The sequence below is a fragment of the Mesorhizobium sp. CNPSo 4684 genome (assembly GCF_057784315.1).
Window position 1 is genome coordinate 110,414 of the sequence record NZ_JBWLUX010000013.1, and the last position, 56,028, is coordinate 166,441.

Annotated in this window: 54 protein-coding genes; 17 read left to right on the forward strand and 37 right to left on the reverse strand. The window is 62.4% G+C overall.

From position 1 onward, the window contains the following. Window positions 1-12 precede the first annotated feature (12 nt). On the reverse strand, window positions 13-429 hold the full coding sequence (locus tag AC04SG_RS14500; protein ID WP_488551599.1) for a MarR family winged helix-turn-helix transcriptional regulator: 417 nt from the start codon (window positions 427-429) through the stop codon (window positions 13-15). 103 nt (window positions 430-532) lie between these two features. Here AC04SG_RS14500 and AC04SG_RS14505 point away from each other — a divergent pair, with 103 nt between their 5' ends. Beyond that, window positions 533-1,009: a cupin domain-containing protein gene (locus tag AC04SG_RS14505; protein WP_352585134.1), complete on the forward strand. Its 477-nt coding sequence runs from the start codon at window positions 533-535 to the stop codon at window positions 1,007-1,009. 80 nt (window positions 1,010-1,089) lie between these two features. Here AC04SG_RS14505 and AC04SG_RS14510 read toward each other — a convergent pair whose 3' ends face one another. The 7 genes from AC04SG_RS14510 to AC04SG_RS14540 all read right to left on the reverse strand — a co-directional run bounded on the left by AC04SG_RS14510 (window position 1,090) and on the right by AC04SG_RS14540 (window position 6,690). Beyond that, window positions 1,090-1,359 carry a hypothetical protein gene (locus AC04SG_RS14510; RefSeq protein ID WP_488551600.1) on the reverse strand — a complete coding sequence of 90 codons (270 nt, stop codon included), beginning with the start codon at window positions 1,357-1,359 and terminating at the stop codon, window positions 1,090-1,092. A gap of 200 nt (window positions 1,360-1,559) precedes the next feature. Continuing rightward, window positions 1,560-2,327: a YbaY family lipoprotein gene (locus tag AC04SG_RS14515; protein ID WP_488551601.1), complete on the reverse strand. Its 768-nt coding sequence runs from the start codon at window positions 2,325-2,327 to the stop codon at window positions 1,560-1,562. A gap of 86 nt (window positions 2,328-2,413) precedes the next feature. Beyond that, on the reverse strand, window positions 2,414-2,875 hold the full coding sequence (locus AC04SG_RS14520; RefSeq protein ID WP_192259027.1) for a molybdenum cofactor biosynthesis protein MoaE: 462 nt from the start codon (window positions 2,873-2,875) through the stop codon (window positions 2,414-2,416). 19 nt (window positions 2,876-2,894) lie between these two features. Further along, window positions 2,895-3,152: a molybdopterin converting factor subunit 1 gene (moaD, locus tag AC04SG_RS14525; protein ID WP_488551602.1), complete on the reverse strand. Its 258-nt coding sequence runs from the start codon at window positions 3,150-3,152 to the stop codon at window positions 2,895-2,897. 1 nt (window position 3,153) lies between these two features. Then, window positions 3,154-3,750: a CDP-diacylglycerol--glycerol-3-phosphate 3-phosphatidyltransferase gene (gene pgsA / locus AC04SG_RS14530; protein ID WP_023673449.1), complete on the reverse strand. Its 597-nt coding sequence runs from the start codon at window positions 3,748-3,750 to the stop codon at window positions 3,154-3,156. Between the two features lie 100 nt (window positions 3,751-3,850). Further along, a complete protein-coding gene (uvrC, locus tag AC04SG_RS14535; protein WP_488551603.1) occupies window positions 3,851-5,929 on the reverse strand; it encodes an excinuclease ABC subunit UvrC in 2,079 nt (692 codons plus the stop codon). After that, a complete protein-coding gene (locus AC04SG_RS14540; protein ID WP_488551604.1) occupies window positions 5,926-6,690 on the reverse strand; it encodes an SDR family oxidoreductase in 765 nt (254 codons plus the stop codon). Before AC04SG_RS14540 ends, uvrC begins: the two co-directional genes overlap by 4 nt. Window positions 6,691-7,103: 413 nt before the next feature. Here AC04SG_RS14540 and AC04SG_RS14545 point away from each other — a divergent pair, with 413 nt between their 5' ends. Then, entirely contained in the window at window positions 7,104-7,754 is a 651-nt protein-coding gene (locus AC04SG_RS14545) for an outer membrane protein (RefSeq protein WP_488551605.1), read from the forward strand. A 63-nt stretch (window positions 7,755-7,817) separates the two neighbouring features. Here AC04SG_RS14545 and AC04SG_RS14550 read toward each other — a convergent pair whose 3' ends face one another. Then, window positions 7,818-8,414: a glutathione S-transferase family protein gene (locus AC04SG_RS14550; protein ID WP_488551606.1), complete on the reverse strand. Its 597-nt coding sequence runs from the start codon at window positions 8,412-8,414 to the stop codon at window positions 7,818-7,820. A 259-nt stretch (window positions 8,415-8,673) separates the two neighbouring features. Here AC04SG_RS14550 and AC04SG_RS14555 point away from each other — a divergent pair, with 259 nt between their 5' ends. Further along, window positions 8,674-9,546 (forward strand): hypothetical protein, encoded by an 873-nt coding sequence (locus tag AC04SG_RS14555; protein ID WP_488551607.1) that lies wholly within the window; start codon window positions 8,674-8,676, stop codon window positions 9,544-9,546. Between the two features lie 252 nt (window positions 9,547-9,798). Here the strand turns inward: AC04SG_RS14555 and AC04SG_RS14560 are convergent, their stop codons facing one another. Both AC04SG_RS14560 and AC04SG_RS14565 read right to left on the reverse strand, forming a co-directional pair. Next, window positions 9,799-9,978, reverse strand: a complete 180-nt coding sequence (locus tag AC04SG_RS14560; RefSeq protein ID WP_488551608.1) for a DinB family protein — start codon at window positions 9,976-9,978, stop codon at window positions 9,799-9,801. Then, window positions 9,978-10,331, reverse strand: coding sequence for a DinB family protein (locus AC04SG_RS14565; protein WP_488551609.1), 354 nt, complete (start codon window positions 10,329-10,331; stop codon window positions 9,978-9,980). Before AC04SG_RS14565 ends, AC04SG_RS14560 begins: the two co-directional genes overlap by 1 nt. A 62-nt stretch (window positions 10,332-10,393) precedes the next feature. Between AC04SG_RS14565 and AC04SG_RS14570 the strand changes: the two genes are divergently transcribed. Then, the gene (locus AC04SG_RS14570; RefSeq protein ID WP_488551610.1) at window positions 10,394-11,020 is read left to right on the forward strand and encodes a TetR/AcrR family transcriptional regulator; all 627 of its coding nucleotides are present in this window, start codon (window positions 10,394-10,396) and stop codon (window positions 11,018-11,020) included. A 31-nt stretch (window positions 11,021-11,051) separates the two neighbouring features. On the opposite strand, the gene AC04SG_RS14575 is transcribed toward AC04SG_RS14570, so the two are convergent. The 7 genes from AC04SG_RS14575 to AC04SG_RS14605 form a co-directional block, all read right to left on the reverse strand. Next, a complete protein-coding gene (locus AC04SG_RS14575) occupies window positions 11,052-11,885 on the reverse strand; it encodes an EamA family transporter (protein WP_488551611.1) in 834 nt (277 codons plus the stop codon). Next, the gene (locus AC04SG_RS14580) at window positions 11,882-12,460 is read right to left on the reverse strand and encodes a TetR/AcrR family transcriptional regulator (RefSeq protein WP_488551612.1); all 579 of its coding nucleotides are present in this window, start codon (window positions 12,458-12,460) and stop codon (window positions 11,882-11,884) included. Before AC04SG_RS14580 ends, AC04SG_RS14575 begins: the two co-directional genes overlap by 4 nt. A gap of 126 nt (window positions 12,461-12,586) precedes the next feature. After that, window positions 12,587-13,039 (reverse strand): hypothetical protein, encoded by a 453-nt coding sequence (locus tag AC04SG_RS14585; RefSeq protein WP_454577135.1) that lies wholly within the window; start codon window positions 13,037-13,039, stop codon window positions 12,587-12,589. Between the two features lie 125 nt (window positions 13,040-13,164). Continuing rightward, complete coding sequence (locus AC04SG_RS14590; protein ID WP_488551613.1) at window positions 13,165-13,446, reverse strand: VOC family protein; 282 nt, start codon at window positions 13,444-13,446, stop codon at window positions 13,165-13,167. Next, the gene (locus AC04SG_RS14595; protein WP_488551648.1) at window positions 13,401-13,526 is read right to left on the reverse strand and encodes a hypothetical protein; all 126 of its coding nucleotides are present in this window, start codon (window positions 13,524-13,526) and stop codon (window positions 13,401-13,403) included. Before AC04SG_RS14595 ends, AC04SG_RS14590 begins: the two co-directional genes overlap by 46 nt. Beyond that, window positions 13,496-14,344 (reverse strand): 23S rRNA (adenine(2030)-N(6))-methyltransferase RlmJ, encoded by an 849-nt coding sequence (locus tag AC04SG_RS14600; protein ID WP_488551614.1) that lies wholly within the window; start codon window positions 14,342-14,344, stop codon window positions 13,496-13,498. The genes AC04SG_RS14595 and AC04SG_RS14600 overlap by 31 nt, the downstream gene beginning before the upstream one ends. 7 nt (window positions 14,345-14,351) lie before the next feature. Continuing rightward, the gene (locus AC04SG_RS14605) at window positions 14,352-14,963 is read right to left on the reverse strand and encodes a hypothetical protein (protein ID WP_488551615.1); all 612 of its coding nucleotides are present in this window, start codon (window positions 14,961-14,963) and stop codon (window positions 14,352-14,354) included. A gap of 1,213 nt (window positions 14,964-16,176) precedes the next feature. Here AC04SG_RS14605 and AC04SG_RS14610 point away from each other — a divergent pair. Both AC04SG_RS14610 and galE read left to right on the forward strand, forming a co-directional pair. After that, window positions 16,177-17,214 (forward strand): UDP-glucuronic acid decarboxylase family protein, encoded by a 1,038-nt coding sequence (locus AC04SG_RS14610; RefSeq protein WP_488551616.1) that lies wholly within the window; start codon window positions 16,177-16,179, stop codon window positions 17,212-17,214. Then, window positions 17,214-18,293: a UDP-glucose 4-epimerase GalE gene (gene galE / locus AC04SG_RS14615; protein WP_488551617.1), complete on the forward strand. Its 1,080-nt coding sequence runs from the start codon at window positions 17,214-17,216 to the stop codon at window positions 18,291-18,293. The genes AC04SG_RS14610 and galE overlap by 1 nt, the downstream gene beginning before the upstream one ends. Before the next feature lie 178 nt (window positions 18,294-18,471). On the opposite strand, the gene AC04SG_RS14620 is transcribed toward galE, so the two are convergent. The 3 genes from AC04SG_RS14620 to AC04SG_RS14630 all read right to left on the reverse strand — a co-directional run bounded on the left by AC04SG_RS14620 (window position 18,472) and on the right by AC04SG_RS14630 (window position 22,548). Continuing rightward, window positions 18,472-19,038, reverse strand: coding sequence for a DUF995 domain-containing protein (locus tag AC04SG_RS14620; RefSeq protein WP_488551618.1), 567 nt, complete (start codon window positions 19,036-19,038; stop codon window positions 18,472-18,474). Window positions 19,039-19,267: 229 nt separating this feature from the next. After that, complete coding sequence (locus AC04SG_RS14625) at window positions 19,268-21,757, reverse strand: sulfatase-like hydrolase/transferase (RefSeq protein WP_488551619.1); 2,490 nt, start codon at window positions 21,755-21,757, stop codon at window positions 19,268-19,270. 272 nt (window positions 21,758-22,029) lie between these two features. Further along, the gene (locus AC04SG_RS14630) at window positions 22,030-22,548 is read right to left on the reverse strand and encodes a hypothetical protein (protein ID WP_488551620.1); all 519 of its coding nucleotides are present in this window, start codon (window positions 22,546-22,548) and stop codon (window positions 22,030-22,032) included. Between the two features lie 337 nt (window positions 22,549-22,885). Between AC04SG_RS14630 and AC04SG_RS14635 the strand changes: the two genes are divergently transcribed. Both AC04SG_RS14635 and AC04SG_RS14640 read left to right on the forward strand, forming a co-directional pair. Beyond that, complete coding sequence (locus AC04SG_RS14635; protein WP_488551621.1) at window positions 22,886-25,462, forward strand: DUF6212 domain-containing protein; 2,577 nt, start codon at window positions 22,886-22,888, stop codon at window positions 25,460-25,462. Window positions 25,463-25,615: 153 nt separating this feature from the next. Next, complete coding sequence (locus tag AC04SG_RS14640) at window positions 25,616-25,903, forward strand: hypothetical protein (protein ID WP_488551622.1); 288 nt, start codon at window positions 25,616-25,618, stop codon at window positions 25,901-25,903. Window positions 25,904-25,953: 50 nt separating this feature from the next. Here the strand turns inward: AC04SG_RS14640 and AC04SG_RS14645 are convergent, their stop codons facing one another. Then, window positions 25,954-26,952, reverse strand: a complete 999-nt coding sequence (locus AC04SG_RS14645) for a glycosyltransferase family 2 protein (protein ID WP_488551623.1) — start codon at window positions 26,950-26,952, stop codon at window positions 25,954-25,956. Between the two features lie 393 nt (window positions 26,953-27,345). Here AC04SG_RS14645 and AC04SG_RS14650 point away from each other — a divergent pair, with 393 nt between their 5' ends. Next, window positions 27,346-30,384: a DUF6212 domain-containing protein gene (locus tag AC04SG_RS14650; protein WP_488551624.1), complete on the forward strand. Its 3,039-nt coding sequence runs from the start codon at window positions 27,346-27,348 to the stop codon at window positions 30,382-30,384. A 144-nt stretch (window positions 30,385-30,528) separates the two neighbouring features. After that, on the forward strand, window positions 30,529-31,686 hold the full coding sequence (locus AC04SG_RS14655) for an ATP-grasp domain-containing protein (RefSeq protein ID WP_488551625.1): 1,158 nt from the start codon (window positions 30,529-30,531) through the stop codon (window positions 31,684-31,686). Window positions 31,687-31,904: 218 nt separating this feature from the next. Here the strand turns inward: AC04SG_RS14655 and AC04SG_RS14660 are convergent, their stop codons facing one another. From AC04SG_RS14660 to AC04SG_RS14685, 6 genes are read right to left on the reverse strand one after another with little or no spacing between them, the layout of a single operon-like run. Beyond that, window positions 31,905-32,909, reverse strand: a complete 1,005-nt coding sequence (locus tag AC04SG_RS14660; protein ID WP_488551626.1) for a Rieske 2Fe-2S domain-containing protein — start codon at window positions 32,907-32,909, stop codon at window positions 31,905-31,907. After that, window positions 32,906-34,039 carry a GNAT family N-acetyltransferase gene (locus tag AC04SG_RS14665; RefSeq protein WP_488551627.1) on the reverse strand — a complete coding sequence of 378 codons (1,134 nt, stop codon included), beginning with the start codon at window positions 34,037-34,039 and terminating at the stop codon, window positions 32,906-32,908. Before AC04SG_RS14665 ends, AC04SG_RS14660 begins: the two co-directional genes overlap by 4 nt. Further along, on the reverse strand, window positions 34,036-35,292 hold the full coding sequence (locus tag AC04SG_RS14670; protein ID WP_488551628.1) for a F390 synthetase-related protein: 1,257 nt from the start codon (window positions 35,290-35,292) through the stop codon (window positions 34,036-34,038). Before AC04SG_RS14670 ends, AC04SG_RS14665 begins: the two co-directional genes overlap by 4 nt. Continuing rightward, a complete protein-coding gene (locus AC04SG_RS14675; protein WP_488551629.1) occupies window positions 35,289-36,113 on the reverse strand; it encodes an MBL fold metallo-hydrolase in 825 nt (274 codons plus the stop codon). Before AC04SG_RS14675 ends, AC04SG_RS14670 begins: the two co-directional genes overlap by 4 nt. Next, window positions 36,110-37,108 (reverse strand): NAD-dependent epimerase/dehydratase family protein, encoded by a 999-nt coding sequence (locus AC04SG_RS14680; RefSeq protein ID WP_488551630.1) that lies wholly within the window; start codon window positions 37,106-37,108, stop codon window positions 36,110-36,112. The genes AC04SG_RS14675 and AC04SG_RS14680 overlap by 4 nt, the downstream gene beginning before the upstream one ends. Before the next feature lie 2 nt (window positions 37,109-37,110). Beyond that, a complete protein-coding gene (locus AC04SG_RS14685; RefSeq protein WP_488551631.1) occupies window positions 37,111-38,100 on the reverse strand; it encodes a 3-oxoacyl-ACP synthase III family protein in 990 nt (329 codons plus the stop codon). A 155-nt stretch (window positions 38,101-38,255) separates the two neighbouring features. Here AC04SG_RS14685 and AC04SG_RS14690 point away from each other — a divergent pair, with 155 nt between their 5' ends. Then, a complete protein-coding gene (locus AC04SG_RS14690; protein ID WP_488551632.1) occupies window positions 38,256-38,852 on the forward strand; it encodes a T6SS immunity protein Tdi1 domain-containing protein in 597 nt (198 codons plus the stop codon). Between the two features lie 6 nt (window positions 38,853-38,858). Here the strand turns inward: AC04SG_RS14690 and AC04SG_RS14695 are convergent, their stop codons facing one another. Then, window positions 38,859-39,308: a DNA polymerase III subunit chi gene (locus tag AC04SG_RS14695; protein WP_112397329.1), complete on the reverse strand. Its 450-nt coding sequence runs from the start codon at window positions 39,306-39,308 to the stop codon at window positions 38,859-38,861. An 8-nt stretch (window positions 39,309-39,316) separates the two neighbouring features. Beyond that, entirely contained in the window at window positions 39,317-40,807 is a 1,491-nt protein-coding gene (locus tag AC04SG_RS14700; RefSeq protein WP_352557985.1) for a leucyl aminopeptidase, read from the reverse strand. Between the two features lie 373 nt (window positions 40,808-41,180). Here AC04SG_RS14700 and lptF point away from each other — a divergent pair, with 373 nt between their 5' ends. From lptF to rsmA, 6 genes are all read left to right on the forward strand, one after another. Beyond that, window positions 41,181-42,380, forward strand: a complete 1,200-nt coding sequence (gene lptF, locus AC04SG_RS14705; RefSeq protein ID WP_352585073.1) for an LPS export ABC transporter permease LptF — start codon at window positions 41,181-41,183, stop codon at window positions 42,378-42,380. Between the two features lie 2 nt (window positions 42,381-42,382). Then, window positions 42,383-43,465, forward strand: a complete 1,083-nt coding sequence (lptG, locus tag AC04SG_RS14710; protein WP_112560802.1) for an LPS export ABC transporter permease LptG — start codon at window positions 42,383-42,385, stop codon at window positions 43,463-43,465. After that, window positions 43,465-45,909, forward strand: a complete 2,445-nt coding sequence (locus tag AC04SG_RS14715; RefSeq protein WP_488551633.1) for an LPS-assembly protein LptD — start codon at window positions 43,465-43,467, stop codon at window positions 45,907-45,909. Before lptG ends, AC04SG_RS14715 begins: the two co-directional genes overlap by 1 nt. A gap of 76 nt (window positions 45,910-45,985) precedes the next feature. Beyond that, the gene (locus AC04SG_RS14720) at window positions 45,986-46,915 is read left to right on the forward strand and encodes a peptidylprolyl isomerase (protein ID WP_488551634.1); all 930 of its coding nucleotides are present in this window, start codon (window positions 45,986-45,988) and stop codon (window positions 46,913-46,915) included. 13 nt (window positions 46,916-46,928) lie between these two features. Continuing rightward, entirely contained in the window at window positions 46,929-47,957 is a 1,029-nt protein-coding gene (gene pdxA, locus AC04SG_RS14725) for a 4-hydroxythreonine-4-phosphate dehydrogenase PdxA (protein WP_488551635.1), read from the forward strand. Then, window positions 47,954-48,793: a 16S rRNA (adenine(1518)-N(6)/adenine(1519)-N(6))-dimethyltransferase RsmA gene (gene rsmA / locus AC04SG_RS14730; protein WP_488551636.1), complete on the forward strand. Its 840-nt coding sequence runs from the start codon at window positions 47,954-47,956 to the stop codon at window positions 48,791-48,793. The genes pdxA and rsmA overlap by 4 nt, the downstream gene beginning before the upstream one ends. 207 nt (window positions 48,794-49,000) lie before the next feature. On the opposite strand, the gene gmk is transcribed toward rsmA, so the two are convergent. From gmk to fabD, 7 genes are all read right to left on the reverse strand, one after another. Beyond that, complete coding sequence (gene gmk, locus AC04SG_RS14735) at window positions 49,001-49,675, reverse strand: guanylate kinase (protein WP_162712060.1); 675 nt, start codon at window positions 49,673-49,675, stop codon at window positions 49,001-49,003. Window positions 49,676-49,681: 6 nt separating this feature from the next. Continuing rightward, window positions 49,682-50,572, reverse strand: a complete 891-nt coding sequence (locus AC04SG_RS14740; RefSeq protein WP_488551637.1) for a YicC/YloC family endoribonuclease — start codon at window positions 50,570-50,572, stop codon at window positions 49,682-49,684. Window positions 50,573-50,817: 245 nt separating this feature from the next. Beyond that, on the reverse strand, window positions 50,818-52,056 hold the full coding sequence (mltG, locus tag AC04SG_RS14745; protein WP_488551638.1) for an endolytic transglycosylase MltG: 1,239 nt from the start codon (window positions 52,054-52,056) through the stop codon (window positions 50,818-50,820). A 203-nt stretch (window positions 52,057-52,259) separates the two neighbouring features. After that, a complete protein-coding gene (fabF, locus tag AC04SG_RS14750) occupies window positions 52,260-53,522 on the reverse strand; it encodes a beta-ketoacyl-ACP synthase II (protein WP_488551639.1) in 1,263 nt (420 codons plus the stop codon). A gap of 34 nt (window positions 53,523-53,556) precedes the next feature. Continuing rightward, complete coding sequence (locus tag AC04SG_RS14755; protein WP_006203723.1) at window positions 53,557-53,793, reverse strand: acyl carrier protein; 237 nt, start codon at window positions 53,791-53,793, stop codon at window positions 53,557-53,559. A gap of 221 nt (window positions 53,794-54,014) precedes the next feature. After that, a complete protein-coding gene (gene fabG / locus AC04SG_RS14760) occupies window positions 54,015-54,752 on the reverse strand; it encodes a 3-oxoacyl-[acyl-carrier-protein] reductase (RefSeq protein ID WP_027045360.1) in 738 nt (245 codons plus the stop codon). Window positions 54,753-54,812: 60 nt separating this feature from the next. Next, window positions 54,813-55,760 (reverse strand): ACP S-malonyltransferase, encoded by a 948-nt coding sequence (fabD, locus tag AC04SG_RS14765; RefSeq protein WP_488551640.1) that lies wholly within the window; start codon window positions 55,758-55,760, stop codon window positions 54,813-54,815. Window positions 55,761-56,028: the final 268 nt, after the last annotated feature.

The following is a 56,028-nucleotide window of genomic DNA, read 5'->3' on the forward strand; positions in this document are numbered from 1 at the left end:
GCCGGTCTGAGCTCAACGAATGAGCGGCGTGTCCCAAAGGTCGCCGAGCAGCGTTTTCAGTTCCGTGAAACGCTTCTGCCCAAGCTCCTCGGCCCATTCGCGCTCGACGTCCAGCAAGATGTCGGCCATTTTCTGGTAGGCGGCGCGCCCGCGGTCGGTGAAATGGACGATGGTCCCGCCACTCTCGTCGGGTGCCGCCGAGCGGGTGATGTAACCCATCGCTTCCAGTGTCTTCAGCAGCTGGTTCATGGCCTGCTTGCTCATGCCGGCGCGCTCGGCAAGCGCGCTCGGCCGAAGGCCATCAGGGCCGGGATATTGGATCACTGCCATATGCGGCGGGCTGAGATCGTCGAATCCCGATGCCCTGAGATCCCTAATCAGCTTGCGGTGAATGGCCACGGCCGGCACGCGCAGCAGCGCACCGATCAACGGTGGCTTCCTTGGTGGATCTTCCGTGGATGACGGCATTGACACTCGGGTAAATTGAGTTTACTCATTTCGGTAAATTCGATTTACCACATAGGAGGATGGAATGCTAGACAAAGCCGGCCAGGTTCGCGTCAATCCTGCGGAGGAGACAATCAGCCATGGCGGCCTTGCCGTCCGCTTCCTGCTGACCGGCGACCAGTCGAACGGCAGCATCGCCGCCTTCGAACTGACGGTCGCCGGCTCGCAGCGCCTGCCCGCCCCGGCACACAGCCACGACCACTATGAAGAGACGATGTACGGGATCGAAGGCATGCTGACGCTGACCGTCGACGGACACCGGCACGATATCGGGCCCGGCCAGGCACTGTGCATTCCGCGCGGCGCGGTTCACCGCTTCGACAACGACACCGCCGAGAACGCCAAGGTGCTTTGCGTGGTGACGCCGGCGGCGATCGGTCCGGACTATTTCCGCGAGGCCTTCGCCATCTTTGGCGCCGGCGGCCCGCCCGACCGCGCCAGGCTCATGGACCTGATGCGCCGGTTCGGCCTGACGCCGGCACCGCCGCCACCGCAGGCGTGATGCTCTCCAAAGTGGTCAACTCGCGGCGCGGCGTATTGGACGAACAAGAGTTCCCGGCGCCCCTCGCGGCGGGTTTGCTGTCACTTCGCTTGACGCTCTTTCACGTTGGCGTGATCGTTCGCCGCTTCGGTGTCGGTGGCCGGCGTCTGGGTGTCGGCGCCGACAAACGGACTGCCCTGCCCAGGCGCGAGGTCGCCGCTGTGGCCGGCCTTGTTGGTCTGGTATGGTTGGCTGTCAAGACTGAGGCCATGCTGTGTGGCATTGAACAGATGGTCGTCCGCCCTGGCAAAGCCGGCGAAGGTAATCAGCGATACGCCTGTGGCGGCAAGGATAAGCGCGTGCTTTTTCATGTCTGGACTCCTTTTTGAGTGGCCAGATCGAGCCGCATTCGGTCTGGCGGCTTCAGTGAAGGGACATGTCCCTTTTGCCTACCCGCCATATGGGAAGTTAACGCTTCGCGCGGCCGGACTATTCCAGGCTGTCGCGTAATCCGGGTCGGAAAAGTCGCGAAGACGATTCCCGCGCCGCCGCCACGCCCGGTCCGTCGACGTCAGCTTGCCGCGTTGAACCGCAGAATCTCGCGGCCGTCCTTGTCGGCGATGGTGAGCTTGCCAGCATCGATATGGTACGACGCCGCCTTGACCAGCGCCTCGAACAGCGCCTTTTCCTCGGCCATCACCTCCGGCGCGCAGGCCTTGTAGGTCGAGCCGATGTCGCTGACGGCGATCGTCGAGCCCTCGACCTTGGCGGTGGCGAAATAGGCGTTGCAAGGGCCGCTGCCGCCGGCCTTGCCGGCTTCGCTGACCCTGAACGTCGCCTTCGGTTGCGCGATCACACCGATGCCGTCGATATATTCGACCAGCCAGCTCTGATCGAACAGCGAGGCGGAGGTCGGCGTGTCGCTGGGCGCCACCATTTTCAGCACGATGGTCTGCCGCGCATCGCTCAGAGGATCGACCTGATAGCGTGTGTCCGTGATGAACAGCAGCTTGTCGTCGGCGGTGATGCGCGCCTGCAGCGCGTAGGGCGTGTTGGGCCGGATCACCGTTGGATCGAAGCTGATCTCGAACTTGATCGGCACCTGGCCGGCCGGCGCCACCTTGCGTTCGCCGACAATGGCGGCCGGCGCATCGGCCAAAGACACATCGGCCAGCTGTACCGAAAGTACGGCGTTGGGCGGCAGCGCGATGCGCTCGCGATACATCACCTCGCCCTTCAGGGTTTTCTCGGCGGCGACAGACATTTCCGGAACGGCCAGCATGCCGACGACCAGCGGCACAAAACCGAAGACGAAGAATTCAGCGATCCTGCCCAGCATGCCCTTGCTCCCTTTTGCCGGATGCGATTTGGCTAGGCGAATGCGGTCAATGGAAGGCGGCTGCATGGCATTATTCCGGCTGCGGATCAGTCCGGCGGCGACTGTGTCCAGCGCGCCGCAGCCTGGTCGTCGGCGTCCTTGGCCTCGACCCAGCCGCCGTCGGTGCCGTCCAGGCGATGTTCCTTCTTCCAGAACGGCGCGCGCGATTTCAGGAAATCCATCAGGAAATTCGCCGCTTCAAACGCCGCCTGCCGGTGCGCGGAGGCCGCCACCACCAGCACGATGTTTTCGCCGGGTGCGATCTTGCCGTGGCGATGGATGACGGTGAGCCCTTGCAATGGCCAGCGTGCTATGGCTTCGGCGGCGATGCGGCCGATCTCGGCTTCGGCCATGCCGGGATAATGTTCGAGCTCGAGTGCCGACAGCTGGCCTTGCTCGTCACGGCAGAGGCCTTGGAAAGACACCACGGCGCCGATGTCGGCGCGGCCCTGCGTCAGCCTGGTGATCTCGGCGGCAACGTCGAAATCCTCGCGCTGGATGCGCACCATCGGCACACCGGACACGGTGTCAGCCCCCGGTCATCGGCGGAAACAGCGCGATCTCGCGTGCGCCGGCGACCTTTTCCCGATGCTCGACATGTTCCTGGTTGATGGCGACGCGGATCACGTCGGGATATTGCAGCGCGTGCTCATACTCCTCGCCACGGGATTTCAGCCAGCGCAAGAGGTCGGCCACCGTCTCGATACCGGGGGGCAATTCGACGTCTTCCTCAGGCTTGCCGATCCGTTCGCGCACCCAGGCAAAATAGATGAGCCGCGTGGTCATCTCACTCGTCCATGATGTGCTTGAGGCCGGCGCGGAAATAGTCGTAGCCAGTGTAGAGCGTGACCAGTGCGGCGATCCACAGCAGCACCAACCCGGTCTGCGTGGTCAGCGGGAAGATCTTGTCGCCGGCAGGGCCGGCAAGCAGGAAGGCGATGGCGACCATCTGGATGGCGGTCTTCCATTTGGCGAGCTGGGTCACCGGCACCGAGACCTTCAGCGCCGCCAGATATTCGCGCAGGCCCGAGACCAGGATCTCGCGGCACAGGATGATGATCGCCGCCCACAGCGACCAGCCGGCGATGCCGGCGTGGCGGTCGGTATCGGCGGCCAAGAGCAGCAGGCAGGTGGCGACCAGCAGTTTGTCGGCTATCGGATCGAGCATCTTGCCGATGTTGGAGGTCTGCTGCCAGGCGCGCGCCAGATAGCCGTCGAGATAGTCGGTGATAGAGGCCAGCAGGAAGATGATCAGCGCCGACCAGCGGGCGAAGTCGCTCGATTTCAGATGCCCTTCGAGAAAAAAGCACAGCACCACCAGCGGCACCGCGACGATGCGGGCGTAGGTGAGCATGTTGGGCAGGTTGAACGCGCGCTTGGCCATATCGGGAGGACTCTTTCTGCCTGCGTACTCAAATCAGAACCGGATGTAGGGGGTCAACAGCCGAGATTCGATTGGCCAGACGAAAATAGCACCCCGGCGGTCAGCTTTCGTGGAAATGGTTGTAGACCAGTTTCGCCACCTGCTCGGAAATGCCGTCGACCTTGACCAGATCCTCGACCGCCGCACGGCTGACCGCCTTGGCGGTGCCGAAGGCCAGCAGCAAGGCGCGCTTGCGGCCGGGACCGATACCGGCGATCTCGTCCAGCGGGCTCTTGACCAATTCCTTCTTGCGCCGCGCGCGGTGCGAACCGATGGCAAAGCGGTGGACCTCGTCGCGCAGCCGCTGGACGAAATAGAGCACGGGGTCACGCACGGGGAGCGAAAACGAGTCCCTGCCCTTGACGAAGAAGCGTTCGCGGCCGGCATCGCGGTCCTGGCCCTTGGCGATGCCGATCGCGACGACCCGGTCCTCGATGCCGAGATCGGCGAGGATCTTGCGCACCGCACTCATCTGGCCCTGGCCGCCATCGATCAGGATGACGTCGGGCCAGGCCGGGAAACTGCCGGAAATGTCGTCCTCGATATCGTCGGCCGCCTCGCCTGCGGCCGCATCGTCGGCCACAGCGACATCGCCATGCTCCTTCAGCAGCCTTGAAAAACGCCGCTCCATCACCTCGCGCATCATGCCGAAGTCGTCGCCGGGGGTGATCACGGTCGAGCGGATGTTGAATTTCCGGTACTGGTTCTTCACGAAACCTTCCGGCCCGGCCACCACCATGGCGCCGACGGCGTTGGTGCCCATAATGTGCGAGTTGTCGTAGACCTCGATGCGCACGGGCGGCTTCGGCAAGCCGAAGGTCTCGGCAAAGCCGGCGAGCAGCCTGCCTTGCGTCGAGGTTTCGGCCAGCCGGCGGCCGAGCGCCTCGCGGGCATTCTGCAGCGCGTTGTCGGTCAAATCCTTCTTCTCGCCGCGCTGCGGCACCGAGATCGACACTTTGCGGCCGGCGCGGGTGGAAAGCGCCTCGGCCAGCAGTTCCTGGTCCTGGACGGCTCGCGACAGAAGAATGTTCCGCGGCGTCGGCTTGTCGTCATAGAACTGCGCCAGGAACGAGCCCAGCACTTCCGCCCCCTCCAGCGCCGGATCGGCCTTGGGGAAATAGGCGCGATTGCCCCAATTCTGGCCGGTGCGGAAGAAGAACACCTGGATGCAGACCTGGCCGCCCTCCTGGTGGATGGCGAAGACATCGGCCTCGTCGACCGTTGCCGGGTTGATGCCCTGATGGCTCTGCACATGCGACAGCGCCGCCAGCCGGTCGCGATAGATGGCGGCGCGCTCGAAATCGAGCTCCTGCGACGCCTGTTGCATGGCTTCAGAAATCTCGGTCTTCACCTTCTGGCTGCGGCCGGACAGAAAATCCTTCGCCTCGGCGACAAGCTCGGCATAGTCACTGTGCGATATCTCGCCGGTGCAAGGACCGGCACAGCGCTTGATCTGGTAGAGCAGGCACGGCCGGGTGCGGTTCTCGTAGAAGGAGTTGGTGCAACTCCGGAGCAGGAAAGCGCGCTGCAGCGAATTGATGGTGCGTCCGACGGCGCCGGCGGAGGCAAACGGGCCGAAATAGTCGCCTTTGCGCGAGCGCGCACCGCGATGCTTGTAGATACCGGGCGAGACATGATCGCCGGTCAACAGGATGTAAGGGAACGATTTGTCGTCCCGCATCAACACATTGAATCGCGGCCGCAAGCGCTTGATAAGATTGGCTTCGAGCAGCAGCGCTTCGATCTCGGTGCGGGTGACGACGAACTCCATCGTCGCCGTTTCGCGCACCATGCGGCCGATGCGAGCGGTGTGGAACCGGCCTTGCGCGTAGTTGGTCACCCGCTTCTTCAGGCTGCGCGCCTTGCCGACATAAAGCACGTCGCCGGCGGCGTTCATCATGCGGTAGACGCCGGGCGCATTGGGCAGCCGCTTGACCAGCGTCTGGATGACCTCGGGGCCGACCATGCCGTCGGCGTCGCCGGCATGCGGCGCCCAGTCGATCGCGGTGAAGGCGACATCGGGGCCGGCGGCCTCGGGCTCGACGATCTCCTCGGCCGCCTCGTCCTCGAGGTCGATGTCCGGCGGCATATCGTCAGCGGCGCCGGCGCGCGTCTTGTGTTTCTGGTCTGCGGGACTCATTCCACCATGCCTGTCACATCCGGCGTCTGCCATGCAAGATGCTGGCCGCCGTCGAGCGCAATCATCTGGCCGGTCACTGAGCGCGCCTCCCAGAGATAGCGGATGGTGGCGCCGAATTCGGCCAGTTGCGGGCCGCGCTTCAGGATCAGGCCGTCGACCTGCTTGTCGAAATCGTGATCTTCCTGGCGCGCATTCTTCAGGGTCGGGCCGGGGCCGATGGCGTTGACGCGGATGCGCGGACCGAGCGCCTGCGCCAGCATCTCGGTCTGCGTCCACAGAGCCGACTTCGACAGCGCGTAGGAGAAATAGCGCGGCGTCGGCCGCCAGACGCGCTGGTCGATGATGTTGACGATCAGCCCCTCCTGCCCTTGCGGCAAGGCACGGGCGAAGTTCCGTGCCAGCAGTGCCGGCGTCTTCACATGGATGGCGAAGTGGCGGTCCCATGCCACCCAATCGAAATCCTCGATGCTGTCGTCGACGAACAGCGAGGCGTTGTTGACCAGAAGCGTGACCGGGCCGAGTGCTGCCTCGGCGCGGCCGACGAGATCGCCGACGGCGGCCATGTCGGTCAGGTCCGCCGCGACCACGGCGGCGCGCCCGCCCGCGCCCCTGATGCGCGCGGCGAGCGCGTCAGCCTCGGCGCCCGATCGGTTGGCATGGATGGCGACGGCAAAGCCATGCGCGGCCAGATCCTCAACGATCGCCTTGCCGATCCGCTTTGCCCCACCCGTCACCAGCGCCACACCTGTGGCTTCGATCATCTGTCAATCCTCAATCTGCGCCCCAATTCCGCTAGCCGGCACATTGTGACGCGTCCAGGGGGTTAAATGCCGTTTCCACCTGGGGCAGGAATGTGGCGAAACGGCTTTTTCAGCACTATGACCCGTCCCGGATTCGGGCCGCAGGACCGCAATATAGGACGCTGAACTCCTTGCACCAAGCCGAGTGCAGTGCAGCACCGCAAGCGTGCTGACATTTCGCTGTTGCGAAGATGCAACGTCAAGCTTCGGCCTCATTCGCGCCGGGGAATGACCCAGTTTCAGGTTCGCTGCCGCCGCATTTTGACACGACATTCGGAACCGTTGAGTGCCAGATCCGTTTCATCCCCCGGACGGGTTGATGGCGTTCAAGACAAACAAGCCTACGTGTCTTGTGGCTTAAGGAGTAAACAACAATGCAAGCCAATCTCAAATTCGCGCCAATCGCGGTCGCGCTCGGGCTCTTCGCCCTCAGCGGCACTGCCTTTGCCGCTGACGTCGTTTCGGAAGAGCCCCCGGCACCTGCTCCGGTTGCCGAACTTCCCGTCGCTTCCTGGGCCGGCCCCTACGCCGGTATCAGCGCCGGCTACGGTTTCAGCGGTCATGCCAAGGTCCACGACGGCGGCCCCGACATCAAGACCAAGGGCTTTGTCGGCGGCGTTTTCGGCGGCTATCAGTGGCAGCAGGAAAACTTCGTGTACGGTGCTGAAGCCGATCTCGGCTACAACGGCGTCAAGGGTGACAGCGGCGGCGTCAATTCCAAGGGCGGCTTCGAAGGCTCGCTGCGCGCCCGTCTCGGCTATGCTGTGACCCCCGAAATCCTGCTCTACGGCACCGGCGGTGGCGCCCTGAAGAACCAGAAGATCTCGGTTCCGGGCGACAGCGACAGCAACACCATGCTTGGCTGGACGGCCGGCGTCGGCACCGACATCAAGATCACCGACAATGTGTTCGGCCGTGTCGAGTACCGCTATACCGACTTCGGTTCCAAGAGCTTCGACAGTGTCGGCACCAAGGTCAAGGAAACCGACAACCGCGTCACCTTCGGCGTCGGTATGAAGTTCTAACTGTCGTTCAAGCCACGACACAAGAAAGCCGGGCCTCGCGCCCGGCTTTTTTTGTTTCGCCAGTCACGCCGGCACAGCCACCCTCAGCTCCGGAAACTTGTCGTCGAAGCGCGCAGCCCAGCGGGTCAGCCGGCCGCGGCCCTTCTCCCATTTGCCTGCGAAGCGCAGCGAGAGATAGCCAAGGCAGGCGCGCAGCGCCAGCTGGCCGAGCGTGATCTTCTTCGGCAGGTTCGGCGGATTGGCGTTGAGGAGGTCGAGTGCGGCGGTGATCTTCGTCCACTGGCGATCGAGCCAGGGCTGATAGACCATCTCGTCGGGTCGCGTGCGCCGCTCATAAACCATCGACAGCGCGCAGTCGCAGATACCGTCGGCCAGCGCCTCCAGCACTTCGGCTTCGAGCCGCTTGTCGGCATTGCGCGGCAACAACAGATTCTTCGATGCGCGGTTGAGGTGCTGGGTGATGGCGCGGCTGTCGTGGATCGAGCGGCCGTCGTCGAGCACCAGCACCGGAATCTTGCCGAGCGGATTGGCCGATATCAATTCGGCCGGCTTGTCCTCGGTCTTGATCGGCACCAAGTCAACAGCGATGCCGGCATAGAGTGCCGCCATGCGCACCTTGGAGCTGTAAGGGGATGAGGACGAGTAGAGCAGCTTCGGCATGATCGGTTCCCTGTTTGCAGACAGTAGTTTCTACCGATCGACGTCTGCAGGCAAATGCCAGCAGAAGAAAAACTGACCGCCAGAGGAACCGGTATATTGAGAGCCAGGCGGTCTGCTCAGGGCAACAAAAAAGCCCCACCGGACTTCGCCGTGAGGCGAAGTCCTGGGAGCTGCGAAAGATAGAGTACGTTCGCCCCTCTGTTCGTGCGCCTTAACACCAGGACGGAGGGCGCGGCGTATCCAAGGCGCCCGCCCTCATATGTCCCGGCATCGTCCCCGGCGCGCGAAGAAACGCGATTACTTTTTCGCGGCCTTCGCAGGCGCTGCCTTCTTGGCAGGCGCTGCTTTCTTCACGGCTGCGGTAGACTTCGCAGCGGCGGCCTTGGCCGGAGCCTTGGCAGGTGCCTTCTTCGCGGCGGGTTTCGCCGCAGCCTTGGCAGCCGGCTTCTTGGCAGGTGCCGCCTTCTTTGCCGGTGCAGCCTTGGCCTTGGCCGGTGCTGCCTTCTTCACTGCGGGTTTCGCCGCAGCCTTCGCAGCCGGCTTCTTAGCCGGTGCCGCTTTTGCCTTGGGCGCTGCCGCCTTCGGCTTGGCAGCAGGTGCTGCCTTCTTCACTGCAGTTGCCGCTTTCGCCGCCACTGCCTTTACTGGTGCTTTCTTTGCCGGTGCCTTGGATGCCGGCGCTTTGGATGACGTCTTAGCCATGCGATGCCCCTTGCGTTTGTGCCGTTGGCCGTTAGTGACCCGGCGAGCCTATGCATATCTGACTCGCGCGTGTCTAGCCAGCGAAGCATTACGCAGATTAAATTTCGGTTACACCGAGAGCATGTCCGCGATGATCGACAGCGAAAGCGGCAAAGATTCTTCGCGCGTCACAGCGAACTTTTGCAGAAGAATTTCTGAGCGTTGCGACTCATGCGATCTTCTCGTCAAGCTCACAGTCTCTAGCGGCGGCGTCGATCGCGCGTGGTCATCAGCGGCTTGTCGGATTGCGAAAACCATCGCATTCCCTCGACTGATCTTGCTTGATCAGGGCGACAACAAAAACAGCACGAAACTATATGTGAGCTTCTTGCTCGCATTTATTTTGAGCGAGATGTGGACACCTGAACCGGCGAACGATTCGGATCCGTGACGAAGCGGAAACCTGAAGCCGGCGGGACAGCACCCCCCCTTTGCCCTGCCAGGCATCTCCCCCGCAAGGAGGAGATTGGATGTCGCGTCGGCCTTCGCCAATCAACCTGCGTCGCAAGAATGAGCGAGGCGCCGAGGTTGCTGATCTCCCCCCTTGCGGGGGAGATGGCCGGCAGGCCAGAGGGGGGTGTGGCGGATCACTACGTCTGTCCGGCGTAGCCGCACTTCCCTTGGATTGTAAGGCTTTCAGGCCCTACACCCCAACGGGCTCACGTATCATCTGCAGCCGCCGCGCAAGCTCGGTCTGGTGGAGGTGGACGGCAAATGTATCCCATGGGGGCGTGACACCTATCTGCGCCAGGATCCGCCCGATCTCACCGCGATGGTAGCCGCCATGGGTGACGACATGGGTCAGCATTTCCTCGCGCGACATCATCGCCCTGTCGCCGTCGGTGAAGACAAAGGGCACAGGCTGCGACAGAAGTTCTGTCGGCACAGCGTCCAGATAGTCGAGATATACCAGCGGTCCATCGCAGCGACATCGGCGCCGAGTTCATCGAGCGACGGCGTGGTCTCGGTGTTGTCGGACGCGTAGCCATGACGCGTGCCGGAAAGATGCGCCGAAAATATCCTCGACACGATGAGGTTGTGGTTGAGCAGACGGATCGCAGCATGACATTCCTTCGCATGCTTCTGCTGATCCAGGCTCGCTAGCTTCTCCAGCAATTCGCCATTGGCCCAGGCTTGATAGACGAAGAGACTGCGAAGCAGATCCCGCGCGCTCATGGTTTGTATCCTTTCCGAAAAATGTGAGTATGTTGTCTATATTCTCGGCTGATGGAGCAGGCATGTCTACTCGCATTGCAAAGCCGCGCTCGCGCATGCGCAAGCAGCCGCGCCAGGCGCGTTCGCGCGCAACCGTCGAGGCGATCATCGAAGCCGGCGCTCATGTTCTGAGCACGCTCGGCTGGGCCGGCTTCACCACCAACAAGGTGGCCGACGCCGCCGGTGTCAGCATCGGCTCGCTCTATCAATATTTTCCCGACAAGCTGTCGCTGGTCGAGGCAATCCGTCGGCGACATTTCGATCAGGTGCTGTCGGTGATCGCCGAATCAGCAGAAGGCGACAAGCCGCTCAAGCGATTCGCGCAGGAGCTGGTACGCGGCATGATCGATGCACACAGCATCCATCCGACCCTGCATCAGGTGCTGCTCGACGAGGCGCCGGGCGATCGCGGCTCGCGCGCCGCTCATGCCTCGTTCCAGTCGCGCTATCTCGACCACTATACTGCGGCGGTGGCACAGTATCGCAGGCGCAGGAAGGACAATGAGACCGTGGCCCGCGTGCTCTCCTCGGCGGTCGAGGGCGTCATCCACAATGCCGCACGGCGCGACATGCTCGATGCGCCGGAGTTGCAGAAGCAACTCGTCGAGCTGATCTGCGCTTACATCTCCGGTGGGGGCCGCAGCGCATGAACAGGATAGGGCGATCGAGATCGCTTGCCGCTCACGGCTGATAGCCCAGGCAGATGGCGCCAAGCGCGACGACGGCGCAGGCACTGATGCGCCGCGGTGTCAGTTGCTCGCCGAGGAAGAGCCGACCGATGAAGGCGGCAAAGACAACGCTGGTTTCGCGGATGGCGGTGATGGGGCCGGCCGGGCCGAGAGCGAACGCGGCGACCACGACGGCATAAGCAAGCAGCGCGAACAAGCCACCGGCTAGAGCCTTACGGGTTTCGGGCGCGCTGAAGTTGACGACGAGCCTGCCGCGCAGGACGATGAAGGTCGCCGGCAGCAAGGCGCCGTAGATCAGCAGCACCCAGGCGGTGTAGGCGCCGCTGTCGCCCGCCACGCGCACGCCGATGGCGTCGACCGTCGCATAGGCCGCGATGATCGCGCCGGTCGCCAGTGCGTAAAGGATCGAGGTCGATGCCCTACCCCTGCCGAGCGACAGGCCCATGATGCCGCAGGCGACCAGCGTGACGCCGACGATCTCGGGCCTTGTGAGCTGCTGGCCGGCCAGCACGAAACCGCCGAGTGTAACCAGCAGCGGCACGCTGCCGCGCACGATCGGATAGACCTGCCCCAGTTCGCCATAGCGGTAGGCGGCGACCAGGAACACGCTGTAGCCGACCTGGAGGCCGGCCGAGAGCGCGACATAGGGCCAGGCGCCGGTCGCGGGAAGCGCATGGTAAAGGGCCATTGGAATGGCGATGAGCGTGCTCGAAAAACTCATGACGGTGACCGTCCATAGCCTGTCTGCTCCGGTCCGCAGGAAGGCGTTCCAGCCGGCGTGCAGAATGGCCGCGAACAGCGCGAGCGCAATGACCGTCGAGCTCATTGCGCTGTACGCGCGCTGGCGATGACCGCATCGGCCGCCTTGCGGGCGCTATCGATGGCGTCGGCCTCGCCCATCTGCGCCATCAGCGTCGCGCCCTCGATCAGCATCAGCAGCGCCGCCGCAGCGCCCTCGGCCCGCTTTGACGGCATCACCGCCTCGAGGATCGCCTGCATGCGCCGCTTGAGGCCGTTCTTCTGCCTGGCAACGGCCTGGAACACCGGATGGGTGGGATCGCCGAACTCGGCCAGTGCATGCGCGAACAGGCAGCCGTGGAAATCCGGGCTGCTGAACCAGCGCTCATGCCAGTCGAAGATCTTGGCGATCTTGCGCTCCGGCGTGGCGACCTCTTGCGCAAGCTGGTCGAGCTGACGCTCGAAACGTCGGGCGCGATAGTCGAGCACCTCGACGATCAGTTCGTCCTTGCTCGGAAAGTGGCGATACATCGTCATCTTCGCCACATCGGCCTCGGCGATGATGCGGTCGATGCCGGTGGCATGGAAGCCGGCGCGCTTGAACAGGGCGTAGGCTGTTTCGACGACGTGCTGGCGTTTGTCGACCGCAGGCGATGGCGTCATGGTCTTCCACCAGTGGTGAGACAGGTCTGTCTATCTATGCGACCAATCAGGCCGGCTGTCAACACGCCAAACGAAAACGCCTGCGGATCTCGCCGCAGGCGTTAAAGGTGGAGAAAGGTACTGCTCTCAGCGCAGGACGCGGCAGCGGCCGTTGTAGACCATCCAGCGGTCGAAGCCCGAGACGCAGAATTCGACATTGTCGCCGATCGAGGCAAAACCCTGGCCTTCCTCGATCAGGTACCAGATGGTGCGGGCACGGCCATCGGAGAGGCTGACGGTGGCGCCGCAATAGCGGCGGCCGATCGGCCATTCTTCGCTTGCCGGCAGATAGCGATGCTGGTGAATGCGCTGGAAATCGGTGATCGAGACATCAGGCAGATGCGGCACGTGATGCACCTGATAAGAGAAGCGGCTGGAGATCTTGTTCAGCACCCAGGCCTGCCCGCAGACGCCGCTGTCCTCGTCGGAATAGACGGAAAGGTCGGCAGCCTGCGCCGCCTGGGTGATGCCAAGGGGTGCGGCCAGCGGCGTGCAAAGCGAAATCAGGGCAGCAAGAGCGGATTTGGCAAAGCGAGTCATGGCAGCCTCTCAAAAGTCGATTGCGCGCACTGTGCGGATTCGGCGGCGCGCGGTCAAGCGGTCGTGCGGACGATGGTTTGCGGCTTCGCGGCTGGTTTTGCCGGTGCGAAGCCGTCAAACCACCGTCATGAGCCTTTGAAGAACCCGCCTTCCCTATATCTGGGAAAGCGGGCTGCCATGGCCGGCGCTCTGTCCCGCTTCAGCCCTGCTTTGCGTCGCCCTGCGGCACCGCGGCCGGGTCCATCCACATCGCCTCCCAAGATGTGACCGTCAGGGTCGGCCAGGCTGCTATTGTACATGAAGCCATAATCCTGCCGGGCATTGATGTCGGCCGTGCCGCCATGTTTCGCCGCCGCCTCGTTCATCGCATCGACCGCCGCACGGCTGTCGCAGGACACGGCAAGCATGACTTCGCTGGAGGTTGCGGGCGCATGCGGCGCCCGCAGCGAAGCATTGCTATTCCCCGGCCAGCCATTCCAGCGACCAGTGCGCCGGCTTTTCGACCGCCAGCAGTCTGTGCAGAGCCGGCAGTACGATGCGCAGGTCGCGCTCCAGCGTGAAGGGTGGGTTGACCACCACCATGCCGCTGCCGTCGAGGCTTGGCTCCCGCGACGCAGGCCGGATCTCGAACTCGATGTCGAGCAGCTTCGCGACACCGGATTGCTTGAGAGCCTTGCGGAAGGCGATAATCGCCTTGCGGTCCTTGATCGGATACCAGAGCGCATAGATGCCACCCGGCCAGCGCTTGTGCGCTCTTTGCATCCCGTCGACGAGGCGGTCGAATTCGCCGGCTTCCTCGAAGGGCGGATCGATAAGAACCAGCCCACGCTTTTCCTTCGGCGGCAGATGCGCGCCGAGGGCCAGCCAGCCATCGAGTTCGATGACCCTCGTCTGGAAATCGCCGGCAAACAAGGTCTTCAGCCTGGCGGCATCCTCGCCATGCAGTTCGATCGCCGACAGCCGATCCTGCTTGCGCATGAGATGGCGGGCGATGAGTGGTGAGCCCGGATATTTCCTCACGCCACCATCGGGATTGAGCGAACGCACGGCTTCGAGATAGGCGGCAAGCAGCGCAGCCGCCGATTTGTCCAACGGGGCGTCGATCAGGCGGCCGATGCCGCCCTGCCATTCGCCGGTCTTTTGCGCTTCCGTCGACGACAGATCATAACGGCCAATGCCGGCATGAGTGTCGATGACACGGAACGCCTTGTCCTTCTGCTTTAGATAGTCGAGCAGAAGGCTGAGCACGACATGCTTGACGACATCGGCGAAATTTCCGGCGTGATAGGCGTGACGGTAATTCATGCCGCGCTCATTTCGAGGAGCCCCTGCCCCAGCGCGGCGGCGGCTTCGAGTTGGGGTTCTCCGGCCGGCTACCGCCGAAACGCAACGATAGCAGGAAGCCGATCAGGCCGACGGCAATCAACCCATAGCCGACCGGCCGGGCGCGGCCGTCGATCTCGCCGGTACCGGCGCGCAGCACCAGGTCCACCCCCCGCATCGGGATATCATCGGCATCGCCCGGGCCGACGGTGAAGAGATAAGAGCCGGGGCTGACGGTCGCGATCACGCCGGCCTCGTCGCGAAAGATCTTGTCGGGCAGTTGCGGGCTGACCTGGCGCGGATTGTCTGAGTGGTTGAACTGCAGCGTCGAGGCGAGCACAGTCTTGCCACCGGTAGCCGCGGTCAACGTCAAGATAGTGCGCTGCTGCGAGGCGATGCGCTCGGCCCGCGCTGTCAGGTCGACCAGCACCCTGACCGGCGCATCGCTTGGCGAGAGCGCCACCGTCACCGGCTTGAAGCGGCCCTGCTCGTAGACCCTGTAGCTGCCGACCTCATGGCCGGAGAAATTTGTCATCGCCCAGGGATAGACGACGCCGACGGCGATACCGGCGAGCAGGATCAGGACAAACAGAAAGCGCATTGAGAATAACCCGAGTGTTCGACCAGCTTGCCAATAGCGCTCCAAGGATCAAAAGGCGATGGCCTGCGCAGCGAGCCTCGTCCGTCCAAGACAAAGATAATAGCCAAATGAATGTTTGCGCGGATTTGGCCAAGCGAGTTGCCCGCCGTCCAATTGCATCGGCGTCATGGCCGCGTCGCAACACTAAAGGATTTCTACCTATGCGCTCATAAGCCATCGCTAATATCTATATAAATGGATGGTGCCAGGACCTTCCACGATTTTGATTATTGAGAGGCATATTGTGCCCGAGGGGGTTTCGATCCCAAAAGTCTACAAGAAGCAAGATGGCGCACATTTCAAGTCGAAATGTCTTTGATATAGACATTCATGCATAGAGTCACGTCAACGAGTTTCATTGTAACTATAGTTTAAAACCAAACTTTCGAAATTAACGAGTCAGTACTGTTCGTCGCTCACTGTATCATAGAATGTCCCTCGGGTAATCTGAATATCTGACCATGAAATAAAGAGAGCGAACGTGCCTTATCCGACCGACGGGGTGAACCTAAGCCCCTACATTGGGAACGCCACGAACATTTCTGGCCCGAACCGTTTCGGGCGCCGGTCGCATTTCTTTCTAAGAATTTGCGGACGAAGCGTAGTGTTACCATATTTTTGATATTTCATAAATCGAAATATTTTCAAATATACGATGCGATATATGGGGCCAGTGCGAGCTTTCTACTGGGCGTTTTCGTTCTAAATCTGACATTTCTTTGTCATATTTGCGCTTTTTGCTATCGCAAAATCCCATTAATATTACTATTTTCTACCGGTATATTGCCATTTTTCGATCATCGCTTGAGTTGAAGCGGCAGACGCTGCCGACCTCATGATTAACCACTCCCTAACGATTACGGTTAAGGATTTGCTAATTTAGTTGACTATGATTTCCACAGGTATATTTTTGACACGTTGGGATATGCAATTTGGGCGAGCAATGGGCGATTGTGGCACCAGACGCGTAACCGCGATTTCGGGGCGGAGTCGAATGCTGAACGGCAACCAATAGCCGCATAGCGTCGCCCAGCGAACTCAGAAAGCAATCAACAGACATCAGGAGTGACGATTCCGCAGAAGCGGAGGGTTTGCGACGTCCGCAGGGGCGTGGCCGGGCAACGCTATGTCCGGGCGGTAGCGTGCGCAGTGCGTAAGGGCGAAGGGGTGGAATATGCGTAGGACTGTCAACGTTCTGAAACTCGAGTCCGGGAACAGCCGAAGGCGCGCCAACATCAATCGGGGCCGCGCCCTGGTTGCCGGCGGGGCAGGATTTCTGGGTTCGCATCTATGCGAGCGTCTTTTGCTGGATGGATACGACGTTGTCGTGCTGGACAATTTCCACACCGGCAAAAGGTACAATCTCAATGCCATCCTGCGCAATCCGCGATTTACGTGCATCGAGCACGACATTGTCGACGCACTGCCTTCGGATCTTCAGGTCGATGAAATCTACAACCTCGCCTGCCCGGCCTCCCCGCCGCATTACCAGGCTGATCCGATCCATACGTTCAAGACAAGCGTGCTTGGTTCGCTGAACCTGCTCGAACTCGCGCGGCGGAACAATGCCAAGATATTTCAGGCTTCGACGTCCGAGGTCTATGGCGACCCCTTGGTGCATCCGCAGCCGGAAGCCTACTTCGGCAACGTCAATCCGCACGGTCCGCGATCCTGCTATGATGAGGGCAAGCGTTCGGCCGAGACGCTGTTCTTCGATTATTCGAGAATGTACGGCCTCGATATCCGCGTCGCGCGGATCTTCAACACCTATGGCCGCCGCATGCAGCCGGACGATGGCCGCGTCGTGTCGAACTTCATCGTCCAGGCTTTGCACGGTGACGATCTGACCGTCTACGGCAGCGGCCAGCAGACACGTTCATTCTGCTACGCGGACGACCTGATCGAAGGCTTCATCCGGCTGATGAACGCACCGAGCGCGCCGCAGCACCCGGTTAATCTCGGCAATCCTGCCGAATTCACCATTCTGGAACTGGCGACGCAGGTGATCGAATGCACCAACTCGCAGTCGAAGATCGTGCATCGGCCGCTGCCCGTCGACGATCCCAAACAGCGCAAGCCGGACATCTCCTTTGCCCGGGAAAAACTTGGCTGGGAGCCAAAGATCAGCCTGAGCCAGGGGCTTGCGCATACCACGGCGTATTTTGACGCCCTGCTCTACTCGAGCCGGCCCGTCAAAGAAGCTGCGATGTAATGAGCCGCCCGGCAATCCTTGTGACGGGTGGGGCCGGTTACATCGGCAGCCACACCTGCAAGCTGTTGTCCGCTGCCGGCTACCTGCCCGTCGTTTTCGACAATCTAAGCCGCGGCAACGAGAGATCGGTTGCCTGGGGGCCGCTTGTCGTCGGCAATATCCGGGACCGGACAGTGCTGCAGCAGGCGATCAGGACCTATCAGCCGAAGGCGATAATCCACTTTGCAGCGCTGGCCTATGTCGGCGAGTCTGTTCATGAGCCAGCGGAATATTATTCGACCAATGTGTCGGGTACCATCGCGGTGCTGGATGCGGCACGCGCAAGCTCGATCGAATACATCATCTTCTCAAGCAGCTGCGCAACCTACGGCGTGCCCGAAACATTGCCCATTCGCGAGACCTCGGCGCAAAATCCAATCAGCCCTTATGGGCGGACCAAGCTGATGGGTGAGCAGATCATCAGGGACTATGCCTCCGCCTACGGAATGAAATATGCGATCCTGCGCTACTTCAACGCTTGCGGCGCCGATCCGGAGGGCGAGCTCGGCGAATGGCATACGCCTGAAACGCACCTGATCCCGCGAGTGCTCATGGCCGCATCCGGCACGATCGACGAGATCGAGATTTTCGGTGCGGACTACGACACGTCGGATGGCACCTGCGTGCGCGACTACATCCATGTCAGCGATCTGGCCCGCGCGCATCTGAGGGCTCTCATGCATCTTGAGGCGGGTGGCGAAAGCCTGTCGGTCAATCTCGGCACCGGACGCGGGGTTTCGATCAAGGAGATTCTGCAGGCGGTCACCCGGATGACGTCAAAATCGGTTCCCGTGGTCTTCAGGCCCCGGCGCCCGGGAGACCCGGCGGAGCTCTACGCCGACCCGGCCGGCGCACGCGAACACCTGGGTTTCACGCCGGAACTTTCCGACATCGATACGATCGTCAGGACAGCCGCCCCATTCTTCGGACTGGAGGCCGCCGCGTCCACAATTCCGATGCCGACGGCCAAGCGCAGCCGGTCAACTGCGCCAGACATGTCAAATGCGTCGGAAAGCAATACCAGCTCGCAAAGCTGGTAGTCGTCCCGTTTGTTGTGCGTCGGGACGTGGGCTCGCTGAGGTGGGTGAGGGCTTCTCAGCGAGCCTTTGATACGACTCGGCCCTGGAAATCGTGGAGCGCTCCCACGACAGAGCGCGTCAACGCGCTCTTCATGCATGCCGTTGTCCCAAAAGCGCATGCGCACTTGGGCCGCATGCGTCAACTCTTGGAATCGATCAGGCCACGGACCTTGTCAAACTGCGCGCCCTTTGTATCGCCTTCCTCGAATTTCCGTTGCTCGTCGGAAGGGTCTTCCAGAGAGTGCCTGAAACTGTACCAGAGACCGTTCGGATCCTTGCGCTGCTCGAGGGTCCCACCCCGGATGCGGTGGCTGAAACAGGTGCGAATCGGCGCGGCGGCGTAGGTCTTGGACCGCCAGATGAGATCCATGCACATCTTGCCATCGTTGCTTAGATGCCATCTGCCTTCGCCGACAGAAACCGTGTCCTGCTCGGAGGTCCAGGCCCGGACCGGTCTATCCTTCTGTCCGAAATAGGCCGCTCCATTATCCCATATCCACGTGCGGTCGGCATAAACAAGCTGAAGTTCGAAAGCCGTCGGGACGGCAACGGCATCTGCAGGTCCGCTGTCTTCGGCGTGCGCGGCCCCGCAAAGCGCCATCTGGCACCAAATGGCCAGGAGGGGCGCCAGGGAGACACGCCTGGCAAGTCGATGGCGCCTCGCCCCGCTCGCCGATCTAGATGGCAATCCGGTCTGGGTCGTCATGCCGAGCGATCGCATTCGATGTTTGCTTCCCAAGCGGGCATCGACCAGCCGAGCATACCGCAAGAACAGGCCCGGTCCGTCCTGCGCTGATAATAGGCATCACGCCACAACCATCAGTATTTCGCATGCTATTGACTGCCGCGCGACGATGTCAACCGGGAGGGTCGACAGTATCTGTCGGAGTGTGCACGGGCTGTAAATCGAGGACGGCAATCAGGTGCGCGGGACATTATACACATCCCTCGACGAAGGGGCCGCTAATCCATAGCGAGCCGTTGCTGTACATGGCGGTCCCGTTGTCGTCGGTGTAGCCGTGAGACTGCTCGTCGACATGCAGCCTGGTGTTTGGCACCAGCTGACCGTTCACCTTGATGCTCTTGATGAACAGGTTGCGATCACCTGGCTTGCCCTCTCCGCCCCACAGGTCGTTGACATAGCGAAGCTCGATCGTCTTCGGGTCCGGAACGCTGCTGAGATCGATGTGGAACGGCTTGGCCTCGGTTGACGCCTGCATTAGCTCCGCCACGGCGGCTTCGGGCGTCGATGCGGCGCTTTCCTTGCCCGGGACATCAATCTCGGCGACGGTCTTACCGTCGACCACGACGTCGAACCGAGGCGCACCCTGGAGATCAATGCCGGCAGCGTCGACCTCCAGACTGGTGATGGTGCAACGTCCGGTGTCTTTCGCGGCGGCGGCCACCAGATCGGCCACGCGCCGCCTCTGCGATTGCACCCATCCGGCGATGGGCTGCAGCAGCGCGTTTCGGTCGCCGGTGTCGGCCGTGAAGAGGTTGGTTCGTTCACCGGAATCGGCCTTGAGGTCGTATTCCTCCACCTTGCCGGTGGTCGCGTTGAAGATGACCTTTCGATCGTTCTCGCGATAGCCGAACAGGAAACCGGCCCAGGGATTGAAGAAGAAGGTCTTGTTTGGCCGTTGCTCGCTGAACAGGCTGCGCCCCTGCCACTGCTTCGGCAGCGGAAGCCCGAGTATGTCGAAGATCGTCGGGGCGATATCGATGATGCCGCCGACCGGGTGCGCAACCTCGTCATGGAAGAGATGCTTGTTGATCATGATGAGCGGGATGTGGATGTTTTCCTCGTAGATCGCGCTGGCATGAATGTAGTCGCCATGCTCCCCGAACGCCTCGCCATGATCGCCCAGTATGACCACGAGCGTCGAATCGAGCTTGCCGGACTGCTTGAGCGATTCAAGGATCTCGCCAAGCGCCGTATCGCCGACCTTCAGGGCGTTGAGATAAGCATTGAATTTCTGGTCATCCGAGTAGTGGACCAGCGTGTTGCCATCGGAGGAAGGCGCCATCTTCGAAAACATCGGGCTGTCGGTGATGTAGGGATAGTGGGTCATCGCCGTGAACATTATGCCGAAGAAGGGTTTTCCCGCGTCCTTGTTCATCCAGTCGATGATCGATTGCGCCGTGCAAAGATCGCTGTTGTAGTCCATGTTCTTCCACTGCTCGGAGCTGAGCTTGAAAGTCGGGGTACTGCATTTTTGCCCCCGGTAGTCCTGGATCACATCCAGCCCCTTGTTGAGCAGAAACTCATCGACCCGTTGGAATCGGGAATCCGCGCTCCAGAAAAACCCTGTGCGGAAATTGTTCTTGGACAGGGTGTTTGAGATCGTGTCCAGAGGCAGATATGGATACCTGGTGGTCATGCCATAGTATGAAATATCGTTGTACATAGAGGTGAGCAGAGAAAACACCGAGTAATGCGTGGAAGGTGCGTGCGCATATATGTTGTCGAATCGTATGGAGTCCTTTGCGTAGCTCTTGATATTTGGTGTGATCGGATACTTGCCGCCATACGTCTCGATGTATTTGGACGGCACCGACTCCATGATGAAAATCAGCACGTTCTTGATCGGGTTCGGCGCCGGCGCCTTGAAGGCCGACGTCTCCGGCGGACGCTCGCCGACGCTCGCGACATCCGGGTCATTGGTGTTGGCGTTCATTGCCAGCACGACCGGCGTTGGACTGAACACGGCCGATTCGACAAAATACAGGATTGGATTGTCGATCTTGGCCGCCGGCAGCGCCTCCGCACGCACGTGGTATCCAGTTCCGGCGAGAGCCGTGCCGACACACACAACGAGCACGCCCAGAAAGGCCCCGTAGCCAGCGGCGCTCAGCCGCTGGCACAAGCTGGCCGCGGCATAGCCAAGGATGAGCACCAGAATGACGGATCCGGAAAGGGTCGCGAAGTCCTTTATGTTGAGCGCGTCGCCCATCGCGTTCCTGGCATCGGCATTCTGCAGGAAGTCGCCATAGACCAGCCACTGGAACGTGAACGGTTCGCCCAGCATCTTGACGAGGTTGATGTTGGCAAATCCCCAGCCCAGAGAAACCACGACAGCAACATAGAAGAGGAAGACGACGATGACTGAGCCGAGACGGCTGGCCTTTGCCAGGAACAGCAGGATCAGCGTAACCACGGTCAGGGAAGTAACGACAATCAGATCGTAGTAGCTCGATGCCAATCCCTTGGGGATGGCCCCTAAAAGGCCTGGAAACGTGGTTTGCGGATCAACGATTGCGCTGCGGTAGACACCCAAAAGCAGCCAGGACAACAGGCCCGTGCAAATGATCCGCTGGCTCATGCGCCGGAAGCGCAAGTCCCTCGACGAAGCCGTCCCCGCCTTCGATTCCGTAAGGCCGCTCTCAGGTCGGCTCGCCGACCCCGTATTGCCGCCGATGCTCATACAACTACCCGCCGCGAGTCTGCGCTTCGGCCCAACCACGGCCGACAGCCCTCAAACCCCCATCCGCAGAATCGACTTGCGCTAAAAAAGAGTCAACAAAATCAAGTTTGGGTTAACCAAGTCTCTTGAGAACTGGTTAACCGAACACGTTGAACGGCGATGCGTTTTGGCCAAGTGAGCTGTTCAACCAACTGTGCACCCGCCGTATGAATCGGCGACGGCGGGCGCTGTCGAGCACCCGCCGTCGTGATGTTTCAGTACTGCGTCAGCAATCAGCCGCCACGCAGACGCGTCGGGCTCAGGCTCGCGACTGTCATGCCCCGCTGTTGGGAAGGACACGTCGGCAGAAAGCGGCTCGCATCCGCGTATGTCATCTTCGCGATGGAACTCTTCAGCCCACCACGCTTGGCGATCCAACCGCGAACCCAGCCAGGGTAGTTTTTCATCATGAAATTAGCGGCCACCTGATTGCCCCGCGCAGAAACGCCATATGGCAGGTGAAAGCCGAACGAAGCATTCCGCGTGATGCACACCTTGCTCCTGGGCATCGACAGATAAAGCGTGCAGGCCGAGTCACACGAACCGTTGAACCGCACAAAGGTGCCGCTGCGGCGCATTTTCAGCGCACGGATGGCATAGTCGATCACATAGCCACCGCGATCGCCACTGATCGTCTTGACGTTGGCCGCCCCCAGGCTGATGCGCGGTCGCAGCAATTCTCCCGCGGAGCTTGCCGAGACCAGTGCGCCCATCAAACCGAGCGCACCGAGAAACTTCATTATCGTTTTCATCTGCGCCTCCTGCTATGCCGTCAATGACTAGCTGGGAGCCGTAAAGATTGAATATTCTGTGTCGCTAAAGTTGTATCAGTTGATTGATTGTGCAGCCGTTTTAGGACCTGATTGACGATTTGGTTTACCAATGGCGCAGAAGGATGATCACTGGAGCGTAAACCCGGCGCGGGCATCGTTGCAGATCGACTGTGCTGCGGAGCGCACTCGGTGGAATTGGATCAGAGGAAATCGGATGGCCGTTGGTGGGACGGAGCGGAGGCCGTCAAAGGAAAGCAAGCCTCGCCGCGTCTGCGTCGTGACAAATGCAATCGATCATGGTGGCGAAGACGGTGCCATGGCCGAACTGGCCAGGCTTTTCGCCGAAGATGGCGACGACGTCACCCTGCTGTGGGTTCCAGGCAGGAATGCCCCAGCGGAGGCAGCGCGCCACCGCGACCTGGAGGCGGCCTCGGTGCGACTGGAAATTCTCGACAAGTCCGATCAGTTGCTTCCTTCGCTGACGACGCCCGAGAGCCGGTCCGCCGCTGTGCTGCATTACCTCGAACGGTCCGGCCACGATTTGGTCTACGCGCCGCTTGAGGGTGGGTTAGCTTTCTACACGCTGCTGGCGGTCGAGACTGCGGCCTTTGCCGCGCCGCCGATCGTGGTCGTCGCCCACGCTCCGGAAGAATGGGAACATGAAGCCGACAAGGCCTTCATGGACAGCACCGAGGCGATTGCCGTCGCCTACATGGAGAAATACTGCGCCGAGATGGCGAACAGGACGATCTGTGCGTCGGCCGCCTTGCGAATGTGGATGTTGTCGAAGGGCTGGAAGGTGAAGAAGGCGATCGTGACGCCGATGTTGCCGTTGCAGGATCGTCTCGGTCGACCCGGAGCGCGGCCGTCCGTTGTGACGACAAGCGCCAGAGAACTTGCCGTCCTGGCCGGGTGGCGCTTCCGCGATGGCCTGACGCTGCTTTGCGACGCGCTCGACATCATCGCGCCAACAGCGCCAGAAGGGCTGGAGGTCACCGCATTCGGTCCATTCGGAAAGATCATGGGCGAGCATAGCGGTGGACTGCTTCTGAGACGCGCCGAGCGGTGGCCGTTCAAGCTCAACCTGTTGGCGCACGCAAGCCCCGCCGCAACGCTCGACTACGTCGCGCGGACCGGCGCGCTTGCCGTCATCCCCGCCCGCGCCGCATCGACGGGCGCCACTGTTGCCGCTTGTATCGAGGCGGGACTGCCGTTTGTTGCGACCAATGCCGACGCGAACGCGGAGAGCTGGAATGTGCAGGCGAGGCAACCGCGGCTGGTCGATCCTGACGCTGCCGCGTTGGCGCAGGCGATTTCGGCGGCGCTCAATGACCCGCCTCGCCCACTGCCTGTCGACAGGCTGCGCCAATGTCGGCAATCCTGGCTGGATACGCGCAATTTGCCGACGCCGGCCAAACGCAGGCGCGTCGACAAAAGTGCCGGGGGGTCACCCCTGGTCTCTATCGTCATGGCCCATCGCAACCGGCCGCTCTATCTGAAACAGGCAATCGCGGCGATCGAGGCGCAAACCTACGATCACCTGGAACTGGTTCTGGTGGACGACGGAAGCGACCTGGAGGACGCCAGGCGATTGCTGGATACGCTGGAACCGACCTTCCGTCAGCGCGGATGGAAGATCCTGCGCCGACCGCACGAGCATCTCGGCGCGGCGCGAAACGCCGGCATCCGCGCTTCGCAAGGCGAGCTGATCCTGTTCGTCGACGATGACAACGCGCTGTTTGCGGAGGCCGTCGATCATTTCGTGCGTGCGATGGCAACATCGGGCGCTGACATCTGCACTGCGTTCCAACTGATCTTCTACGAGGATTTGGTGCCTGAGGATCGCGCCGACGGGCTGATCCAGTACCTGCCACTGGGTGGTCCCGACGCGCTCGGCCTGATCCACAACGTCTACGGTGACGCGAATGCGATGATGCGCCGATCTGTGTTCTCGCAGATCGGGTTCCTGATCGAAAAGCCCGGCTACGCCATGCACGACTGGGAGTTCCTTGCGCGAGCCTCTCTGGCAGGTCTCAAGATCAGGACGATTCCAAAGCCGCTATACTGGTATCGCTCGAAACCGGATGGAATGTTTCGGACGTCGAACTGGTATGACAACCGGCTTCCCGTCCTGGAGGCGTTCAGGTCGAGCCAACCTGATGACTTCCGTCTGCTGCATCATTTGGTCGTCGCCCAGAACACGCACCGGTCCGAAATTGAAAGCGCCCGCGAAAACCTGAAATATATCCCCCGCAATCGAAAATATCTGGAGCTGTGCGACATCGAACCGAACAGCGATGCAGCCATAGAGACGCTTGCGAGCATTGCTGTGTCGATCGGTCGCCCCGATACGGCTGCCACCTTGCTTGGACGCCCCGCCGCCACGCACCACAATGCCCCGTACAGTCCTGATGTCGGCGGCAGTTCGATCATCCTCGACTACGACATACTGAGGAGCGCACGGTTGCTTACACCGCGCGTCTCGGCTCTTCCGCTGCTGCTTGTCGCACCGGATGACGGCGGTTTGTTCTTGCGTCCGCATGCTGACGGTGCGGTCGCTGCCTCGCTTGATCATCAATTTCCGGCCTTCTTCCGGGAGGTGGAAGCAATCGTTGAAATCGCTCATGCCGACGCGCCGGCGATAGATTTTGCTCTCGCGCTTGCTCGACCCGACCAAACCATAGATTGGCAACAGGACATCGGCGCGCAAACGATCGCCTTTTCAGGCTGGATGAGCATCGAAGACAGATTCGTGCGTCATCCCTTGGTGGTAACGCTTCGCGCACGACGGAAGACCCCGCTTTCAATCGTTCCCGCCGTTCGTTTCACCGCAACGTCCAATGGTTTTCCGACCAACGCGTTCTTCCGCAAGCTGGCACTGTTCAGCGATTAGCGGCGCCGGCCAGGGAAATCCCCGAGTGCCAGCGGGGCCCCGGTCCGATCAATTGCTCGCGTTAACCATGTTTCCTCAACCTTGCCGAAATGGTTGACAAAACATTAATAGATGCTAATATTTCAGTGGGTTATTTTGTGTGTGGGGTGCGTTATGCGCAAGGTTCATTCGTTGCTTTTGGGCGGACTTAGTCTGCTTGGGTTGAGCGTCGCTTTCACCGGCGCGGCGCAGGCGAGGACCGACGTTGGCGTTCAGGAAGCCGAGCTTGCCTGCGAGCAGGCCCTCAAAACCGGCACCATCGAGGCGCTTGAGGACTATCTGCACCGTTACCCGAATGCTCCGTCAGCCTGCAAGGCGCTTGCTCTCAACAGTCTGTCCCAGTTTGGGCCAGAAGGTGGGGACGGAAACCCTGGTGATGGTGGCCACCGCTACGGCGGATAAGCATCGACCGGTTTTCCCCATTCAATAGTTCGCCATTTCAGTTGGCTGCGTCACCGCGACGTTGCGGTGTCCAGGGTAGAAACGAATCCGGCATAGCGATCCGAGGTTTTCATCCAGCCGAGTTCCACGAGTTGCGCGGCGTCTCCGCGATAGCGGACAGACCTATGGTTACGGAGCGCCAGTTTCGGATCGCGCTCCAGGGCTTCCATGTAGGCGGCGCGCTCCTCAAGTGTCTTTTCCTTGAGTTGCGCATTTTCACTCAGAGACGACGCTGATTTCTGGCGAAATCCCCAGACGAATTTGAAGTGCAGCAATGCGACGCGCAGTTCGCTGAATCGGACCTTGCTGATCGTGTGCTGTGCGACGTGATAATGCGTGCCCCGCCCCCATTTTACGATCGGAACCTTTGTCAGGCACGGGGGAAAGGTTTGCTTGAACCGGCCGTGCCAGAAGACCCGTTCCCTCACGCCACCGAACATCTGCTCCGGTGGATACATACCGTCGCGGGCGCGCAGCCACCCTGGCTCCGGATCAAAGTAGGGTGAAGCTTCAACAAGCGGGATCGTGCCATCATAGCTGTATTCGGCCAACGGGCCGTCGGCATACATGTCGATCATGGAGCCTATCACAGCGTCCGCGCCGGTCGAATCGAGATAGTTGCAAAGCTGCCGCAGGTTCGCTCGCTCAAAATCGGGATAGACGAGAAGCTCGTCAGCGTCGATCGAAAGGCACCAATGGCCGGTGCCGAACACATTCATGAGCGTGTTGATCCATCGCGGCGGATCGATGTTTTCAGAGAAATGCGATCCTTCCGTGTGGAAGCAGTGGCTGTCCGGCTGCTCCAGGATCAGTTCACGCGTCCCGTCCGTGGAACCATTGTCCAGGAAGAAGAACCGATCGACGCCGAGGCCGCGGTAATGGTCGAGAAGTTGCGGTAGCAGTGTCGCCTCGTTGCGGAGTCCGACAAAGCACAAGATCTCACCATCGGTCACGTCAATCGGCCGGTCGTCCAGTCGCGCGAGATGCTTTGGGGATCGAAGTTCAACCATCCGAACGTCATCAAACCTGTTTACGCGAAGGCAGGTGCGGTAAGGTGAGCCCCGCGAGACGATTATCAAAGTATTATCCAACTGTTGGCAAGACTGTTTCGAGCGAAGCGGGCTGACAAGGGGGACTCATTGAGCGTTGGTTCCAAGGCAGGCGCTATGCCCAAGGGCAAGCGACAGGCAAGCCAGAAGCCTCGCAATGTGTGTGTCGTTTCGGAGGTTGAGTTCGGCTCGACGGTGACTGGCGATCACGGGTCGGTGACCTACGCGCTGGCGCAGCATCTGGCGGGAACCGGTGACACCGTGACGCTGCTTTGGGCGCCGAGCCCGCTCGGCAGCCAGCCCGATGATCAGGAAATCGCCAGGCTACGCAAATGGTGCTTCGACAATTTCCTGGTGCGGCTCGAATTGCTGCCGCCGTCGCCGGAGTTGCTGCGCGGCATGGATTCCAGCGACAAGAACTCATTGGCTGTCTACCATTACCTCAAGCAGAATGCATTCGACGTCGTCTATTTTGCGCTTGAAGGCGGACTGGCGCATTTCTCCAACCTTGCGAAGCGCACAGGCGTCTTTCCCGACCCTCCCGCGATCGTCGTGCTCGCGCATGAGCCGCTTATGTGGAAGCTGGAAGCCAATTCCCGGGCGGTCGAACGAAAGGAGCAGATGACCGTCGCGCACATGGAAAAGATGTCGGCCGAAATGTGCGACCATCTTGTCATCGCTGGCCAGTCGCTGCTCGACTGGATGGCCAAGGCGGCATGGAAGCTGCCCACCAGCCGTCACATTGCTGCGCCTCTCGAGCCGGAGGAGTGGCGTTCGAACTTCGCTGTCGATCACTACAGGCCGCGAGAGCGGCCCGCCGCCGAAGTGGTTCATTTCTCAGGCACAGAGGCGCGTGATGGACTGACGCTGTTCTGCGATGCGCTCGATCGTCTGGCCGACAGCGGCGTCACCGATCTGACAGTGACGGTTGTCGGCGCGTTCGGTTATGTCCTGGGCGAGCATTCGGGCGGCATGATCGTTCGGCGTGCGCGGCAATGGCCGTTCAAATTGAAGCTCCTGCCCATTCGCGATGAGCCTGATATCTACAGATACCTGCGGCAGAGTCATGCGCTAGTGGCGATGACACACTCAGCGGCTCAGCTTCCGCTGGAAGTGATGACGTGCCTCGACGAAGAGATCCCGTTCGTCGCGACAGATGTCGGCAGCATACGTGACGTGCTCCATCCGAAGTCGGCTGACGCCGTCATGATGGAGGCGTCCGCTTCCGCCGTCGCGGCCAAAATTGCGTCTGTGCTGGAAAGCCCATCGTTTGGTCCGGCAAAGCCCCTGCAAAAACGGGACGCGCGCGAGAAAGCCTGGAGTAGGCTGCATGCAAAATTCTCCCGTGAATCCGGTAAGGTCTCCAGTCGCAGCCGGAGCCGGCCACCGCTCGTTTCGATCATAACGGCGCACTACAACCGGGCGCGCCTGTTGCCCCAGGCGATTGCCTCGGTTCGGCGCCAGGACTATCCCAACATCGAATTGATCGTCGTCGATGACGGCAGCACCGATCCAGATGCAATCCAATTGTTGGCGGAGGTCGAAGCGGAGTTCGAGCAGCGAGGCTGGCGGATCATCCGGCAGAAGAACGGCTTTCTCGGCAAGGCGCGCAACACGGGAATCCGCGCCGCCAAGGGTTCACTGATCCTGTTCCTGGACGACGACAACGTGCTGTTCCCGAACGCCGTCAGTACGTTCGTCGCCGGCATGCAAAAGTCCGGCGCCGATATCTGCACGACCTTCGCCAAGTGGCTCAACGAGCCCTTCGTGCCGCCGGACACCAAGAGCGGCTACATGCTTTACTTCCCGGTCGGCGGACCTACGGACATCGCCTTGCTCAACAATCCGTATGGCGATGCCAATGCGATGTTCCGGCGTGAGGTGTTCGACAAGATAGGTTACCTGAACGAAGAGCGGGGGTTTTCCGCAAGCGATTGGGAGTTTTTCCTTCGCGCGGACCTGGCAGGTCTGGAGATCGTCCCCGTTCCGGAGCCGCTCTATTGGTACCGGTCGGCACCGACGGGCATGAATCGAAATGCCGAGTGGCTGAGGAATCGCAAGCCGATCATCGCTGTCTTTCGAAAGCATAGATTCGCGAAAACGGACATGTTCGTGCAGCTCGGCATCAGCTCGAACACCGACAATCATGAGAAGGAGCTCAACCTCTGGAATTTGGAGCTGCGCGTCAACGACGAGCGGTATCTCAGATTGAGTACGGGTCCCGCCAATACCGCGGACGCAATGCAGTTGCTGGCCGAGATCGCGGCACGCGAAGGCAGGGCGGATACCGCAATTTCGCTTCTCGCCCATGCAGGACGAACCGACTTCGCCCTGGGTGTGGCTGAAATACTCAACGCGGCGACCGAAGAGACCGTGCCGGAGTTGCATTCCTCACTTTACCGCGAGCAGTATCTTTCCGCCGAGCCCATGCGCCTGGCTCATGTCAGTTCGTATCCGGATGCCGATCCGGACCTGCTGAGCTATGTCGAACAATCGCCGGACCAGTTGTTCCTCGAAGCCAAGGGCAGCAATGTCACCATGGCTTTGCTGAAAGGCGTCTGCCCGCCGGGCGCCATAGGCGCGAGTTGTTGGGTTTACCTCGACGAGGAGCTGACGGGCTCTGCGCAGTTTCAGCTCGCGATCGTGGACGCAGAAAACCAGACCTTCAGCTATCTCGCCCAGCTGCTTGAGGATGAGAGTGGGAGCGGTTGGGCCGATGTCAGCCGACAGCACGAGGCGCGTGAGATAAGGGCGACCGTCAGTTCGCCGACAACCGGCCGACGCGATTTGCTGTTTGCAGTCAAATGCGGCGGCAGCCGCCCGGACGCGCGCGTACTTGGCGGCTTTTCGAGCGTCCAGATCCGCCATGCCGTTTCGACCGACGCGCGGCGCCCGCGCCTCAACGCACCGCAACAGCGCCAACGCATGCGTCGAATGACCAATGTTGAGATGAAGCGTGCGACGCTTGTGACGGACTATCCGTCCGAGCTGCCGACGCTGCTCATCGCCGGTGACAATGGCGGCATATTCCTGCGGCCGAACACGCATGGCCCGGTTGTCGCCGCCCTCAATTCGGCCTTTCCGGCCTTTGCCAGAAGTGTCATCGCGACGGTGGAGATCGCTCACGATGACGCATCCCCATTCGAGTTCGCCATGGCGCTGGGCAGGCAGGAAGAAAAACTCGTGTGGAAACACGATGCTCCTGTTGGCGCCTTGTCATTCTCCGGATGGACGCGCGTTTCGAGACCTTTCGAACTGCATGACTTGAAAGTTTCGATCCGCGAGATCGATCGCAAGTGGCTGACGATCTATCTGGCAATCCGGCTGCCACGCGGTTCGAAGCCGATGCCGTCCAATGCTTTCTGGCGCAAGCTTTTGCTGGTGTGGGACTGACAGGCACACGTCGTCTATCGCGAGAACGTTACCTTGTCGAAGCACTGAGTGCGGTAGCATCGGGGACGTTGTCAAAACCGCCGATTTCGCGCAAGCCTGATTGAGAGAGTGGCGATGGGCGGGCGGGCTTGATGCAGGTCTTCGATGGCAGGTAGCACTGTGCTGGTCACCGGCGCCCGCGCGCCGGTGGCGCTGCATCTGGCGCGGCTGCTGCACGGCGCCGGGCGGCGGGTAATCCTGGCCGACAGTCCGGCCCGGCCGATCGCTGCGGCGAGCACGGCATGCGCCGCCTACCATCGCCTGCCGCCGCCGCGCTTTGCCACTGATGCCTATGCGGAGGCCGTCGCATCTCTCGTCCGTACCGAAGGTGTGGAACTGGTCATCCCGACCTGCGAGGAGGTCTTCTATCTCGGCCGCCTGTGGCAGGACCGCGCCATGCCGGTCCACCTGTTCGCGCCCGACATGGCAATGCTTTCCCGCGTCCACGACAAGCATGCCTTCAACCGGCTGGTGCAAAGCCTCGGCCTCGACGCGCCGGAGACGACGCTGCTGCAAAGCGATGCCGATCTCGAAAGCGTGCGCGGCCATTCGCGCGAGCTGGTGTTCAAGCCGGTGTGGTCGCGTTTCGCCCGTGACGTGCTGCTGCGGCCATCGCCGGGCGAACTCGACGCCGTCCGCCCCTCGCCCGCCGCCCCTTGGGTGGCGCAGCGCTTCATCGCCGGCGACGAGATCAGTGCCTATGCGGTGGCGATCGAGGGCAAGCTCAAGGCGCTGGCGTTCTACCGGTCACTCTATCGCGCCGGCAAAGGCGCCGGTATCTGCTTCGAGCCGGTCGAGGATGCGGCTGCCCGGCGCTTTGTCAAAATCTTCGTCGCCGGCACCGGCTGGACAGGCCAGATCTCCTTCGACCTGATGCGCGAGAAGGACGGCACGGTGATGCCGCTGGAGTGCAATCCGCGCGCCGTGAGCGGCCTGCATTTCTTTCGCGATCCGCAGCGCTTTGCCGACGCTGTGCTGGACGACGGTCCGGAGGTGAAGCCTGATGTCACCAGGCTGCAGACAGTGCGGCTGGCGATGTGGATCTACGGACTGCCGGCGGCGCTGCGATCGGGCGGTCTTGGCCGCTTCCGCCAAACTATGCGCGAGGCCGATGAGCTGCTCGACTGGCCGGGCGACCCCGCTCGCAGAAAAGCGCAATGGCGCGCACTAGCCGAGATCGCCGGCACCGCACTGCGCCAGCGCGTCAGCCTGCAAGCCGCCTCGACGCGCGACATCGAGTGGAATGGGCCGGCCTCTCCGTGATTCCAACCAAACGCTTAGCGCCGCCCCTCATCCGCCTGCCGGCACCTTCTCCCCGTATAGTGACGGGGAGAAGGAAGCTACCGCGACCTCGGCGCTCCCCTTTGCAACGTTGATGATTGGCGAAAGCGGCGGTGATGGCGTTTTTCTCCCCGTCACTATACGGGGAGAAATGCCCGGCAGGGCAATGAGGGGCAGCGCGAACCTAAGCCGAGCCTGCACTAAAGCTCGATCTGATACACCCGCGGCTCCGCCGCCGCCGGCGGCATTTTGCCGTTCATGATCGCCGCTATGTCGCGGCGCAGGAAATCCAGCGGGCCGATCGCCGGCTGAACCTGCGGTGGGATCAGGGCATTGTCGCTGGCCGATTTCAGCACCCGGCGATCCTGCTGCAGGGCGAAGGCAAAGAGCGGCTGGAAGGCCAGCGCCTTGAGCTCGCCGAACAGGCCCTGACGTGGGCCGATGAGCCAGCCGACGCCTTCGACGGTCCGTTCGTCCGCCTGGCGCAGATGGAAAGTGGTCGCCAGTGCCAGACCGCCCTTGCCCCAATATTCCAGTTCGACGATGCCTGGATGGCGGTAGCGGCCGATGGTCCTGGCGCGCTCGCCTTCGAGGAGACGGCTGACCAGCCCCTGCTGGCGGTCCTCGCCGGTGTAACAGCTTTCGACCCAGCCCTCGCCGCCGGTCACCTCGACGCGCACGAGATGGCGCTTTGCGGTGAGACCGCGCAGCACGCCTTTGTGGGTGAAGTGGGTGTGGGTGGCGTCGAGAATGTTCTCGGCCGCGTCGAGCACCGTCGATTGCGCCGAACTGCGCACCCGCTTCACGACGACATCCTTGCCGTGCATGCAGTGGAGATAGGGCTCGACTTCGGGCGTGCCTGACGAGACGAAGACGACGCCGTCACGTTCGATCGCAGCGTAGCGGCGGACGCGATAGTGCGGGATGTCGCCGACATGGCCGGGAATGGCGGTGCAGCGTCCCTCGCCATTGTAGCGCCAGCCATGATAGGGGCATTCGATCTCGCCACCGACAACCTTGCCGGTCGACAGTTCGACCAGCCGGTGAGCACAGCGGTCGAACAGGGCTGCGATGCCCTGCGCCGAGCGGAACAGCACCAGCGGCGCGCCGTCGAACAGGATGCGCTTCGGCTTGGCTTGGATATCGGCGGACCGCATCACCGCCTGCCAATAGTCTTTGTCATTTTGCAGCCGGGCTTCGCTCAAAGCTCAAATCTCCTGAGCAGGGGAATGCCGATCTTCGCGAGCACAAATTCCATGATCCGCACTGCCATGCGTTGGCGGCGCGACAGATGGCCGGCATAGACGGCGTTGTATTCCACCGTCGCCACGGCGCCGCGCAAGCGTTTGAAGGCGGCGGCACCGGCGCTCATGTTGAAAAACAGGCCATGCGCCGTGGCATGATCCTGCGCCAGCGCCATCATCATGCGGTAGAGGCCCTCACTCACCGGCAGGCCGGTGTCGTAGCCGACGATCGGCTGCGTCAGTGTTCTGCCGTTCTTCGACAAAGCGGTAACGGCGACCAGTTCACCGCCCGGACGGCGCAGGCCCGCCAGCCGAAGAATGCCGCGACGGTGCATCTCGCGGATATAGCGTGCGGTGTAATGCGGGTTGAGCGGCGTGTATTTGTCGAGATAGAGCATCCGGTAGAGCGCCTCGCAGCGGGCATAGTCGGCCTCGATGAAATCGGCATCGCCGACCTCCTCGAAAGGCGTCGTGCGCAGGCGCTTGCGGTCGCGCTTCATGTCGTTGGTCATGGCCGAACCGCGGTTGGCGAAGATGTAAATCTGCCGCGCCGCCAGCATACGGAACCCTTCCGCCTTCAGCGCAGCGATGGTCGAGGGATCGGCGATCTCGTTCAGCGAGCGGATGAGAACAGCGCGGTCGGGAAAACGCACCTTGAGATCGTCTCGGATCGCAGCGACCGTCTTGCGGTCGAGCAGCGGCACTGGATTGGTCGAATAGAGCCAGTTGTTGACCTGCACCTGATGGTCGAGGCCGCTGGCCCTGACCAGCGGTGCGCATAGGCCGATCAGCATCCGGATCGCCTTTTGCAACAAGGGCGAGGAGACGAAATTGCGGGTCTCGTCGATGGCATAGTCGATATAGGCACTGGACGGGCGGCAGATATAGCAGTTGGGCGCCTCGCTTCTGTCGTTCAGCGTCAGCGGAAAGCAACGGCCGGCGATCTCGAAAGCCTCGACGGCCACCGTCAGATTGCGGACGAGGTCGCGCACCGGCACGTCGTTGAAAAGCTGCACGAAGGCCTCGACCTCACGCGGGTTGTTCTCAACCCGGTCGACCTGCTCAAGCGCCAGCGCGGAAGGCCGGTTCACGGCCCCGCTCCCAACCGGCATTCGACGCGGCGCAGTTTGCGGCCAGTCTCCAACGGCAAATTCTTTCGCAACAGGCTGATCGTCGCCGTCGCCTTGCGCCCCGCCAGCAGTGTCCGCACCGCCGCATACGCGGCAGTAGCCGCTTCGTCGGCAAGCTCGGGCGCGAGGCTGAGTTCGATCGCATCGGCAGCCGTCTGGACCAGGCGGAAATCGTCGATGCGCCTGTCAGCCTTGAGCACGGCATTGCGCAGGATGTCGGGCGTTACAAGAATCTGCCCATGCGGCGACGCCAGCCGGAAAGCATCGTCCATGCGGCCGACGATCTCATCCAGAGTGCGCAGCGGCGAGCCGCAGCGGCATGGAGTTTCGGAGAGTCGCAACAGATCGTTCATCCGGTAGCGCGCCATGATCTGGGTCTGGCGGCGAAAGGCGGTGACCAGCGGCATGACCAGCCCGTCGCCGGCCGGCTCGAACTCGAAGAACACCGAATCCTCGGCCAGATGCAGCCCGCCCTTTCGGCACGTGACGGCGAACAGCCCTTCCGTCGCCATGTAGATCTGGTCGAGTGGGCGCTCGAAGTACTTTTCGATGACAGGACGGTCGACCGGATCAAGCGTCTCGGCTGCGCAGAAGATTCGCCGCGGTGCCAGCCGAAAGCGCTCGGCCGCAAAATGCCGCAGGATTTTCGGCGGTGCGATGATGACTGTCGGCGCGAAATCCTCAAGCGCTGCGCGCCAGCTCTCCGGCCCGCGCGTCAGGTCGAAGAAGCCGAGATCGATGCGCCGCGATTTGCGCGCGCTTTCGTAGAGGCCGGTGTTCTGCGGCAGGACCACCGCCACGCGCTGCCGGCGCCACAGCAGATCGGGCACGGCCTTGGCCAGGATCGTGCCCAGCCACCGATATTTTTCCGCTTCCGAAATGACGAACAGACCGCGATTGCCCGACGTGCCGGTGCTGGCGCCGACCGTCAGTTCACCGATGCGGCCATCGCCGGCCTGCGCCTTCCAGGCTTCGGCGGCTGAGACGCCATTGATATTGAAGCGCTCGAAATTGGCCATCACCGTCGCCTTGTCGATCACCGGCAGGTCGCCGAGATGACGCGGCGGCTTGCCATAGAACGGAGCGCGCGGCAGGTCGCGGTCGAGAAAGCGGCGCAAGGCATGCGCCTGCCAGCGTTCGAAATTCCCGCGGCTCTTGCGCGAGAGCCATTGCGTCAGCGCAAACGCACGAACCGCTTCGGCCGGCCCGTTCATGCGCCTTCTCCAGCAAGATCGTGGGACGTCAACGCCGGATCATGGCAAAGCACGACCTCGCCGCCGGTTGCCAGAAACCGGCGCACCGTCGCGCTGGTCGGATCGAGCGCGGCGGCGTCCTCGGCCAGCAGGGTTGCCGGCAGACCAGGCGTCCGGTCTTCGACCAGCGCTCTGATCAACCATTGCGCATCGACGGCGTAGAGCAGCGGCCGCTCCAGATTGGGGAACAAAAGGCCAAACTGGCCATCGGCATGGCCGGGAAGATCGATGGCGACGACGCTGCCGTCGCCGAACAGGTCGGCACCGCCGGGCACATCACCACGTGGCTCGACACGTCGCTTCGACGACAGTCCGTCGAGCCGTGCCTCGAAATCCGGCGGAAACAGTTCCTTGAAAACGCCGTGGCGCAGATTCTGCCGAGCTGTCTTGGCCTTGGCGCGCGCCCAGGCGGCGTCATTGGCGATGAAGCGGGCATGGGGGAACAGCGACAGGCCCGACATGTGGTCGGCATGGAAATGCGTAACAATGACGGTTCGCACATCCTGCAAAGACAGGCCGAAGCGCGCCAGCAGCGGCAGCGGCTGCTCGGCTTCGTTGAGCTCGGGCCGAAGGATCGCACTGTAGAGACGCAGCGCGGTGCTGCGGTCGCTCCCTTGAGTCACGTGCGGCGTGTAACCGGTGTCGATCAGCACCGGACCCGACTGCGGATGCAGGATCAGCCCGTAGCGGACACGCAGCCTGACCTTCGCCCAGCCGCCGCCGCGCAAGATCAGGCGCTCGGACGCGCTGACAGAGGCGCTGTTGGCGAAGACGATCTTCATGCCAACCCCCGATTTTCCGCCGCCTTACCGAAGGTGCGATCGAGCCCTTCCTCGAAGGACACTTTCGGCGCCCAGCCGAGGATGCGGCGGGCCTTGGCAATGTCGAGGCTCTGGGCGTAGGCGAACAGGCCAAGACCGTAGCGCGTCACCGGCGGCTCGGGCCGGCCGGGCAGAAGTTCAGCCACCGTCTCCGCCAACCCGGCCGCCAGCATTGCGGGCAAAAGCGGCATTTTGCGCCAGCGCGGCTGTACACCGGCGCGGGCGCAGGCCGCCTCGGCAATGCGCCGCACCGGCACCACCTCGCCGCTGGAAACGTTGAAGATCTGCCCCTCGGCAGTGCTGCCAACAGACAGGGCTGCAAGCACGGCATCGACGACGTCATCGATATACGTGAGATCGATGCGCGCCTTGCCGTCGCGGAACAGCGGCAGCGGGCGCTGCCGCGCCACCTGCAGCAAGCGCGGCAGCAGCGTGCGGTCGCCGGCGCCATAGATGCCGCGCGGCCGCAGCACCACCGGGCCGGTTTCGGGCGCCGCCAGCACGATCTCCTCGCCCTGCCGCTTGGTGCGGGCATAGTGGTTGACCGGAGGGGGCAGGCCGGAGTCCTCGCTGACGCCGAGCTGGTCGCGATAGGCGAAACAGACCGTCGGGCTGGAGATGTGGACGAGGCGGCGTACGCCTTGCCGGCGGGCAAAATCGACGATGTTGCGGGTGGCCACGACATTGGCCGTCTCAAAGTCCGCCAGCCTGCCGAAGGGCGCCGAAAGAGCGGCACAATGGACGATCGCATCGACGGTTCCGAGATCGCGTTCGGCAGCAGCGTCGAATGGTTGGGATAGATCGAGGCGAACGACCTCATGACCGGCGGCCTCGAGCGCGGCGCAGCGTCTGGCATCCCGGCCAAGGCCGAGCGCCGGTGTGCCCATTGCCGCCAGCCGCGCCAGGACATGCGAGCCGAGGAAACCGCTGGCGCCGGTGACGAGCACGCGTCCCATGGTCAGGCTTCCAGCGCCATGCCGCCGAACGACACGCCGGCCGAGGTGCCGAGGAACAGCACTTTGGCGCCCGGCGCAATGCGCCGCTCACGGCGCGCGACATCGAGCGCAAAGGGGATCGAAGCGGCGATCTGGTTGCCGTAGCGCGCCGCGATATCGATCAGCTTCTCCGGCGCAAAGCCGGTCTGACGCGCCATGTGGGCGAGCGCGAACGGGCTCGCCTGGTGCGGCACGACGACATCGACATCGTCCCGCCGCCAGCCGGCACGATCGAGCAATTCGGCAACGAAGCCGTTGAAATGGCGCGACGTGACGCGAAACAGTTCCTTGCCGTCCATGTGGAAGAGGCTGTGGTGGGCGAATTCCTCCGGCTGACGGTGAAAGTCGAAACGTGTGCCGCCGGAGCCGATGCAGCAGGCTTCATAGGCCGAGGGATAGGTGCGCATCAGATTGGCCGCCACCCTGCCCTCGCCGGGCGCTGCCTGCCGCACCACCGCGGCCGCCGCGCCATCACCAAACAAGGCCGCGATTTCCGGCTGATCCCGCCACGGCAAAGCGCGCGAGGCGATCTCGGAAGAAAACACCAGCGCGGTGCGGCATTGCCCGGCCTCGATCAGCCGCGACGCCGTCTCGAAAGCGGTGAGGAAGCCGAGGCAGGTGCTGTTGACGTCGAAGGCGGCGGCCGATCCATCCGCCAGGCCGAGACGCTGCATGACCAGCGGCGCGGTCGACGGCAGCGGCTGGTAAGGCACGCCGCAACCGCCGATCACCAGATCAACGCTGCTGGCATCGATGCCGGCATCGGTGAGTGCGAGGCGCGCCGCCGCACAGGGGAGATCGACCTGCGATTCGGCCTCGCAGACATAGCGCTCAATGACGCCGGTGGCAGCTTCGAGATGGCCATCGCCAAGCCCCAGCCGCGCGTCGAGACTGCGCGACGTCACGCATTGAGCCGGCACGGCCCGCCCGGTTCCGATGATCTTGACCCGCATTCTCAGCCCGCCAAATGAGCCTGCATCCACTCAATCCATAAAACGGATCCAGTGTGATGGCCATCATCAACACGAATGCGCGGGAACTGTGGAGACTTCAGTTGGATTGCGCCTAGAATCTCTCGCAAGTATAAAGGCCGGTATTGGAGGCGGTTATGGCTAATTCTTTTTCTCGCTTTATTTCTTCAATGTTTGGCTCATCCAATGCCAAGCAGGAAAGAAAAGCCGGGGCCGGCAGAGCCGGTATAGAGGGCTTGATCGGAGCTGAATGGCCCCGAGACTTTCAGTTCCTTTTTATCGAACCGCAGGCGAAGGATGTCGCGGAAGCGTTGGACGGCTGGAAGTGGATCGGGCTGGACGACCTTGAACCAGCTGCCGTTTCAGCTTTCGGCGACATATTTTTCCGCGCTGGCGACGGGTCGATTCATCACCTTGATATGCTGGATGGAAAGTTAGCCAGGATCGCTGGAGACTGGTCGGAATTTCAGGCCGACTTGCAGAATGAAGCGCGCCGCGACGAGTTGCTGCTGGCGGGTCTTGTCCTTGCCGCCCGAAAGAACGGACTGATCCCGGCAGCCGGCCAATGCTATGATTTCAAGAAGCCGCCGGTGCTTGGCGGCGAAATGAGTCTGGGAGAGATGGAAACGACGTTTTTCGTTGTGAAGGTGCATATCGCCGGCCAAATCCATCGGCAGGTGAAAGATCTCCCGCAGGGCGCGAAGATAAACAAGGTTACCATCAGCGACGGCTGACGCGCCTTAAGCCTTGCGCTCCCAGCGCCTGTCGGGCGTCTGTTGCCAATAGGTGACCGCGTGGCCGGCCTCCTTCAACGTCTTCCAGTGCGTGCGGGCGCCTTCGACCTGGGCTGCGTCATGGCCGTCGAACAGGAACACGGCGCGTTCGTAGCCGGCGAGATCGGCGGGTGCCGCGCCATCGACGAGGAAACGGATCTGCGCCTGGTTCGGATTGGCTTCGCTCGTGGTCAGGAGGATCGGCTGCTCGGCAGGATAGGCTTCGCGATCGGTCGCATGGGCCAGGAAGGAATCGTCCCTGAATGTCCACAGATGCTGGTCGAGCGCGTCGCGCCGCTCCTCGGTGCCGGTCTGCACCACGGCGCGCCAACCGCGATCGACGCTGCGCTCGAGCAGGCCGGGCAGCGCATCCTCCAGCGTCGATTCGGTCAGGTGGTAGAAAAGGACGTCGGCCATATCCGGCTCTATCCCTCGTAATTGTCGCGCACCAGGCGGTCGAGCAGCCTGACGCCGAAACCCGAGCCCCAGGACTGGTTGATTTCGTTCGGCGGCGAGCCCATCGCGGTGCCGGCGATGTCGAGATGCGCCCACGGCGTTTCCTTGACGAAGCGCTGCAGGAACTGCGCCGCGATGATGGCGCCGCCATAGCGGCCGCCAATGTTCTTCATGTCGGCGCTCTTGGAATCGATCAGCTTGTCGTATTCGGGCCCAAGCGGCATGCGCCACAGCCGCTCCTGCGTCGCCTGGCCGGCCGTCGTCAACCTGTCCGACAGTTCGTCATTGTTGGAGAACAGGCCGGCATAGTGCTGGCCAAGCGCGACCATGATGGCGCCGGTCAGTGTCGCCAGATTGACCATGAATTTCGGCTGGAAACGGTCGTTGCAGTACCACAGCGCATCGGCCAGCACGAGGCGGCCTTCGGCGTCGGTGTTGAGCACCTCGATGGTCTGGCCCGACATCGAGGTGACGATGTCACCGGGGCGCTGGGCGTGGCCATCGACGGCATTCTCCACCAGCCCGATGATGCCGACGACATTGGCCTTTGCCTTGCGCGCCGCCAACGCCTGCATAAGCCCTGTGACTGCGGCAGCACCGCCCATATCGCCTTTCATGTCTTCCATGCCGGAAGCCGGCTTCATGGAATTGCCGCCGGTGTCGAAGGTGACGCCTTTGCCGACGAAGGCGACCGGTGCATCCTTGGCCTTGCCGCCCTTCCATTGCATGACAGCCATGCGGGCGCCGCGCGGCGAGCCTTGCGCGACACCGAGCAGCGAGCCCATGCCGAGCTTCTTCATTTCCTTCTCGGTGAGGATCTCGACCTCGACGCCGAGGGCTTCCAGTTCCTTGGCGCGGGCGGCGAATTCGACCGGGCCGAGTGCATTGGCGGGTTCGTTGACGAGGTCGCGCGCGAGAAGCACGCCGTCGATCACCGCCACTTCGTCGGCGAAGGCCTTTTTCGCGGCGGCCGGATCGGCGGTGTGGATGGTGACCTTGACCGGTTTCTTCGGCTCGGCGTCGTCCTTGTCCTTCCTGGTCTTGTATTTGTCGAAGGCGTAGCTGCGCAGGACGATGCCGGCAGCCAGGTTCGCCGCTTGCTTGCCGCCAATTTTTGCGCCCGGCACATCGAGAATGATGGCCACTTCGGTCGCCTTGCGCAGGGACGCCGCAATGGTGCCGCCAAGCTTCAGCCAGGCAAAGTCATCGAGACCGGCAACCTTGCCGGCGCCGATCGCCACCAGCCGGTCGAGCGATGTCCCCTGGGGCGCCAGCACTTCGACGACACCGGCAAATTTTCCGGAAAAGTCCGCCACCGGAAACGCCCGCGCCAGCGTTCCATCCGGATCGCAGGCCTTTGCCGGCTCGCCAAGACCGCCATCGTCGGCCGCCAGTACGAAGACGCTGCCCTTTTTAGGCGCGGCAAATTTGGCGAAGGCGATCAATGGTCTCAAAGTCATCAGGTCCTGCTTTCGGAAACGGCTCAGATTTTCTGGGAGAATGCGTTTTCAGGGAAGATGCGCGACATTTGGTCGTTTTCCTTCATTTGGCAAGACTTTGCCGGAATCGAGGCCCATACGCGCTGTGGAATCGATGACGATTCGTCGCGGCACGGCCCCGCTTTCCTGCCGCAACCTGTTGTTAACCATCGATGTTCTCCCTTTCTTATCCATTGCCGCCGACACTCCGGCCCGCGGGACGGGCGATGTGGGACGGGAATCGGATCGATCCGCTGAGATGGAAAGGCCTAACAGACCCTGTTGTACAGGCGCAGCCGGACTACTACCTTGTCTGCGGGCATGATGCCGTTCGGCAAATCGAGAAAAGCCTTACATGAAGGTCGTTGAACGCTACATCATGCGTCGCGCGCTGGCGGTGTTTCTCGCTGCGCTGATCTGGACGCTGGCCATTGTCTGGACGACGCAGGTGCTCGCCCGCATCGATCTCGTTACCGACAGCGGCCAGTCGGCGCTGACCTTCTTCGAGGTCGCGGCCCTCATCATCCCCACGATCATCCCGATCGTGGTGCCGTTCGCCCTGGTGGTGGCGGTCGCCCAGACGCTCAGCGTCATGAATTCCGATTCGGAGCTGGCCGTCATCAACGCCGCCGGCGCCTCGCGCTGGACGATCGTTCGGCCGGTCCTGCTGATCGCTCTGGCGGCCAGTGTCCTTTCCTTCGCCGTCGACAATGGCGTCGAGCCTTACGCCAGGCAGAAGAACCGCCAGCTGATCGCATCCTCGCGCGCCGATCTTTTGTCGCTGATCATCCAGGAAGGCACATTCCGCAAGATCGACGACGGGCTGTTCCTGCAGATCGGCGAGCGGCTGCCGGACAACCGGCTTGGCGGCATCTTCGTCGCCGATTCGCGCGAGGAAGGCGCCAATTTGATCTATTATGCCAAGAGCGGCAGCGTCGTCGAAAAGGGTGACGAGAAGGTGCTGATGATGAATGACGGCGTCATTCATCGCAAGACGCTGACCGGTGACCTGTCGGTCATCCGCTTCACCTCCTACGCCTTCGATCTGTCCGCCTTCATGTCGGCGGCGAACGATATCCTGCTCCTGCCCAAGGACCGAACGACGCAGTATCTGCTCAACCCGGACGCCAACGACAAGATCTTCCAGCGCAGGCCCGGCGCCTACAAGGCCGAGCTCGACCAGCGCTTTTCCGAATGGTCGTACTCGCTGGTTTTCGCGCTGATCGCGTTGGCCGTGGCAGGTGACGCGCGCTCACACCGCGAGGCGCGCATCCATCCGCTGATCACAGCCATTGCCATTGCGCTGTTCGTGCGCTGGCTGGGCTTTTTTGCCGCCGGGAAAGCCGACAAGATCCCGCAATATACCTACATGGTCTATGGCGTGCCGATCGTCGCCTCGGCGATCGCCATCTGGTTCATCGTCACCTCACGAAGCATGGAACTGCCCGGCAGCTGGGCCGACTGGCTGACGAATTTCGCCGGCCGCGTCACCGATGGCTGGACGGCGCTGAAGCTGCGCCTCACCCGGCGCTATACATCCGGCCAGGGAGCCTGACGATGGGCTGGACCTTGGGCCGCTACTTCTTCTTTCGCTACGTGTCGATCACGATCTGGTTCTTCATCGGCCTTCTGGCGCTGGTGTTCCTGATCGACTTCACCGAACTGTCCGGCCGCATCACCGGCCTGCCGGGCTTTACCTACGGCACGGCGGTCGCCATCTCGGCGCTGAGGATGCCGATGATCATGCTGCAGACGGTGCCGTTTGTCGGCCTGTTTTCGGCGATGGCGACGCTGGTGTCGCTCAACCGCAAGTATGAGCTGGTCATTGCGCGTTCGGCCGGCGTGTCGGCCTGGCAGTTCCTGTTGCCCTGCTGCATCGGTGCGTTGTTATTCGGCGCGCTGTCGGTCGGCGTGCTCAATCCGATCGCCGCGCACGGCTTTTCCTGGTCGGAGCAGATGGAAAACCAGCTGCGGTCCGGCAATTCGAACGCGGTTGCAGCCGATGCCACGCCGTGGATCCGCCAGAAAACCGCCACCGGTGACACCATCATCGGCGCCCGCGCCATCCTTAACCAGGGCCTGGAAATGGCCGACGCGGTGTTCTTCGTTCTCGATCCGCACGGCAATATCGTCGAGCGCAAGGACGCGGCGCGGGCTTTCCTGCGCGACGGCTACTGGGAATTGCAGGACGTCAAGGTGTTCAAGGACGGCAACATCCGCTCGGAAACGACGGACCAGTTGCCGACCAACCTCAAGCCGGAGTTCGTGCAGGAAAGGCTGGCGCGCCCCGAAACCATTCCGTTTTACGAGCTTCCCGGCAAGATTGAGGTTGCCCGCTCCTTCGGCCTCAAGGCAAATGCCTTCGCCATGCAGTTCGATTCGCTGGTGGCGTTACCGTTCCTGCTTGTGGCCATGACGCTGATTGCGGCAACAGTTTCAATGCGATTTGCGAGGATGGGGCAGTCGGCAACGATGATTCTGGGTGGCGTCCTCGCCGGCTTTCTGCTTTATGTCGTTTCGGTATTGGTCAAGGCATTCGGCGTGGCGGGATTCGTGCCCACAGCCGTGGCTGCATGGGTTCCGGTTGTCGTGGCTATGTTCTTTGGGGTGACATTCCTGCTATACAAGGAAGACGGCTAGTGAGGGAGGCGGCTTTGCGCAGCCATAGGCAGGCTGGTTTGGCGCGCCTTTATTCGGCGAGCGCCTTGGCATGTCTGCTCGCTTGCGGCGTGCCGATGGCTCCTGCGCTGGCGCAGGATGTCACCGACGCGGCAACGAAGGTTCCCTCCGGCACCCAGATGCTGTTGGCGGCCGACACGCTCGTCTATAACAACGACAACCAGACGGTCACCGCCATCGGCGGCGTCCAGATCGACTATGGCGGCAACAAGCTCGTCGCCCAGCGTGTCGTGTATGATCGCAACACCAAGCGGCTCGTCGCCAGCGGCAATGTCGAGATCGTCAACAGCGACGGCACCAAGATCAACTCGCAGCACATCGATATTACCGACGATTTCGCCGACGGTTTCGTTAACGCGCTGCGCGTCGAGACCCCCGAAAAGGCCTATTTCGCCGCCGAAAGCGCTGAACGCATGGGCGGCGTGCTGACGACGTTCCACAACGGCGTCTATACCGCCTGCGAGCCTTGCGAGGACAAGCCGGACAAGGCGCCGACCTGGCGGGTCAAAGCCAGGAAGATCATCTGGAACGGCGAAAAGAAGACGGTTCGCTTCGAGAACGCGAATTTCGAATTCTTCGGCTTCCCGCTGGCCTATCTGCCGGCATTCGAGATCGCCGACCCGACGGTCAAGCGCAAAAGCGGCTTCCTGATCCCCAGCATCGCCTTCAACAACGAACTCGGCGTCGGCGTCAAAGTCCCCTACTATTTCGCACTGTCGCCGACCTACGATCTCACCGTCACCGGCAGCGGCTATACCAAGCAGGGTTTCCTCGGCGAGGCCGAGTGGCGCCAGCGCTTCAACAATGGCCAGTACACGCTGAAGATTGCCGGCATCCGTCAGGAAGACCCCAACGCCTTCATCGATGGCTCCGCTTTCCCCACTAGCGCTGGCCACAATGTCAATTCGGGCGATGTCGGCGATCCCAACAAGTTTCGCGGCATGATGGGCACCAAAGGCCAGTTCGCCATCAATCCGCGCTGGGACTTCGGTTGGGACATCCTGCTGCAGACCGACAAGAATTTCTCGCGTACCTATACGATCGACGGCTACAACGACGCCGTGCATCAATCGTCGGTCTACCTGACCGGCCTCAACGGTCGCAATTATTTCGATGTGCGCGCCATGCGCTTCCAGGTTCAGGAAAACGCACTGGACAGCAACATCTCGTCGCGCAGCGACAAGCAGCCCTGGGTGCTGCCGTCGCTCGACTATGCCTATATCCCCGACATGTCGGTGGCCGGCGGCCAGCTGTCGTTCAACGTCAATGCGCGGGTGATCCGCCGCGACGATCTCGATCAGGCCTATTTTACCCCCTACGTGCCGGCCTCGGGCGTCCAGCGCGTGCGCGGCATCGAGGGCGAGTCGGGCCGCTTCACCGCCGAGGCCGAGTGGAAGCGCACCTTCACCACGGACGGCGGATTGCAACTGACGCCTCTCTTGGCTCTGCAGGGTGACGTCGACTATCTCAATGCATCCTCAGGTTCGCTCGCTGCCATTAATGCGATGGCCGCCGATCCTCGAATAGACACCACCGCCGACATGCGGTCTTCCTTTGCCCGTTACATGGCGACCGCCGGACTTGAAATGCGCTGGCCGGTGCTGTTCTCGATGACCGGCTCCAGCCATGTCGTCGAGCCGATGGCGCAGGTCTTCATGCGCCCAAACGAACAGTATGTCGGCGGCCTGGCCGTTCCCAACGAGGATGCACAGAGCTTCGTCTTCGACGCCACGACGCTGTTCGAGCGCGACAAGTTCTCCGGCTACGACCGCGTCGAAGGCGGCAGCCGCGCCAATGTCGGGTTCCGCTATTCGGGCGCCTATGACAATGGCTGGGGCACCAACGCCATCTTTGGCCAGTCCTACCAGCTGGGCGGACGCAATTCGTTCGATTCACCGGATCTGGTCAATGCGGGTGCCGATTCCGGCCTGGAGACTTCGACCTCCGATTATGTCGGCCTTATCGGGTTCAGCAGCCCGAGCGGCTTCTCAGGCTCGTTCAGCGGCCGCTTCGACGAGCAGAGCTTCGAAGTTCGCCGCGCCGAGGTGAAGGCCGCCTATTCCGGCCTGCCGGTTTCGCTGAGCGCCAAATACGCCTTCATCCAGGCGCAGCCGCTCTACGGTTTCACCACCGATCGCCACGAAGTCACGCTCGGCGCCTCGACGCACCTGGCCGAAAACTGGCGCGTCTTCGGCACAGGCACCTACGATCTGCAGCAAAGCGTGCTGGTCAAGGACGGCGTCGGCTTTGCCTACAACGATTCCTGCTTCACCTATCTGATGACGTTCTCGGAATCGCGCGACATCAACACCAAGGAAGTGTCGCAGAATGTCGGCTTCAATCTGTCGTTCCGCACGCTCGGCGATTTCGGCTCGTCACAAAACTCGATCGACACCATCCAGTAGAGCCGGCTGACGACATCGTTTTGCCGTATAAAGCGGGCACGGGTTTCGGTCATCCAAAACCGGGCTTAGAATTGGGATGCTTTCGATGAGGAAATACCTGTTTTCGGCAGGATTCGCGCTCCTGATAGCGGCGACCTCGATCTCAGTCACCATGACGACGCCGCCGGCCTTCGCCAGTGAAATCAAGTATGTCGTCAACAACATACCGATCACCAGCGGCGACATTGCGCACCGGGCTGCCTTCCTGAAACTGCAGCGCAAGAAGGGCGACGCAGGCCAGGAGATGATCGACCAGACGCTGCGCACGGCCGAGGCCAAGCGCCTCGGCATCCGCATCACCGATGCCCAGGTCGAGGCCGCCTATCAGCGCTTTGCCTCGAACAACAAGATGCAGCTCAAGCAATTGGACGGCGTCATGACGCAGTCCGGCGTGACCAAGGAGCATTTCAAGGAATTCATCCGCGCCCAGATGGCGTGGAACCAGGCGCTGAGCGCACGCTATAGCGGTGGCGGCGGACAGATGAGCGAACAGGATCTGGTCAAGCACATGCTCGAAAAAGGCGGCGCCAAGCCGAGCGCCACCGAGTACATGCTGCAGCAGGTGATCTTCGTGGTGCCGAAGGCCGAGCGCAGCGCCACACTCGCCAAGCGCAAGCGTGAGGCCGAGGCCATGCGCGCCCGCTTTAACGGCTGCGCCACCACGCGCGAATTCGCCAAGGGCCTGATCGACGTCACCGTTCGCGATCTCCCCAGGGTGCTGGCGCCGCAACTGCCGCCGGACTGGGCCGAGCAGATCAAGGCCACCAAGCTGGGCGGCGCCACGGCCGTGCGCGAGACCGATCGCGGCATCGAATTCATCGGTATCTGCTCGTCGCGCGAGGTCTCCGACGACAAGGCTGCCCAGATGGTGTTCCAGAGCGAAAGCACCGGCGACAAGAACGCCGACGACCTCTCGGCCAAATATGTCGAGGAGCTGAAGGCGAAAGCCAAGATCGTCACGCGCTGAAACCGGCCTGGCCGTGCGTGAGACAGAGCTTCCGCTGGCACTGAGCGTCGGCGATCCGTCCGGCGTCGGGCCGGAAATCGCCATTGCCGCGTGGCAGAGCGCCCACGATTCGGGTGCGGCACCCTTCTATCTTCTCGCCGACCCGGCGCTGATCGCCGCGCGGGCGCGCCGGATCGGCGCCGAAGTGGCAATCGCGGAGACGGTGCCGGCGCAAGCAGCTGATGTCTTTCAACACGCTTTGCCCGTGGTGCCGCTGGCGGCCCGCTTCACCGACGATCCCGGCCGGCCTGACCCGGCCAATGCCGCCGGCACCATCGAGGCCATTGACCGCGCCGTCGCCGACTGCCTTGCCGGCCACGCGGCCGCGGTCGTCACCTGTCCGATCGCCAAGAAGCCGCTTTACGATGCCGGCTTCGGCTTTCCCGGCCACACCGAATATCTGGCGCATCTGGCCTCTCTCCACACCGGTGGCGCGGTAACCCCGGTGATGCTGCTCGCCGGCCCCGAATTGCGCACCGTTCCGGTCACCATCCACATTGCGCTGGCCGAGGTGCCGAAGGTGCTGACGACGGAGCTGATCGTTGCGATCTCGCGCATCACCGCCGCCGATCTTGCAAGCCGCTTCGGCATCGCCAGGCCGAGGCTCGCGCTTGCCGGCCTCAATCCGCATGCAGGCGAAAGCGGCGCCATGGGAACGGAGGATGAGCGCATCATCCGTCCGGCGGTCGAGATCCTGCGCGCGCAAGGCATCGACGCCTTCGGGCCGCTGCCGGCCGATACGATGTTTCATGCGCGCGCCCGTGCCGGCTACGACGTGGCGATCTGCATGTATCACGACCAGGCGTTGATCCCGGCCAAGGCGCTGGCGTTCGACGAGGCGGTCAACGTCACGCTTGGCCTGCCGTTCATTCGCACTTCGCCCGATCACGGCACAGCCTTCGACATCGCCGGCAAAGGCATCGCACGTCCCGACAGCCTGATCGCGGCGCTGAAGCTGGCCCGCCGGCTGGCCGATACCGGTATAAAGGTCGCAGCCGCATGAGCGTTGATGGGCTGCCGCCACTGCGCGAGGTGATCGAACGCCATGGGCTGCAGGCAAAGAAGGCACTTGGTCAGAATTTCCTGCTCGACCTCAATCTGACCGGCAAGATCGCGCGCGCCGCCGGTGACCTTAGCGACAGCACGGTGATCGAGGTCGGCCCCGGCCCCGGCGGGCTGACCAGGGCGCTGCTCTCTGCCGGTGCCCGGCGCGTTATCGCCATCGAACGCGACGAACGCTGCCTGGCGGCGCTTGCCGAGATCTCCAACCACTATCCGGGCCGGCTTGAGGTGATCAGCGGCGACGCGCTGAAGACGGATTTTGCCACTCTTGCCAGGGCCGCGACGCAAGGCGGCGGCCCGGTGAGGATTGCCGCCAACCTGCCCTACAATATCGGCACCGAGCTGTTGATCCGTTGGCTGACCGTCACCGACTGGCCGCCCTTCTATCAATCGATGACGCTGATGTTCCAGCGCGAGGTGGCCGAGCGGATCGTCGCCGGCGCCGGCAGCGACGCCTATGGCCGGCTCGGCGTGCTGGCGGGCTGGCGGACTGAAGCGAGGATCGCCTTCGACGTGCCACCGCAAGCGTTCACGCCGCCGCCCAAGGTGACCTCCTCGGTGGTGCATCTGGTGCCGCGTGCCAGCCCCCTGGCGGCCGACGTGAAAAAACTCGGCCGCGTCACCGAAGCCGCCTTCGGCCAGCGCCGGAAGATGCTGCGGCAGAGCGTGAAGAGCCTGGGCGGCGAGGCACTGCTTATGCGCGCCAACATCGATCCGACCCGGCGGGCGGAGACGCTCAGCGTCGAGGAATTCGTGCGGCTGACGAACGCCGTTTGAGCTGCCCATCTCCCCCCTCGTGGGGGAGATGTCCGGCAGGACAGAGGGGGCCGCGAAGGAATGCCTACCTCGGAGTCTTGATCAGAGAATTGTTGATATTCGACCTGCCAGAGTGATGCTGATTACTGCAACTGCTGGCGGGACAGCGCCCCCCTCTGCCCTGCCGGGCATCTCCCCCACAAGGGGGGAGATTGGCGCTCCACCGCCTCACTCCGTCTTCTCGTCCAACAGCCCCGATACGAAATCGAACAAACCCGGCCGGCGGTCGCGCCGAAGCCGTTCTGCCGTTACGATGCCGCGCACTTCGGCGAAGGCGCGGTCGAGATCGTCGTTGACGATGACGAAGTCGTATTCCTTCCAGTGCTCGATCTCGTTGCGGGCGTTCTTCAGCCTGGTCTCGATCACCTGTTCCTGGTCCTCGGCGCGGCGCTTCAGCCGCGCCTTCAATTCCTTCATCGACGGCGGCAGGATGAAGATCGAGACGATGTCGGCGCGCATCTTTTCCTTGAGCTGCTGGGCGCCTTGCCAGTCGATGTCGAACAGCATGTCGCGCCCTTGCGCCAGCGCCAGTTCGGCCGGCTCGCGCGGCGTCGCATAGCAATTGCCGTGCACCTCGGCCCATTCCAGCAGCGCGTCGGAATCGCGCAGCCGCTCGAACTCGCGCATGGTGCGGAAGTGGTAGTGGACGCCTTCGATCTCCGAGCCACGGCGTGGCCTGGTGGTGACCGAGACCGACAGTTCCAGGCTGCCATCGCTTTCCAGCAGGTTGCGCGCGATCGTCGACTTGCCGGCGCCGGACGGCGACGACAGGACCAGCATCAGCCCGCGTCGGCGAATGCGGGACCCCAGATCCCTGGCAACCATCGGCTCCTTGGCACCCATTTTGGGTTACTCCAGATTCTGGACCTGTTCGCGAAATTGGTCGACCACCGCCTTGAGCTCCAGCCCGATGGCGGTGACAGTGGCGGCGTTCGACTTCGAACACAGAGTATTCGATTCGCGGTTGAATTCCTGCGCCAGAAAATCGAGCTTGCGGCCGATGGCGCCGCCATTTGCCAGCAGCACCCGGCCCGACACAACATGTGTCTTCAGCCGGTCGATTTCTTCGCGAATATCAGCCTTGGTGGCCAGGAACGCCGCTTCCATGTGCAGCCGGCCGGCATCGAGATTGGCCGACGCATCCATCAGCAGCCGCACCTGTTCGGCGATCCGTTCGCGGATCGCCGCTGGCTCGCGCGACGGGTCGGCCTCGGCCTTGCGCGTCAGTGCCTCGATGGCGTCGATGTGACCGGAAAGCAGCGAGCGCAGCGCTTCACCCTCGCTTTGGCGCGCCTGCTCGAGACCGGTAAGTGCGGTTTCGAGCGCTGACAGGATTGCCGCGTCGAGCGTTGCCCGCACCTCCTCGGTTTCGTTGCTTTCAGGGATGTCCAGCACGCCGCGCAGGGAAAGCAGGCCGTCGGCGGTCGCCGGAGCAACACCGAACTGCTCCTGCAGCCGCTTGGCCAACCCGGCCAGATCCCGGAGGAAGACTTCGTTGACCACCGGCTGCACCTGCTGGCCGGCGGCGCGGCCGACGGTCAGCGTCGCCTGGAAATTGCCGCGCGAAAACCGCTTCTGCAGCGTCTGCCGGACCGCCGGCTCCAGCCGCTCAAAACCTTGCGGCAGCCGCAGCCTGACCTCGACGCTCTTGCCGTTGACCGACTTGACCTCCCAGGCGATCGAGGCACCGTCGTGCTCGGCGACGGCGCGTGCAAATCCGGTCATGCTCTGCAAATTCATGATGCGGCTCGTGTCTCCCTGATGTTCCGATTCTGAAATCCTGCTGGCGTTCGATATCACGGGCAGCGCGAATGTCAGAATCGCAATACCGGCAAGGTGTTGATTTCCGGTGTCGTTTTGATCTCGCAGTGCCGAAATCGGCAGAGGCCTCGGAGCAAGGCTTCAAACCGCGCTGGCGTTCAAAGCATCAGCGCGTCGCCTTGTCCGCAGCGCGTAAGGTCACTCCGCCAAAAAGCGCCGGCCTGCTACTGGGCGGCACCCGCATCGCCGCCGGCATCGCCACTGGCGTCACCGCTGTCGTCGCCATCCGCCGGCGCATCGGTCTGGCCCGGGGTCTTGGCACCTTTGGCGACGTCTTCAGCCTGCTTTTTCTGCAGCGCCCGGTAGCGAGCCACGTTCTCATTGTGCTCGGCAAGCGTCGTGGCAAAGACGTGGCCGCCGGTGCCGTCGGCAACGAAATAGAGATCGTCGGTCTTCGACGGATTGGCGACGGCTTCGAGTGCGGCACGGCCCGGGTTGGCGATCGGCGTCGGCGGCAGGCCGTTGATCAGATAGGTGTTGTAAGGCGTCTGCTTCTCAATGTCCGACTGGTAGATCGGCCGGTCGGCGGGTTTGCCCTTGCCGCCGAACAGGCCGTAAATGATGGTCGGATCCGATTGCAGCCGCATGCCCTTGGCCAGACGGTTGAGGAAGACGGCGGCAACGCGCGAGCGCTCGTCACCCCGGCCGGTTTCCTTTTCGACGATCGAGGCCAAGGTGACGAAGTCGTCGACATTGGCCAGAGGCAGGTCAGGCGCGCGCCGCTGCCAGACTTCGTCGACCAGCTTTTTCTGGTCGGCGAGCAGCTTGTCGATCATCTGCTGGCGCGTGGCGCCGCGGGTGAAGCGCAACGTATCGGTGGCAAGGCTGCCCTCGGCCGGCGTGGTCGCCGGCATGTCCCCGGTCAGCGCATCCTGTTCGGCAACACGCTGCAGCGCCTGCTCGACCGTCAGGCCCTCGGGAATGGTCAGCGAATACATCACCGACTTGCCGCTCTTCAGAAGCTCCATGATGTCGCGCATGGAGGCGTGTGGCTTGACTTCGTATTCGCCGGCCTTCAGCGCTGAATCATTGCCATAGACGCGCACGCCAATGCGGAAGATGCGGGCGTCGCTGATCAATCCACGCCGTTCGAGCTGGTCGGCAATATCCTGGACGCCGGTGTTCGGCTTGACCAGGAAGGTGTCGCCATTGGCGGACGGACCAGGTTCGTTGAAGGCCTGTTTGCCGAAATAAAGCGAGACGCCGGCGGCGAGGATCATCAACATCACCGCGGAGATGACGAAGTTCATGAACACGACGACCTGGCTGCGCGAGGCGCGCGAGCGCTTCGGCGGCGGCGTGCCGGCTTCCGGCCGCAAGGCCTCGGCCGCAGTCTTCGGCACGATAGGGCCGGTCTGCTGGTTTTGTCCGAATTGTCCGCTGCCGCCCGGATTGGTGTTCATAAGCGCCCTACCATCTGATCTCTTAGAGCGCCCATGCGTCCGGTTGGACGCACAGCGTGCCCTAACATTTCAAGCCTACGCATCGTGCTTTCAAAAAAAAGCGCCTTCGGTTTCAGGCCGATGCGACGAATCCCCAGCGGCAGAGTAGGCTCGAATATGGCAAAATTGACGACAGACCGCTGGCGCGCCGGTCGATACCGCAATCAGCCGATATAGCGCTGGAAAACCAGCGAAGCGTTGGTGCCGCCGAAGCCGAAGGAGTTGGACAGCGCCACGTCGACCTGGCGATGCCGTGGCGTGTTGGGTACAAGATCGATCGCGGTTTCGCGTTCCGGGTTGTCGAGATTGATGGTGGCGGGAGCGATGTTGTCGCGGATGGCGAGGATCGAGAAGATCGCCTCGGCGGCACCCGCGGCACCCAGGAGATGGCCGATCGACGACTTGGTCGACGACATCGAGATCTTCGAGGCGGCATTGCCGACCAGCCGCTCGACGGCGCCGAGCTCGATCGTATCGGCCATGGTCGAGGTGCCATGCGCGTTGATGTAATCGATATCGGCGGGCGTCAGCTTGGCCCGGTTCAGTGCCGCCATCATACAGCGGAAGGCGCCGTCGCCGTCTTCGGCCGGCGCGGTGATGTGATAGGCGTCGCCGGTCAGGCCGTAGCCGGTGACCTCGGCATAGATCTTGGCGCCGCGTGCCTTGGCGTGTTCGAGCTCTTCCAGCACGACGACGCCGGCGCCCTCGCCCATGACGAAGCCGTCACGGTCGCGGTCATAGGGGCGCGAGGCCTTTTCAGGCGTGTCGTTGCGGTCGGTGGACAGTGCCCGGCAAGCGGCGAAGCCGGCAAGCGAAAGCCTGGTCACCGGCGATTCGGCACCGCCGGCCAGCATCACGTCGGCGTCGCCGAAGATGATCAGCCGGGCGGCATCGCCAATGGCGTGCGCGCCGGTCGAGCAGGCGGTGACGACGGCGTGATTGGGACCCTTCAGCCCGTGCCGGATCGACACCTGACCGGACACCAGGTTGATGATGTTTCCAGGAATGAAGAACGGGCTGATGCGGCGCGGTCCACGCTCGTGCAGGATCAGCGCGTTTTCGGCGATGCCTTCGAGGCCGCCAATGCCGGAGCCGATCATGACGCCGGTGGCGCAACGCTCGGCTTCGGTGCCGGGCTCCCAGCCGGAATCCTTCAGCGCTTCGTCAGCGGCCGCGATCCCGTAAAGGATGAAGTCGCCGATCTTGCGCAGTTCCTTCGGTTCAAGCACGGCTTCGGGATTGAGCGTGCCGTTGGTGCCGTCACCGCGTGGAATGACGTGAGCGATCTTGCAGGCAAGATCCTCCACTTCAAACTCGGTGACGCGCTTGGCAGCGCTGCGGCCGGTCAGCAATTCCTTCCAGCTGTGCTCGAAGCCCATACCGAATGGCGAAACCAGGCCAAGGCCCGTGACGACGACACGCCTCATCGCAGGTCCTCCCCGGTGATGACTGCGGATAGCGTCAGGCCGAAGCCTTGTCGATGTACTTCACGGCGTCGCCGACGGTCAGGATGGTCTCGGCCGCATCGTCCGGAATCTCGACGCCAAACTCTTCTTCGAACGCCATGACGAGTTCGACCGTATCGAGGCTGTCCGCGCCCAGATCATCGATGAAGCTCGCCTGCTCCGTCACCTTGTCGGCATCGACGCCAAGATGTTCGATGACGATCTTCTTGACGCGCTCTGCGGTGTCACTCATTTGGGGCATCCTCGTCTTTTGTTTGTCTGTCTTCGTTAGCGGGCAGAATGCCGCTAATCAAGCTGAAAGATGGTCCTGCCGGAAACGCAACGGCACCGGACCGGTTTTTGCCCGAACCGCCGGGTTGCGGGCCGCATTACACGAAAATTGGCTAAGGTCCAAGGCGAAATGGTCTCTTTTCACAAGCCGGTCACGTCTTCTTATTGCCCGGCCATCTCCCCTCAAATCATCGCCATGCCGCCGTTGACATGGATGGTCTGGCCGGTGACGTAGGCGGCTTCGTTGGAGGCGAGATAGGCGACGGCAGACGCCACTTCAACACTCGTGCCCATGCGGCGCGTCGGAATCGCCGCCATGATCGCGTCTTTCTGCTTGTCGTTGAGCTTGTCGGTCATGGCCGATTCGATGAAGCCCGGGGCGACGCAGTTGACGGTGATGTTGCGGGTGGCGATCTCCTGCGCCAGCGACTTGGAAAAGCCGATCATGCCGGCCTTGGAGGCGCAATAATTGGTCTGGCCCGGGTTGCCGGTGACACCGACCACTGAAGTGATGTTGATGATGCGGCCATGCCGGCGGCGCATCATCGGATGGGTGAGCTCACGGGTCAGCCGAAACACGGCGGTCAGGTTGACCTCGAGCACACTGTCCCAATCGGCATCCGACATGCGCACGAACAGGCCGTCCTTGGTGATGCCGGCATTGTTGACCAGTATGTCGACGCCTTCGAGTTCGGCTTCCGCCTTCTGGCCAAGCGCCTTGACCTCGTCGCGGTTCGACAGATTGGCTGGAAACAGTTTTACCCGATCGCCGAGCTCGCCGGCCAGGGTCTCCAGTTTCTCGATGCGGGTGCCGTGCAGGCCGACAATGGCGCCTTGCGCATGCAGCACGCGGGCGATCGCCTCGCCAATGCCTCCCGATGCGCCGGTGACAAGCGCCTTGCGGCCGGTCAGTTCGAACATTTTCGTCTCCTGATCTTAAGAGAACACCCTTCCCATGGGAGGGATCAAATCGCCAGTGGATTATGCAAGCGCGGCCAGCGCCGCCTCGACATCGGCGGGAGTGCCGACGGCTGATGTGGCGACGTCGCGGTTGATGCGCCGCGCAAGGCCCGACAGCACCTTGCCGGCGCCGATCTCGTAGAGCGTGGCGACGCCGTTGGCGCCGAACCACTCTACCGTTTCGCGCCAGCGCACGCGGCCGGTGATCTGCTCGACAAGCCGCCGAGCGATCTCATCGGGATCGCTGGTCGGGGTCACGGTAACGTTGGAAACGACGGGAACCACCGGCGCATGCTTGACTACCCCGGCCAGCGCCTCGCGCATCACATCGGCCGCCGGCGCCATCAGCGCCGAGTGGAAGGGAGCGGAGACCTGCAGCATCAGCGCCCGTTTGGCGCCCTTCTCGGTGCACAATTTCGCGGCGAGTTCCACCGCCGCCTTGGCGCCGGAGATCACCAGCTGGCCGCCGCCATTGTCGTTGGCGATCTGGCAGACCTTGCCGGAGCCGGCTGCCGCTTCAGTGCAAGCGGCTTCGACGTCAGGCTGTTCCAGTCCGATGATCGCCGCCATCGCGCCCTCACCAGCCGGCACCGCCGCCTGCATGGCATTGCCGCGAATGCGCAGCAGCCGGGCGGCATCGGCGACCGAGACGAAACCGGCGGCGGCAAGGGCGGAATATTCGCCGAGCGAATGGCCGGCAACGTAGGCGACCTTGTCCTTCAGCGAAAAACCGCGCGCTTCCAGCGCCCGCACCGCAGCCAGCGATACTGCCATCAGCGCCGGCTGGGCATTGGCGGTCAAGGTCAGCGTCTCTTCAGGGCCTTCCCAGATCAATGTCGACAGCTTTTCGCCCAGCGCCTCGTCGACTTCCTCGAAGACCCTGCGCGCCTCGGGGAAGGCGTCGGCGAGGTCCTTGCCCACGCCGACAGCCTGGCTGCCTTGTCCCGGAAAGGTGAATGCAACGGCCATTTGGGCTCTCTCCAGCGGCTGATTTTTCCTGCCTGTGACGCAAGGCGGACCGCCAAGTCAAGCCCGCGAGCAGCATTTCGACCCTCGTTCCACCGGGAAGCTGACTTCGAGTCCCTGTTCTGAAAGGCTTTTTTCCGATCACTCCTGATGAAAACCGCTCACGAATCGTTTGCTGGCTCTTCTTATTTCCGCCACAGGCGCTAGCTTTTGCATGACAGTTCTATGACAGAACGGTGACGCGAGTGGAAAAACGCGTTGCTTGGGCCGG

Excerpts from the sequence above, each read along its gene's own strand:
- AC04SG_RS14505 (WP_352585134.1), top strand. The coding sequence starts at position 533 with ATGCTAGACAAAGCCGGCCAGGTTCGCGTCAATCCTGCGGAGGAGACA.
- AC04SG_RS14510 (WP_488551600.1), bottom strand. The coding sequence starts at position 1,359 with ATGAAAAAGCACGCGCTTATCCTTGCCGCCACAGGCGTATCGCTGATT.
- AC04SG_RS14515 (WP_488551601.1), bottom strand. The coding sequence starts at position 2,327 with ATGCTGGGCAGGATCGCTGAATTCTTCGTCTTCGGTTTTGTGCCGCTG.
- AC04SG_RS14520 (WP_192259027.1), bottom strand. The coding sequence starts at position 2,875 with ATGGTGCGCATCCAGCGCGAGGATTTCGACGTTGCCGCCGAGATCACC.
- moaD (WP_488551602.1), bottom strand. The coding sequence starts at position 3,152 with ATGACCACGCGGCTCATCTATTTTGCCTGGGTGCGCGAACGGATCGGC.
- pgsA (WP_023673449.1), bottom strand. The coding sequence starts at position 3,750 with ATGGCCAAGCGCGCGTTCAACCTGCCCAACATGCTCACCTACGCCCGC.
- uvrC (WP_488551603.1), bottom strand. The coding sequence starts at position 5,929 with ATGAGTCCCGCAGACCAGAAACACAAGACGCGCGCCGGCGCCGCTGAC.
- AC04SG_RS14540 (WP_488551604.1), bottom strand. The coding sequence starts at position 6,690 with ATGATCGAAGCCACAGGTGTGGCGCTGGTGACGGGTGGGGCAAAGCGG.
- AC04SG_RS14545 (WP_488551605.1), top strand. The coding sequence starts at position 7,104 with ATGCAAGCCAATCTCAAATTCGCGCCAATCGCGGTCGCGCTCGGGCTC.
- AC04SG_RS14550 (WP_488551606.1), bottom strand. The coding sequence starts at position 8,414 with ATGCCGAAGCTGCTCTACTCGTCCTCATCCCCTTACAGCTCCAAGGTG.
- AC04SG_RS14555 (WP_488551607.1), top strand. The coding sequence starts at position 8,674 with ATGTCCCGGCATCGTCCCCGGCGCGCGAAGAAACGCGATTACTTTTTC.
- AC04SG_RS14560 (WP_488551608.1), bottom strand. The coding sequence starts at position 9,978 with ATGTCGCGCGAGGAAATGCTGACCCATGTCGTCACCCATGGCGGCTAC.
- AC04SG_RS14565 (WP_488551609.1), bottom strand. The coding sequence starts at position 10,331 with ATGAGCGCGCGGGATCTGCTTCGCAGTCTCTTCGTCTATCAAGCCTGG.
- AC04SG_RS14570 (WP_488551610.1), top strand. The coding sequence starts at position 10,394 with ATGTCTACTCGCATTGCAAAGCCGCGCTCGCGCATGCGCAAGCAGCCG.
- AC04SG_RS14575 (WP_488551611.1), bottom strand. The coding sequence starts at position 11,885 with ATGAGCTCGACGGTCATTGCGCTCGCGCTGTTCGCGGCCATTCTGCAC.
- AC04SG_RS14580 (WP_488551612.1), bottom strand. The coding sequence starts at position 12,460 with ATGACGCCATCGCCTGCGGTCGACAAACGCCAGCACGTCGTCGAAACA.
- AC04SG_RS14585 (WP_454577135.1), bottom strand. The coding sequence starts at position 13,039 with ATGACTCGCTTTGCCAAATCCGCTCTTGCTGCCCTGATTTCGCTTTGC.
- AC04SG_RS14590 (WP_488551613.1), bottom strand. The coding sequence starts at position 13,446 with ATGCTTGCCGTGTCCTGCGACAGCCGTGCGGCGGTCGATGCGATGAAC.
- AC04SG_RS14600 (WP_488551614.1), bottom strand. The coding sequence starts at position 14,344 with ATGAATTACCGTCACGCCTATCACGCCGGAAATTTCGCCGATGTCGTC.
- AC04SG_RS14605 (WP_488551615.1), bottom strand. The coding sequence starts at position 14,963 with ATGCGCTTTCTGTTTGTCCTGATCCTGCTCGCCGGTATCGCCGTCGGC.
- AC04SG_RS14610 (WP_488551616.1), top strand. The coding sequence starts at position 16,177 with ATGCGTAGGACTGTCAACGTTCTGAAACTCGAGTCCGGGAACAGCCGA.
- galE (WP_488551617.1), top strand. The coding sequence starts at position 17,214 with ATGAGCCGCCCGGCAATCCTTGTGACGGGTGGGGCCGGTTACATCGGC.
- AC04SG_RS14620 (WP_488551618.1), bottom strand. The coding sequence starts at position 19,038 with ATGACGACCCAGACCGGATTGCCATCTAGATCGGCGAGCGGGGCGAGG.
- AC04SG_RS14625 (WP_488551619.1), bottom strand. The coding sequence starts at position 21,757 with ATGAGCATCGGCGGCAATACGGGGTCGGCGAGCCGACCTGAGAGCGGC.
- AC04SG_RS14630 (WP_488551620.1), bottom strand. The coding sequence starts at position 22,548 with ATGAAAACGATAATGAAGTTTCTCGGTGCGCTCGGTTTGATGGGCGCA.
- AC04SG_RS14635 (WP_488551621.1), top strand. The coding sequence starts at position 22,886 with ATGGCCGAACTGGCCAGGCTTTTCGCCGAAGATGGCGACGACGTCACC.
- AC04SG_RS14640 (WP_488551622.1), top strand. The coding sequence starts at position 25,616 with ATGCGCAAGGTTCATTCGTTGCTTTTGGGCGGACTTAGTCTGCTTGGG.
- AC04SG_RS14645 (WP_488551623.1), bottom strand. The coding sequence starts at position 26,952 with ATGGTTGAACTTCGATCCCCAAAGCATCTCGCGCGACTGGACGACCGG.
- AC04SG_RS14655 (WP_488551625.1), top strand. The coding sequence starts at position 30,529 with ATGGCAGGTAGCACTGTGCTGGTCACCGGCGCCCGCGCGCCGGTGGCG.
- AC04SG_RS14670 (WP_488551628.1), bottom strand. The coding sequence starts at position 35,292 with ATGAACGGGCCGGCCGAAGCGGTTCGTGCGTTTGCGCTGACGCAATGG.
- AC04SG_RS14675 (WP_488551629.1), bottom strand. The coding sequence starts at position 36,113 with ATGAAGATCGTCTTCGCCAACAGCGCCTCTGTCAGCGCGTCCGAGCGC.
- AC04SG_RS14680 (WP_488551630.1), bottom strand. The coding sequence starts at position 37,108 with ATGGGACGCGTGCTCGTCACCGGCGCCAGCGGTTTCCTCGGCTCGCAT.
- AC04SG_RS14685 (WP_488551631.1), bottom strand. The coding sequence starts at position 38,100 with ATGCGGGTCAAGATCATCGGAACCGGGCGGGCCGTGCCGGCTCAATGC.
- AC04SG_RS14690 (WP_488551632.1), top strand. The coding sequence starts at position 38,256 with ATGGCTAATTCTTTTTCTCGCTTTATTTCTTCAATGTTTGGCTCATCC.
- AC04SG_RS14695 (WP_112397329.1), bottom strand. The coding sequence starts at position 39,308 with ATGGCCGACGTCCTTTTCTACCACCTGACCGAATCGACGCTGGAGGAT.
- AC04SG_RS14700 (WP_352557985.1), bottom strand. The coding sequence starts at position 40,807 with ATGACTTTGAGACCATTGATCGCCTTCGCCAAATTTGCCGCGCCTAAA.
- lptF (WP_352585073.1), top strand. The coding sequence starts at position 41,181 with ATGAAGGTCGTTGAACGCTACATCATGCGTCGCGCGCTGGCGGTGTTT.
- lptG (WP_112560802.1), top strand. The coding sequence starts at position 42,383 with ATGGGCTGGACCTTGGGCCGCTACTTCTTCTTTCGCTACGTGTCGATC.
- AC04SG_RS14720 (WP_488551634.1), top strand. The coding sequence starts at position 45,986 with ATGCTTTCGATGAGGAAATACCTGTTTTCGGCAGGATTCGCGCTCCTG.
- rsmA (WP_488551636.1), top strand. The coding sequence starts at position 47,954 with ATGAGCGTTGATGGGCTGCCGCCACTGCGCGAGGTGATCGAACGCCAT.
- gmk (WP_162712060.1), bottom strand. The coding sequence starts at position 49,675 with ATGGGTGCCAAGGAGCCGATGGTTGCCAGGGATCTGGGGTCCCGCATT.
- AC04SG_RS14740 (WP_488551637.1), bottom strand. The coding sequence starts at position 50,572 with ATGAATTTGCAGAGCATGACCGGATTTGCACGCGCCGTCGCCGAGCAC.
- mltG (WP_488551638.1), bottom strand. The coding sequence starts at position 52,056 with ATGAACACCAATCCGGGCGGCAGCGGACAATTCGGACAAAACCAGCAG.
- fabF (WP_488551639.1), bottom strand. The coding sequence starts at position 53,522 with ATGAGGCGTGTCGTCGTCACGGGCCTTGGCCTGGTTTCGCCATTCGGT.
- AC04SG_RS14755 (WP_006203723.1), bottom strand. The coding sequence starts at position 53,793 with ATGAGTGACACCGCAGAGCGCGTCAAGAAGATCGTCATCGAACATCTT.
- fabG (WP_027045360.1), bottom strand. The coding sequence starts at position 54,752 with ATGTTCGAACTGACCGGCCGCAAGGCGCTTGTCACCGGCGCATCGGGA.
- fabD (WP_488551640.1), bottom strand. The coding sequence starts at position 55,760 with ATGGCCGTTGCATTCACCTTTCCGGGACAAGGCAGCCAGGCTGTCGGC.